Source organism: Marinobacter sp., from assembly GCF_040904845.1.
GTDB lineage: Bacteria > Pseudomonadota > Gammaproteobacteria > Pseudomonadales > Oleiphilaceae > Marinobacter.
In genome coordinates this window covers 115,344-171,550 of record NZ_JBBDSR010000109.1, presented here as the reverse complement: position 1 = coordinate 171,550, position 56,207 = coordinate 115,344, and the positions used below count along the sequence as shown (strand labels likewise).

General features: G+C 59.2%; 60 protein-coding genes and 1 other RNA gene (2 of these 61 cut by a window edge). 34 read left to right on the top strand and 27 right to left on the bottom strand.

Features of this window, described 5'->3' with window-relative positions:
* Both WD429_RS14585 and mqo read right to left on the bottom strand, forming a co-directional pair.
* On the bottom strand, positions 1-123 hold the beginning of the coding sequence (locus WD429_RS14585) for an acetyl-CoA carboxylase biotin carboxylase subunit family protein (protein WP_368422912.1). 1,110 nt of this gene lie to the left of the window's left edge; the window shows 123 of its 1,233 coding nt (coding positions 1-123); it begins with the start codon at positions 121-123; its stop codon lies off the left edge, out of view.
* Between the two features lie 155 nt (positions 124-278).
* Positions 279-1,760, bottom strand: coding sequence for a malate dehydrogenase (quinone) (mqo, locus tag WD429_RS14580; RefSeq protein WP_368422911.1), 1,482 nt, complete (start codon positions 1,758-1,760; stop codon positions 279-281).
* Between the two features lie 296 nt (positions 1,761-2,056).
* On the opposite strand from mqo, the gene nhaD reads away from it, so the two are divergent.
* Entirely contained in the window at positions 2,057-3,307 is a 1,251-nt protein-coding gene (nhaD, locus tag WD429_RS14575) for a sodium:proton antiporter NhaD (protein WP_368422910.1), read from the top strand.
* Positions 3,308-3,316: 9 nt separating this feature from the next.
* Positions 3,317-4,291 carry a calcium/sodium antiporter gene (locus WD429_RS14570; RefSeq protein ID WP_368422909.1) on the top strand — a complete coding sequence of 325 codons (975 nt, stop codon included), beginning with the start codon at positions 3,317-3,319 and terminating at the stop codon, positions 4,289-4,291.
* A 64-nt stretch (positions 4,292-4,355) separates the two neighbouring features.
* On the opposite strand, the gene msrB is transcribed toward WD429_RS14570, so the two are convergent.
* The 3 genes from msrB to chrA all read right to left on the bottom strand — a co-directional run bounded on the left by msrB (position 4,356) and on the right by chrA (position 6,706).
* The gene (gene msrB / locus WD429_RS14565) at positions 4,356-4,781 is read right to left on the bottom strand and encodes a peptide-methionine (R)-S-oxide reductase MsrB (RefSeq protein ID WP_368422908.1); all 426 of its coding nucleotides are present in this window, start codon (positions 4,779-4,781) and stop codon (positions 4,356-4,358) included.
* 10 nt (positions 4,782-4,791) lie between these two features.
* Positions 4,792-5,436, bottom strand: a complete 645-nt coding sequence (gene msrA, locus WD429_RS14560; protein WP_368422907.1) for a peptide-methionine (S)-S-oxide reductase MsrA — start codon at positions 5,434-5,436, stop codon at positions 4,792-4,794.
* Between the two features lie 88 nt (positions 5,437-5,524).
* The gene (gene chrA, locus WD429_RS14555) at positions 5,525-6,706 is read right to left on the bottom strand and encodes a chromate efflux transporter (RefSeq protein ID WP_368422906.1); all 1,182 of its coding nucleotides are present in this window, start codon (positions 6,704-6,706) and stop codon (positions 5,525-5,527) included.
* 147 nt (positions 6,707-6,853) lie between these two features.
* Between chrA and WD429_RS14550 the strand changes: the two genes are divergently transcribed.
* Entirely contained in the window at positions 6,854-7,828 is a 975-nt protein-coding gene (locus WD429_RS14550; RefSeq protein WP_368422905.1) for a metallophosphoesterase, read from the top strand.
* Positions 7,829-7,844: 16 nt separating this feature from the next.
* Here the strand turns inward: WD429_RS14550 and WD429_RS14545 are convergent, their stop codons facing one another.
* The 4 genes from WD429_RS14545 to WD429_RS14530 form a co-directional block, all read right to left on the bottom strand.
* On the bottom strand, positions 7,845-8,327 hold the full coding sequence (locus WD429_RS14545) for a CDP-archaeol synthase (protein ID WP_368422904.1): 483 nt from the start codon (positions 8,325-8,327) through the stop codon (positions 7,845-7,847).
* A 17-nt stretch (positions 8,328-8,344) separates the two neighbouring features.
* Positions 8,345-9,721 (bottom strand): class II fumarate hydratase, encoded by a 1,377-nt coding sequence (locus tag WD429_RS14540; RefSeq protein ID WP_368422903.1) that lies wholly within the window; start codon positions 9,719-9,721, stop codon positions 8,345-8,347.
* A gap of 47 nt (positions 9,722-9,768) precedes the next feature.
* Positions 9,769-10,047: a hypothetical protein gene (locus tag WD429_RS14535; RefSeq protein WP_368422902.1), complete on the bottom strand. Its 279-nt coding sequence runs from the start codon at positions 10,045-10,047 to the stop codon at positions 9,769-9,771.
* A gap of 229 nt (positions 10,048-10,276) precedes the next feature.
* Positions 10,277-11,689: a WS/DGAT domain-containing protein gene (locus WD429_RS14530; RefSeq protein WP_368422901.1), complete on the bottom strand. Its 1,413-nt coding sequence runs from the start codon at positions 11,687-11,689 to the stop codon at positions 10,277-10,279.
* A 356-nt stretch (positions 11,690-12,045) separates the two neighbouring features.
* On the opposite strand from WD429_RS14530, the gene WD429_RS14525 reads away from it, so the two are divergent.
* Together WD429_RS14525 and WD429_RS14520 are read left to right on the top strand one after the other, a co-directional pair.
* Positions 12,046-12,969, top strand: coding sequence for an alpha/beta hydrolase (locus WD429_RS14525; RefSeq protein WP_368422900.1), 924 nt, complete (start codon positions 12,046-12,048; stop codon positions 12,967-12,969).
* A 70-nt stretch (positions 12,970-13,039) separates the two neighbouring features.
* Positions 13,040-13,789 (top strand): hypothetical protein, encoded by a 750-nt coding sequence (locus WD429_RS14520; protein WP_368422899.1) that lies wholly within the window; start codon positions 13,040-13,042, stop codon positions 13,787-13,789.
* Positions 13,790-13,818: 29 nt separating this feature from the next.
* Here the strand turns inward: WD429_RS14520 and WD429_RS14515 are convergent, their stop codons facing one another.
* Positions 13,819-14,097 (bottom strand): polyhydroxyalkanoic acid system family protein, encoded by a 279-nt coding sequence (locus WD429_RS14515; protein WP_368422898.1) that lies wholly within the window; start codon positions 14,095-14,097, stop codon positions 13,819-13,821.
* A gap of 113 nt (positions 14,098-14,210) precedes the next feature.
* Between WD429_RS14515 and ubiE the strand changes: the two genes are divergently transcribed.
* The 9 genes from ubiE to WD429_RS14470 all read left to right on the top strand — a co-directional run bounded on the left by ubiE (position 14,211) and on the right by WD429_RS14470 (position 20,285).
* Positions 14,211-15,002: a bifunctional demethylmenaquinone methyltransferase/2-methoxy-6-polyprenyl-1,4-benzoquinol methylase UbiE gene (gene ubiE, locus WD429_RS14510; protein ID WP_368422897.1), complete on the top strand. Its 792-nt coding sequence runs from the start codon at positions 14,211-14,213 to the stop codon at positions 15,000-15,002.
* Positions 15,002-15,643 carry an SCP2 domain-containing protein gene (locus WD429_RS14505; RefSeq protein ID WP_368422896.1) on the top strand — a complete coding sequence of 214 codons (642 nt, stop codon included), beginning with the start codon at positions 15,002-15,004 and terminating at the stop codon, positions 15,641-15,643. Before ubiE ends, WD429_RS14505 begins: the two co-directional genes overlap by 1 nt.
* Positions 15,640-17,283, top strand: a complete 1,644-nt coding sequence (gene ubiB, locus WD429_RS14500; RefSeq protein ID WP_368422895.1) for a ubiquinone biosynthesis regulatory protein kinase UbiB — start codon at positions 15,640-15,642, stop codon at positions 17,281-17,283. Before WD429_RS14505 ends, ubiB begins: the two co-directional genes overlap by 4 nt.
* Before the next feature lie 20 nt (positions 17,284-17,303).
* Positions 17,304-17,741, top strand: coding sequence for a phosphoribosyl-AMP cyclohydrolase (gene hisI, locus WD429_RS14495; protein ID WP_368422894.1), 438 nt, complete (start codon positions 17,304-17,306; stop codon positions 17,739-17,741).
* Complete coding sequence (locus tag WD429_RS14490) at positions 17,734-18,063, top strand: phosphoribosyl-ATP diphosphatase (protein WP_368422893.1); 330 nt, start codon at positions 17,734-17,736, stop codon at positions 18,061-18,063. The genes hisI and WD429_RS14490 overlap by 8 nt, the downstream gene beginning before the upstream one ends.
* A gap of 89 nt (positions 18,064-18,152) precedes the next feature.
* On the top strand, positions 18,153-18,389 hold the full coding sequence (gene tatA, locus WD429_RS14485) for a twin-arginine translocase TatA/TatE family subunit (RefSeq protein WP_368422892.1): 237 nt from the start codon (positions 18,153-18,155) through the stop codon (positions 18,387-18,389).
* A gap of 11 nt (positions 18,390-18,400) precedes the next feature.
* Entirely contained in the window at positions 18,401-18,781 is a 381-nt protein-coding gene (gene tatB, locus WD429_RS14480; RefSeq protein WP_368422891.1) for a Sec-independent protein translocase protein TatB, read from the top strand.
* Positions 18,778-19,569 (top strand): twin-arginine translocase subunit TatC, encoded by a 792-nt coding sequence (tatC, locus tag WD429_RS14475; protein WP_368422890.1) that lies wholly within the window; start codon positions 18,778-18,780, stop codon positions 19,567-19,569. The genes tatB and tatC overlap by 4 nt, the downstream gene beginning before the upstream one ends.
* The gene (locus WD429_RS14470; protein WP_368422889.1) at positions 19,566-20,285 is read left to right on the top strand and encodes a 16S rRNA (uracil(1498)-N(3))-methyltransferase; all 720 of its coding nucleotides are present in this window, start codon (positions 19,566-19,568) and stop codon (positions 20,283-20,285) included. Before tatC ends, WD429_RS14470 begins: the two co-directional genes overlap by 4 nt.
* Before the next feature lies 1 nt (position 20,286).
* Here the strand turns inward: WD429_RS14470 and WD429_RS14465 are convergent, their stop codons facing one another.
* Genes WD429_RS14465 through WD429_RS14445 form a run of 5 tightly spaced genes read right to left on the bottom strand, consistent with a single transcriptional unit; the run spans position 20,287 to position 25,707 of the window.
* The gene (locus tag WD429_RS14465) at positions 20,287-21,201 is read right to left on the bottom strand and encodes a DUF808 domain-containing protein (RefSeq protein ID WP_368422888.1); all 915 of its coding nucleotides are present in this window, start codon (positions 21,199-21,201) and stop codon (positions 20,287-20,289) included.
* A 48-nt stretch (positions 21,202-21,249) separates the two neighbouring features.
* On the bottom strand, positions 21,250-22,485 hold the full coding sequence (locus WD429_RS14460) for an FAD-dependent monooxygenase (RefSeq protein WP_368422887.1): 1,236 nt from the start codon (positions 22,483-22,485) through the stop codon (positions 21,250-21,252).
* Positions 22,478-23,758, bottom strand: coding sequence for a 2-octaprenyl-6-methoxyphenyl hydroxylase (ubiH, locus tag WD429_RS14455; protein WP_368422886.1), 1,281 nt, complete (start codon positions 23,756-23,758; stop codon positions 22,478-22,480). Before ubiH ends, WD429_RS14460 begins: the two co-directional genes overlap by 8 nt.
* A gap of 4 nt (positions 23,759-23,762) precedes the next feature.
* Positions 23,763-25,082 (bottom strand): Xaa-Pro aminopeptidase, encoded by a 1,320-nt coding sequence (pepP, locus tag WD429_RS14450; RefSeq protein WP_368422885.1) that lies wholly within the window; start codon positions 25,080-25,082, stop codon positions 23,763-23,765.
* A 25-nt stretch (positions 25,083-25,107) separates the two neighbouring features.
* Complete coding sequence (locus WD429_RS14445) at positions 25,108-25,707, bottom strand: UPF0149 family protein (RefSeq protein WP_368422884.1); 600 nt, start codon at positions 25,705-25,707, stop codon at positions 25,108-25,110.
* Positions 25,708-25,846: 139 nt separating this feature from the next.
* Between WD429_RS14445 and WD429_RS14440 the strand changes: the two genes are divergently transcribed.
* Positions 25,847-26,437 carry a DUF2796 domain-containing protein gene (locus WD429_RS14440; protein ID WP_368422883.1) on the top strand — a complete coding sequence of 197 codons (591 nt, stop codon included), beginning with the start codon at positions 25,847-25,849 and terminating at the stop codon, positions 26,435-26,437.
* A 17-nt stretch (positions 26,438-26,454) separates the two neighbouring features.
* On the opposite strand, the gene WD429_RS14435 is transcribed toward WD429_RS14440, so the two are convergent.
* A complete protein-coding gene (locus tag WD429_RS14435) occupies positions 26,455-26,982 on the bottom strand; it encodes a DUF3299 domain-containing protein (RefSeq protein WP_368422882.1) in 528 nt (175 codons plus the stop codon).
* 70 nt (positions 26,983-27,052) lie between these two features.
* Here WD429_RS14435 and WD429_RS14430 point away from each other — a divergent pair, with 70 nt between their 5' ends.
* The 6 genes from WD429_RS14430 (at position 27,053) to WD429_RS14405 (ending at position 30,528) form a co-directional block, all read left to right on the top strand.
* Positions 27,053-27,766 (top strand): ABC transporter ATP-binding protein, encoded by a 714-nt coding sequence (locus tag WD429_RS14430; RefSeq protein ID WP_368422881.1) that lies wholly within the window; start codon positions 27,053-27,055, stop codon positions 27,764-27,766.
* The gene (locus WD429_RS14425) at positions 27,763-29,037 is read left to right on the top strand and encodes an ABC transporter permease (protein ID WP_368422880.1); all 1,275 of its coding nucleotides are present in this window, start codon (positions 27,763-27,765) and stop codon (positions 29,035-29,037) included. Before WD429_RS14430 ends, WD429_RS14425 begins: the two co-directional genes overlap by 4 nt.
* A gap of 102 nt (positions 29,038-29,139) precedes the next feature.
* Positions 29,140-29,346: a TIGR02449 family protein gene (locus tag WD429_RS14420; protein WP_368422879.1), complete on the top strand. Its 207-nt coding sequence runs from the start codon at positions 29,140-29,142 to the stop codon at positions 29,344-29,346.
* Positions 29,346-29,645 (top strand): cell division protein ZapA, encoded by a 300-nt coding sequence (locus WD429_RS14415; protein WP_368422878.1) that lies wholly within the window; start codon positions 29,346-29,348, stop codon positions 29,643-29,645. Before WD429_RS14420 ends, WD429_RS14415 begins: the two co-directional genes overlap by 1 nt.
* A 66-nt stretch (positions 29,646-29,711) precedes the next feature.
* Positions 29,712-29,891: non-coding RNA, 6S RNA (ssrS, locus tag WD429_RS14410), on the top strand.
* A gap of 4 nt (positions 29,892-29,895) precedes the next feature.
* Positions 29,896-30,528 (top strand): 5-formyltetrahydrofolate cyclo-ligase, encoded by a 633-nt coding sequence (locus WD429_RS14405; RefSeq protein ID WP_368422877.1) that lies wholly within the window; start codon positions 29,896-29,898, stop codon positions 30,526-30,528.
* A 378-nt stretch (positions 30,529-30,906) separates the two neighbouring features.
* Here WD429_RS14405 and ilvA read toward each other — a convergent pair whose 3' ends face one another.
* A complete protein-coding gene (gene ilvA / locus WD429_RS14400) occupies positions 30,907-32,445 on the bottom strand; it encodes a threonine ammonia-lyase, biosynthetic (RefSeq protein WP_368422876.1) in 1,539 nt (512 codons plus the stop codon).
* 140 nt (positions 32,446-32,585) lie between these two features.
* On the opposite strand from ilvA, the gene rpiA reads away from it, so the two are divergent.
* From rpiA to ppa, 3 genes are all read left to right on the top strand, one after another.
* A complete protein-coding gene (gene rpiA, locus WD429_RS14395; RefSeq protein WP_368422875.1) occupies positions 32,586-33,266 on the top strand; it encodes a ribose-5-phosphate isomerase RpiA in 681 nt (226 codons plus the stop codon).
* A gap of 136 nt (positions 33,267-33,402) precedes the next feature.
* Complete coding sequence (locus tag WD429_RS14390; RefSeq protein WP_368422874.1) at positions 33,403-34,542, top strand: acyl-CoA dehydrogenase family protein; 1,140 nt, start codon at positions 33,403-33,405, stop codon at positions 34,540-34,542.
* Positions 34,543-34,669: 127 nt separating this feature from the next.
* Positions 34,670-35,197, top strand: coding sequence for an inorganic diphosphatase (gene ppa, locus WD429_RS14385; RefSeq protein WP_368422873.1), 528 nt, complete (start codon positions 34,670-34,672; stop codon positions 35,195-35,197).
* 89 nt (positions 35,198-35,286) lie between these two features.
* On the opposite strand, the gene WD429_RS14380 is transcribed toward ppa, so the two are convergent.
* Together WD429_RS14380 and WD429_RS14375 are read right to left on the bottom strand one after the other, a co-directional pair.
* On the bottom strand, positions 35,287-36,339 hold the full coding sequence (locus WD429_RS14380) for a DUF2333 family protein (protein WP_368422872.1): 1,053 nt from the start codon (positions 36,337-36,339) through the stop codon (positions 35,287-35,289).
* A 3-nt stretch (positions 36,340-36,342) separates the two neighbouring features.
* Entirely contained in the window at positions 36,343-38,343 is a 2,001-nt protein-coding gene (locus WD429_RS14375; RefSeq protein WP_368422959.1) for an EAL domain-containing protein, read from the bottom strand.
* Between the two features lie 227 nt (positions 38,344-38,570).
* On the opposite strand from WD429_RS14375, the gene WD429_RS14370 reads away from it, so the two are divergent.
* From WD429_RS14370 to purD, 10 genes are all read left to right on the top strand, one after another.
* The gene (locus tag WD429_RS14370; protein ID WP_368422871.1) at positions 38,571-40,184 is read left to right on the top strand and encodes a diguanylate cyclase; all 1,614 of its coding nucleotides are present in this window, start codon (positions 38,571-38,573) and stop codon (positions 40,182-40,184) included.
* A 276-nt stretch (positions 40,185-40,460) separates the two neighbouring features.
* On the top strand, positions 40,461-40,901 hold the full coding sequence (gene aroQ / locus WD429_RS14365) for a type II 3-dehydroquinate dehydratase (protein ID WP_368422870.1): 441 nt from the start codon (positions 40,461-40,463) through the stop codon (positions 40,899-40,901).
* A 27-nt stretch (positions 40,902-40,928) separates the two neighbouring features.
* Positions 40,929-41,396 (top strand): acetyl-CoA carboxylase biotin carboxyl carrier protein, encoded by a 468-nt coding sequence (accB, locus tag WD429_RS14360; protein ID WP_368422869.1) that lies wholly within the window; start codon positions 40,929-40,931, stop codon positions 41,394-41,396.
* Positions 41,397-41,414: 18 nt separating this feature from the next.
* Positions 41,415-42,761: an acetyl-CoA carboxylase biotin carboxylase subunit gene (gene accC, locus WD429_RS14355; RefSeq protein WP_368422868.1), complete on the top strand. Its 1,347-nt coding sequence runs from the start codon at positions 41,415-41,417 to the stop codon at positions 42,759-42,761.
* Between the two features lie 7 nt (positions 42,762-42,768).
* Positions 42,769-43,665, top strand: a complete 897-nt coding sequence (gene prmA, locus WD429_RS14350) for a 50S ribosomal protein L11 methyltransferase (protein WP_368422867.1) — start codon at positions 42,769-42,771, stop codon at positions 43,663-43,665.
* A gap of 62 nt (positions 43,666-43,727) precedes the next feature.
* On the top strand, positions 43,728-44,858 hold the full coding sequence (locus WD429_RS14345; RefSeq protein WP_368422866.1) for a DUF3426 domain-containing protein: 1,131 nt from the start codon (positions 43,728-43,730) through the stop codon (positions 44,856-44,858).
* Between the two features lie 219 nt (positions 44,859-45,077).
* Positions 45,078-46,073, top strand: a complete 996-nt coding sequence (gene dusB, locus WD429_RS14340; protein WP_368422958.1) for a tRNA dihydrouridine synthase DusB — start codon at positions 45,078-45,080, stop codon at positions 46,071-46,073.
* Positions 46,070-46,387, top strand: a complete 318-nt coding sequence (fis, locus tag WD429_RS14335; protein WP_368422865.1) for a DNA-binding transcriptional regulator Fis — start codon at positions 46,070-46,072, stop codon at positions 46,385-46,387. Before dusB ends, fis begins: the two co-directional genes overlap by 4 nt.
* Positions 46,388-46,472: 85 nt before the next feature.
* On the top strand, positions 46,473-48,053 hold the full coding sequence (purH, locus tag WD429_RS14330; RefSeq protein ID WP_368422864.1) for a bifunctional phosphoribosylaminoimidazolecarboxamide formyltransferase/IMP cyclohydrolase: 1,581 nt from the start codon (positions 46,473-46,475) through the stop codon (positions 48,051-48,053).
* A gap of 116 nt (positions 48,054-48,169) precedes the next feature.
* Positions 48,170-49,465 (top strand): phosphoribosylamine--glycine ligase, encoded by a 1,296-nt coding sequence (gene purD / locus WD429_RS14325; protein ID WP_368422863.1) that lies wholly within the window; start codon positions 48,170-48,172, stop codon positions 49,463-49,465.
* A 66-nt stretch (positions 49,466-49,531) separates the two neighbouring features.
* Here the strand turns inward: purD and WD429_RS14320 are convergent, their stop codons facing one another.
* The 8 genes from WD429_RS14320 to WD429_RS14285 all read right to left on the bottom strand — a co-directional run.
* Complete coding sequence (locus WD429_RS14320) at positions 49,532-49,951, bottom strand: acyl-CoA thioesterase (protein WP_368422862.1); 420 nt, start codon at positions 49,949-49,951, stop codon at positions 49,532-49,534.
* 36 nt (positions 49,952-49,987) lie between these two features.
* Entirely contained in the window at positions 49,988-51,118 is a 1,131-nt protein-coding gene (locus tag WD429_RS14315; RefSeq protein WP_368422861.1) for a zinc-dependent alcohol dehydrogenase family protein, read from the bottom strand.
* Between the two features lie 33 nt (positions 51,119-51,151).
* Positions 51,152-51,826 carry an ABC transporter ATP-binding protein gene (locus WD429_RS14310; protein ID WP_368422860.1) on the bottom strand — a complete coding sequence of 225 codons (675 nt, stop codon included), beginning with the start codon at positions 51,824-51,826 and terminating at the stop codon, positions 51,152-51,154.
* Between the two features lies 1 nt (position 51,827).
* A complete protein-coding gene (locus tag WD429_RS14305) occupies positions 51,828-52,601 on the bottom strand; it encodes an ABC transporter ATP-binding protein (protein ID WP_368422859.1) in 774 nt (257 codons plus the stop codon).
* Positions 52,598-53,542, bottom strand: a complete 945-nt coding sequence (locus tag WD429_RS14300; protein WP_368422858.1) for a branched-chain amino acid ABC transporter permease — start codon at positions 53,540-53,542, stop codon at positions 52,598-52,600. Before WD429_RS14300 ends, WD429_RS14305 begins: the two co-directional genes overlap by 4 nt.
* Positions 53,542-54,441 (bottom strand): branched-chain amino acid ABC transporter permease, encoded by a 900-nt coding sequence (locus WD429_RS14295; protein ID WP_368422857.1) that lies wholly within the window; start codon positions 54,439-54,441, stop codon positions 53,542-53,544. The genes WD429_RS14300 and WD429_RS14295 overlap by 1 nt, the downstream gene beginning before the upstream one ends.
* A gap of 63 nt (positions 54,442-54,504) precedes the next feature.
* Entirely contained in the window at positions 54,505-55,824 is a 1,320-nt protein-coding gene (locus WD429_RS14290; RefSeq protein WP_368422856.1) for an ABC transporter substrate-binding protein, read from the bottom strand.
* 87 nt (positions 55,825-55,911) lie between these two features.
* On the bottom strand, positions 55,912-56,207 hold the final stretch of the coding sequence (locus tag WD429_RS14285; protein ID WP_368422855.1) for an ABC transporter substrate-binding protein. 988 nt of this gene lie beyond the right edge of the window; 296 of the gene's 1,284 nt are visible here — the last part of the coding sequence; its start codon lies off the right edge, out of view — the gene reads right to left on this strand; it ends in the stop codon at positions 55,912-55,914.

Here is a 56,207-nt window from a genome sequence, read left to right as displayed (position 1 = left end):
GGCCCAATCGGGGGCAACCACCACGTAGCGGCGGTCGAATTTGTCGGCAGCCTCAATGGCATTGAGGCTCCATCCCAACAAAGCAATATAACCTTTTTCCGGATTGAACGTTTGCTCAGTCACAGGCGAACTCCTTTCAGGGGATGTGCTCCCTAACCTATAGAGTTTGATGCAAATCGCAAATAATCCCAGCGAAAATCCACAAAAAAACACCATGAAGACAGGCGGTAAGGCCAGTATTCATAGTGCTTTCGTAGTTCTTAGATCAATTAGATATATCAGCCCAATTTCAGGGTTGTCAGCGTCCGTTCGCGCACTTTTCTGAGCAAGGGTTCATCATCAACGAGTGACTGACCGTAGGAGCCCACCATCTCTTTCATGCGCGCCTGCCATTCATCGGTTTTGATTTTCTCGGGGAAACAACGCTCGATCACATTGATCATCGCGTGAGCCGCCGTGGACGCACCGGGCGACGCCCCCAACAAGGCTGCCAGGCTGCCGTCTTTAGCGGCGACGATTTCGGTACCAAACTCGAGCTTGCCACCACCACCTTCGGCCTGTTTGATGATCTGAACCCGCTGACCGGCGCTTTGCAGCCTCCAGTTCTCTTCTTTCGCATCCGGGAAGAAGTTGCGCAGCGAGGCTACCCGCTCTGAATGGGACTGGAACACCTCACCGATCAGATAGCGGGTCAGATCCATGTTGCTTTTGCTGACCGACAGCATCGGGCGCAGGTTGTTTGACTTTACCGAACCAAACAGATCAAACACCGAGCCCTGCTTCAGGAAGCGCGTGGTAAAGCCTGCGAAAGGCCCAAACAGCAGTGCCGGCTCGCCATTGATAATGCGGGTATCCAGGTGTGGTACCGACATCGGAGGCGCGCCCATGGGGGCCTTACCATAAACCTTGGAGTCATGCTGCTCGACGACCTCGGGCTTCTGACACACCAGCCACTGGCCGCTGACCGGAAAGCCACCGTAGCCTTTGGATTCTTCAATGTTTGATTTTTGCAGCATTGGCAGCGCACCACCGCCAGCCCCGAGGAAGACGAAGCCGGCTTCAAGCTTTTGCGTTACGCCGGTTCTCTGATCCTTTACCCGAACTTTCCAACGGCCATTGTCACGCTTGGCCAGGTAATGAACCGGGCTGCTGAGCATCAGTTCAAAATTCGGCGTGCTCTGCAGATATTTGACCATGCTGCGGGTCAACGAGCCGAAGTCCACGTCCGAACCATGGCGAATGCGGGTGGCGGCGACCGGCTGCATGGGATCACGGTGTTTCACCACCAGCGGCATCCACTCAGCCAGGTCAGCCGGGGACTCGGTGTACTCCATTTCCCGGAACAGGTGGTGGTTACTGAGTTTTTCAAAACGGCGCTTGAGAAACGCCACGTCTTTCTCGCCCCACACGAAACTCTGATGCGGCGTGCGATTGATAAAAGAGGAAGGTTCCGGCAACTTGCCCTGCTCCACAAGGTGGGACCAGAACTGGAGAGACTCTTCAAACGACGCGTTGATCTGCAGCGCGCGGTCGATGGTGACATCGCCATCGTCGGATTCGGGGGTATAATTCAGTTCACAGTAGCCGGCGTGGCCGGTGCCTGCGTTGTTCCATCCATCGGTGCTTTCATGGGCAACGTGATCGAGACGTTCCACCATAACGATGTCCAGTGATGGGTCCAGTTGCCTGAGCATCACGCCGAGGGTAGCGCTCATGACGCCCCCGCCGACCAGCACTACATCTGCCTGTCTTACGGCCATTGATTTTCACCCTGCTTGGTTTAGAGCCTGCACCTCTCCACGATCAGCAGAGAGGTCTTTGAGAAGCCTGCAGAGCGAATGAGGTCGAGAGCCCGGCAGTGGCTTCCTGTCTGAATGTGCGGCGCGATTATCCTTGTTTTTGCCCCAGGAATAAAATGCGATAGGCAATAATCCGCTGTCGCCGCCTTGCGCTGGGTCATTTGCGCCAACTACCTGCATGTGCGAACAGTAGCCGGCAGCGGGTCAAAGGTCTAAAATCCGCCCGCAACACCCATTACCCGTTGTCAGGAAGCCCCATGTTCAGTCTAGAGCCTGTATTGATTATTCTGGCCCTTCTGGCGCTGTTGGGCGTGATCTTCGAGGAAGTCATTCACGTCAACAAAGCCAAGGTTACGCTGTTTTTCGGCACGCTATGCTGGATGCTGCTGTTCATATTCAGTGACGATGCCACCGAGACATCAGCCATCTCCGCTGGTCTGGCTGAAAGCATTGCTGAAGTCGCCGGGCTCTGGCTGTTCCTGGTCGCGGCCATGACGTTTGTCGCTTATCTGAACAAGAAAGGGATGATCGAGAACGTCATCTACCTGATCATGCCGCAACAAGTCAGCGAGCGGAAACTGCTGTTTTTAACCGGCCTTTTCTGTTTTATCTTCTCGTCTTTGGCGGACAATATCACCGCCACGTTAGTCTCATGTTCGCTGATCCTGTCGCTGGATCTGGAGCTGAAAAAGCGCATCCAGTTCATTACGCTGGTGGTGTTTGCCGTCAATTCGGGCGGCGTGTCGTTGATCACCGGCGATGTCACCACACTGATGATCTTCCTGGCTGACAAGGTCGAAATCCTCACCTTGCTGACCCTTGCCATTCCGGCGTCCATCACCGTGTTTCTCCTTGCCCTTATCATGTCGCGGGGGCTGAACGGGACGGTCACTCTGAAAACCAACGTCAATGCCGTCAGACCGGTCGATGCCGTCATCGGCGTTCTGTTTCTGACCACCATCATTGCCACCATCACCGGCAACGCGTTGTTCAGCGTGCCACCGGTACTGACCTTTTTATTCGGCCTGTCGATCATGTTCCTGGTGTCCCGTTTCATGAGCGAAGACAACGATCTTGATCCGATCCTGGAATACATCCGCGTTATCGAATTCGAAACCCTGTTGTTTTTCCTCGGCATCCTGCTGCTGGTGGGCATGCTCAAGGAAATACAGGCGTTGCAATCGCTGGTGGCTATTTACGAGGTATTACCCCCGGTAACGGCCAACTACCTGATGGGAATATTCTCTGCCGTCATTGATAACGTGCCGCTCACTGCCGCGCTGTTGAAATCCGGTATTGAGATGAGCCGGGGAGAATGGATGGGGCTGACCTACGCCGTTGGCGTGGGGGGATCGCTGTTGGTCATCGGTTCCGCCGCGGGTATTGTCGCCATGAGCAAGATTCCCGGGCTGACCTTTGCCGCTTATATGCGGTATCTTGGGCACCTTTTGCTGGCGTACACGCTGGGTTATGCCGGGGTTGTTCTGCTGGGTCGTTTCGTTCACTGAGGTTTATCTATGTTGATGGCAGGTGCAGCCATAGTTGCGGGGTTGGTGCTTCTGGTCTGGAGCGCTGACCGTTTTGTGGAAGGTGCGGCCGCGACCGCCAAACATTTGGGCATGCCGTCATTGCTGATTGGCATGGTCATCATTGGCTTCGGTACCTCGGCCCCGGAACTGGCAGTGTCTGCCATGGCGGCCGCCGATGGCAATCCGGGCCTGGCGTTGGGCAACGGCTATGGCTCCAACATCACCAACATTGCCTTGATTGTCGGGCTCACGGCCCTGATTGCGCCCATCGCAGTGCACTCTCAGGTCATTCGCAAGGAATTGCCTCTGCTGTTGGTACTGACCGCCATCGCCGGCGCATTGCTGCTGAACGGGCAGTTGTCTCGGCTGGATGGCTGGATATTGCTGGCGGTGTTTACCGCGGTCATGGGCTGGTCAATCTTCCAGGGCATACGCGGCAAGGACGACAACCTGACCAGCGAGACCGATGCCGAACTGGTCGCCCACCCGATGCCATTGAAAGTGGCGATCATCTGGCTGGTGGTGGGTCTGATCCTGCTGATTGTCAGCTCGCGGCTGTTGGTCTGGGGCGCGGTGACCATCGCCCAGAGCCTGGGTGTCAGTGACCTGATCATCGGCCTGACCATTGTCGCGATCGGCACATCGCTTCCAGAGCTGGCGTCCGCGCTGGCGGCAGTCAAGAAGAACGAGCACGATCTTATTCTGGGCAATATCGTCGGGTCCGGCATATTCAATACCCTGGCGGTGGTGGGTCTGGCGGCGGTCATTGAGCCACTAACCGTGGACCCGGAAGTGCTTTACCGCGACTGGACACTGATGGCCGCGCTCACCCTGGGCCTGTTGCTGATGGCCGTGGGCATTACCGGGAAGCGCAAGCTGATCAGCCGGCCAGACGGCGCACTGCTTATGATCACCTACATTGGCTATACCGGGTACCTGGCGTCGACCATCATCGTCAGTTGACGGGTCTGACGAGTAATTTAGAGAGTAACCTAAAGAGTACAGCACCCGCACTGGACGCGAAGAACTACCGGTTCTCCCGGAACACCATGGCAATGGAATTCAGGCAGTAGCGCTGCCCCGTGGGTGGTGGCCCATCAGGGAATACATGCCCGAGGTGACTATCACACCGGGGGCAGCGAACTTCGGTACGGGCCATGCCCAGGCTGCCATCTTCAAGATAGCGGATATGGTCCGTGTCAAAGGGCTGAAAGAAACTGGGCCAGCCGGTGCCGGAATCAAACTTGGAATCGGAACTGAACAGCGGCAAGTCGCAGAGCCGGCAGTGGTAAACGCCCGCGCTTTTGTTGTCGAGCAGGGTGCCACAAAACGGATGTTCGGTGCCGTGGTTCAGCAATACCCGCCGCTCTTCCTCCGACAGATCCACCGCCAGCTCATCCACCTGGGAGGGCGTCAGCGGGGTCAGGTCGTATCCGGCTGCAGAAACACTCATACCAACCTCCTCAGGCTGTGTCGTCGTTGCGGTATTCGGGTTTGAGGTAGTCTTCATACGTGGCCACCAGCTTTTCCACTTTGGGAGCCGCCACCGCCATGATGTACGGCTGATGGGGGTTCTGTGCCGCAAAATTCTGGTGGTAGGCTTCCGCCGGGAAAAACTCTGCAAGCGGCTCCAGCGTCGTTGCCAACGGTTGCGGATACACCGTGGCCTCTTCAAGCTGACGAATGTACGCCTCCACCACCCGCTTTTGCTCCGGGTTTTCATAGAACACGGCAGAGCGGTACTGCGTGCCCCGGTCATTGCCCTGACGGTTCAGTTGGGTGGGGTCGTGGGCGACGGAAAAAAACACTTTCAACAACTGGCCGAAGCTGACCTTTGACGGCTGATAAAAGACCTTCACGACCTCTGCGTGCCCGCTCTGGCCGGTGCATACGGCGTCGTAGTTCGCAGTTTCCGGGCGGCCACCGGCATAGCCTGATTGAACCCCGGTGACCCCTTCCATAGCGAGAAACACGGCTTCAACGCACCAGAAGCACCCGCCGCCCAGCACTACGTTAGCTTCCGCCGACGTGTCTTGCAGGTCCTGCTCCGGATCAGGAAAGCGGCTCCGGGGTACATCCAGCCCCGGCACATTGCATGAAGTCGTCATAATCGTCTCTACCTGTCGGATCAAACTTGAATATTACCAGTGTGGCGATCAACCTACGATTTTCCAACCTTTACTGCTGGGCAGGGGTTCAGAACAACAACTGACCCGCCAAAGCACTCACCGGTGCCAGTACCCACACCGGTATGCGCCAGATCGCAAGACACACCCAAGCCACGAGTACGAACGCCAGCCCTCCCGAGGAGTGCACCGCAGACGTCCATAGCGGGTCGTAGAGTGCCGCCAGTAACAGCCCGACCACACCCGCATTCACCCCGGTCAGTGCGGCACGGACCATGGCATGGGTACGCACCCATGCCCACAGGGGAAGACCGGCAAAGACCAGCAAGGTTCCCGGCAAAAACACCGCCAGCACCGCCAGCACCGCACCGGCCCAGCTCCCCTGCGCCATACCCAGAAACGCCGAAAAACTGAACAGCGGGCCGGGCATGGCCTGTGCCACCCCGTACCCGGCCAAAAAGGTGTCGGCCGGCATGGCATGCGAGCCAACGAAACTTTCCTGCAGCCACGGCAGCACCACATGGCCGCCGCCAAACACCAGCGCCCCGGCGCGGTAGAGCTCCGCACCGATCCACCCCAGCGTACCGGCCTGTTGGGGTACCAGGGAGACGGCCAGCAACACCAGAAACACAACGGCAAACGCCATCGGCTTGCGAGATCGTACCGGCACCGTCAAGGCGCTCTCGCCTGAGCGGCCAGGCAACTTCAGCAGCACGCCGGCGGCCCCTGCCAACACCAGTACCAGTACCTGCATCCAGACGACGCCGACCGTCAGCAACACCGTTGCAACCAGCGCGGCAATCGCGAGCCGCGGCCCATCCGGGCACAGGGTCTGCCCCATCTGCCACACGGCCTGTGCGACAACGGCCACCACAAACAGTTTGAGACCCGCCACCCAGCCACCGTCGGCCGCGTTGGGCCAAAACGTCAGGGTGAGGGCAAACAGCGCCATCAACACCGCCGAGGGCAGAGTAAACCCCAGCCACGCTGCCACCGCGCCCCGATAGTGGCCACGCAGGAACCCCAACGTCAGACCCGCCTGGCTGGAGGCGGGCCCGGGCAGTAACTGACACAGAGCGACCACTTCGCCATAGGCAACATCGGAAAGCCAACGCCGGCGGCTGACAAACTCATCGTGGAAAAACCCCAGGTGTGCCGCCGGTCCCCCAAAGGAGGTCAGCCCCAACCGGAGAAACAGCAGAAATATCTGCCAAGGGGAATCGGTGGTGTGACTTGGCGGGGGCTGGCTCATAACGGACAGGCTCCAATAAAAATGTCGCTCAAAAATGTCACCGCGATGACATGGAACATGAACTTGGTGTCAATCCGGTTGCAACACCCTCACAGCCAACCATAATGAACACTGGGGTTTGCCAAAACGTGCAACGCAGGATCAGACATGACCGCCAGGGCACATACACCAGAAAGTCAGGATGAGTTACTGGAGTACCGGCTGAGCCTGAGGCTGGGCCCGGTTCATGCCCGCCAACGGCTGGGTATCGAGCGGGAAGCCGAAGCCAGGGTCTTCGGTACGAACCACGATTCGTTCCATCTCGAAAACTGGGCTTCAGCACCGCGCTTTATCCGTTTTTGCCTGCAACTGGTCGGGCTGTTTCGGCGCGGACAGAATAACAGCCGCCGACTGACCACCGCCAGTAACCACTTTCACCTGCCCAATCTCCCGGCACCCTTTGAAGGGTTGCGCATACTGCACCTGACCGATCTTCACGTCGATATGGACGAGGCCAACCTGGAGGCGGTGATTGATCAGATCACACCACTGGACTATGACCTGTGCGTGCTCACCGGAGATTACCGCTGCCTGACGTGGGGTTCGGTGGAGCCCGCTCTTGAGGGCATGGCCAAACTGAGGGACGCCATTCGCGGCGACGCCTACGCCGTGCTCGGCAACCACGACAGCGTCCGAATGGTGCCGGCGCTGGAAGATATGGGGTATCGGTTGCTGATGAACGAGCATCACGCCATCCACAAAGACGGCGAATACCTCTACCTGTCCGGGGTCGATGACGCCCACTTCTACAAGGTTCACAACCTTCACCGGGCTGGCGATGACATTCCGGTGGGCGGCGTCAGTGTTCTGCTCAGCCACACACCGGAAATTTTTCGTGAGGCCGCCCACGCCGGTTACGACCTTTTTCTGTGCGGCCACACCCACGGTGGTCAGATCTGCCTGCCCGGGGGCATTCCCGTTACCCTGGATTCCGACTGTCCACGCTCTCTTGGCCGGGGCTACTGGCGACAGAACGGCATGCAGGGCTACACCTCTCCGGGCTCTGGAACCTCGGTCATCAACGTTCGCCTGAACTGCCCGCCGGAAGTGACCCTACACACCCTGACCCGGGGACCGGAATAGACGATTGCGCCAAGGATCAGTGCGGATGGCGCCGAATCCCCAACCGGAACAGCAGCGGCGACAACAGGATGTTAGATAAAGTAAACAGAACCACCACCGCCAGTGCCAACAACCATCCCAGAGGTAAACAGAACAGGGCCAGAATAATCGGCAAAGCCGCCTCGGGAATCTGATCCAGCCCAAGCGCCCGAGCGCTGGATGGCATGCCTTTCCGGCGTTTGATGAAGCTGCTGATCATGTCGCCAGTCAATCCCAGGGCTCCAAACAGACAACCAAACACCAACCCCAGCCCGACAGCCATCGCAAACAGGCCGCAGCTCAGGGTTCCGAACACCACGCCACGCCAGGTTTTGCTTTTGCCCAGCATCGGCTGACCATCTCGCCAGAGCCTTCCGCCATCCACCGGTGCCGACCAGACCGGGCCAAACACTTTTCGTGCAACCACTGGGGCCCCGTTAGCCAGCACCAGCATCACAAACAACTCCAACGCCAGAATCACGTTCGTCGGCCTCCGGCTCAGGCAACCCCGCCGCGGGTCAGCTTTAGCGGGGCCATCAGTTTTTCCAGGCGGTCCCGGTCCAGCCCGCTGCGTTCCTCGGCCACATCAATCACCGGTCGCCCCGTGCGGTAGGCTTCCTTGGCAATCTCAGCCGCCAGTTCGTAACCGATTTCCGGGTTCAGGGCCGTCACCAACACCGGGTTCCGGCCTACCCCGTCATTCAGGTTATCCGCGTTCACCGTGAAACCCTTGATGGCTTTGTCCGCCAGCATCTGGGCCGCGTTGCTCAACAGCTCGACCATATCCAGAAGATTGGCACCGACCAGCGGCAGCATGACGTTCAGCTGGAAATTACCGGATTGGCCCGCCACGGCAACGGCGTTGTCCAGCCCCATCACCTGCGCACTGACCATAGCGACGGACTCCGGAATCACCGGGTTGACCTTGCCGGGCATGATGCTGCTGCCAGGCTGCAGGGCCGGCAGGCTGATTTCCGAAAGGCCGTGAATCGGACCACTGTTCATCCAGCGCAGGTCATTGGCGATCTTGGTCAGCACAATAGCGACACCCCGCAACTGCGCCGACAAAGCCACCGGGGCGTCTACCGCACTCTGGGCGACAAACTTGTGCTCCAGAGGGCGGAAGTGATACCCGGTGTTGCTGCGCAGGAACTTGGCGAACTGCTCCGGGAATTCGTGCAGGGCGTTGACGCCTGTGCCCACCGCTGTGCCCCCCTGAGGCAATGGCAACAGCTCATCACTGGCCGCCTCCACCCGTTTCTGGGTCGCCAGCAATTGTTCACGCCAGGTGCGCAACTCCTGGCCGAGGGTGACCGGCATGGCATCCATCAGGTGAGTGCGGCCGGTTTTAACCTGTTCGGAAAACAGCGACTCGCGCTCATAGATGACACCGCACAGATGCGACAGCGCAGGCAGAAGCCGGCGCTGTACCGCAGTAACGGCGCTGACATGGATAGCCGTCGGAATCACATCGTTGGAGCTCTGGCTCATATTGACGTGATCGTTGGCATTCACTTCCACACCAGCGCGGGCAGCCAGTGAGGCGATCACTTCATTCACATTCATGTTGGTGCTGGTGCCGGACCCGGTCTGATACCGATCCACCGGAAACTGGTCGATGTGGCCGCCATCAATCACCTGCAGACAGGCATCCACAATTCCATCGCGCAGGTCGGAATCCAGCAACCCGAGACTGGTGTTGGCCTCGGCCGCGGCCCGTTTGATCTTGGCGACGGCCACGATAAACGCCGCAGGCATGGGCTGCCCGCTAACGGGAAAGTTCTCGATTGCTCGCTGGGTTTGCGCGCCCCAGAGTGCATCAGCCGGAACCTGAACCTCCCCGAGGCTGTCTTTTTCCGTTCTGAAGTCACTCATGGCCAGTCTCCTTCTCCAGTGGCTGACGGATTGGACTTATCTCAACCCTACCCGTGGGATCTTAGTCTCACATGGTCGCAAATACCCGTAACCTGTTCAAAATTAAGGACCAGTGTCTGAACGGTGTTGGTGTAGGTATCGTGCAGGTGAAACTTGAAACGACGTTGCTTTTCACCCTGCAGGTAGCCGTCGTACTCTCTCACCAGTTCGCGCACATCGCCTCCGGAATCCTGGGTCCAGGTCGCATTGAACGGGCCAAGGACAGCGCCACCAGCGAGGCAGATGGTGACTTCGTGATTGGTCAGAGCGTTATCAGTTGTGGCCATGGTGCACTCTCCTGAAATTCATTGGTTCTCAGGAATGAGTGTAGACCTTGAATAGACAATACGGTGGGCGAACAGCCGGGATCACCCGGCTGTTCGATGAGATTGGCCTGCGGATCCTAGAAGAAGCCTGGCGGGCTGGTGTCGTAGTTCACCAGCCCGCACTTGGTTTGCTGGTTGTGCGTATATCATCGTCTCAACCTCTTGTCTTGTTGAATAACCGTTCTCAATGTTACCGAACAAAGGTTTCCAGCTCTGCCAGGCAATCCGCCAGGAATCGAGACGGTGACGCCAGCACAGCCTCATCGGCAACCACCCCGAACTGGACGTTTCCGGCGTAACTGACAATGCTCACACCCAGGCCGATATCTCCGGCCTGGGGCACCCAGAACATTTGTTCGGTGATGCGGCAACCTGCAAGATAGCGCTGTTCGCGGGAGCCCGGCACGTTGGACACCACCGCGCTGGCCTTGCGGTAGAACAGGTCAGCCACCGGCTGGCACCAGGGCTCGGGCACCAGTGACGCGCTGGCGGCCAGGCCCCAGGCGATTCCCGGTTGCCAGCTTTTCTTCAGGCGTCGGGTTTCGTGCTTGATCCGGTACAGGCGTTCCAGCGAGCTTTCACCGTCAACAGGCAACGGCACAAAGACTGTGCCAAAGCAGTTGGCCAGCGCACCGGCCTCTGGCTTGATGCCGGCCGGTAGCTGAGCGCGGATATCCACGGGCACAGCGGCGTGGAGAACGGCTTCGTCCACCTCGGTGGCATCCGCAACCAGTTGTTGCCGCACCGCTGCGGCAACACAACTGAGCAACACATCGTTGATGGTGACGCCGGTCGCCTGGGCAATGCTCTGGAACCGGGCCAGTTCCACGGGGGTCGACCAGCAACAGTGTCGCCGACCCAGCAGAGGGCGTTTCAGGGAGGAGGGAGAATCTTCCGGCTCAATCAGGAACTGACTCACTTCGTTGACCAGCTTCAAACCAGAGTGAGCCACCCGCTCAACCACTCGCCCCGCACCCTCAAGACTTCCGGACGCCCCTTCAGTTGAGCCGTCAGTATTGCCTGAGCGGTCGCCGGACGCGGCCTTCACTTCGTCACCAATCAGATTCTTTAGCCAGGTACCGGCCGCAACAGTCCAGCGTTTCAGATCCGCCGTCTCCGGGCTGCCATAAATTGCCGGCTGCTGACAGGGCGACGGCGGGCAGATGCGTTCAAACACGTCAAGCAGAGACAGGCCATCGGCGTAACAGTGGTGCATGCGCAGTATCAGCGCCGCGCCACCCTCAGCGTTGGGCGCGAGCCAGAACTTCCACAGCGGCCGATAAGTGGCCAGCGGCTGGTTAAGGCGTGCCGATACCCAGTCCTGAAGCTCGGCGGCGTCAAACGGCTGTGGCGAAACCTGCCAATGGTGTTTGAGGTCGAATACCGGGTCCTGTTCCCACCACCAACCGGGCGCACGACGAACGGGCAGGTACCGAAACCGTTCCCAGGCCAGCCAGTAGACGGCCAGGAACTCCCGCAGGCGGCTTTCCGTCAACGCCTCCACCCGCAGCATGACGGTAATGGTCATGGGGTTTTCAGGTCGCTCCAGAGCCAGCCATGCCGAATCCGCAGGTAACAGGAGATGTGAGTCCTCTTGGTTCAAACCTGGCTGTCCTTGGGATAGAGGGGGGAGTGCGTACACCGACCGCTTGATAATGGGCGAATTCTGCATTGTGCCAGACAACCCAACCCTTCTCCATACAACGCCCTCTCGACCGTCGTTACAAAAAATTACACGTACGTAACCCTTCACCCCTATACTGGTTATAACAGTTAATGGAATGGTTATGACCAGAAACCAGCGTGTTTTCGGGAAACCAGACAGGCTATTGGCTGCGGACCTTCGTAAATAAAGTATCCAGCGCCAATACCCCGAGCCGGCAATCGCGATACAACAGTCACTATCGGCACACACCCATACCAAGAGCAGTTGTTAACGGTGCTGACGGGAGAGCGGTCATGAAAGCGAGCCACATTCGCAAACTGATAAAACCGATTGAAAGCGCTTACTCCGAGATGTTCTCGGGGCGAGTGTACCGTGTGGGCAAAGGGGCGGTGTCTGTCCGCAATCACAGCGGCCAGGCGGAGCAGACTGTGATCGGGGTTCACGGCTTCCTCGAGAACCATTGCTATTTCACTCAGGCTTACGACGCGCCTACCACCGAACTGATTCTGCTGACCTGTAGCAATTACCACATTCCGGTCAACGGCGTGACGCCGGAAACACCGGATTGGGAAGTGCCGATCAAACACCTTGAAGGCACCATTGAGTATGATGCGTGCATTCTGAATCAGGCCATGGCGAATCTTCCGGGCACTGACAATATCCGCATTCACGGTCACTCCCGAGGCGGGGCTGTCATCCTTGAGGCCATTCATCAGTGGCCGGAGCTCTACGAGAAGGTCGAGGTGGTATTGGAGGCCCCGGTACTGCCCCAGGCCAAGCTCCACGCACTGGTTACCACCATACTGGAGCCGGTAGGTCACGGTATGTGGCCCTGGCTGATCCGCCTGATCAACACCGCACCGTCCTCAGCCTACGGCCAGACGTTTTTTGGCCGCATGAATCCGCGCAAAAAACAGTTGCTGGGCAAACTGTTCTCGGCGACCAAGGATCACCTCACCATCGTACGGAACATCGAAAACATCATGGACTGGATGGAACGCACCGACACCAACGTATACAACAACGTTCGTTACGGTACCTTCCTGATTCCCGGCGTTGATCGCATCCTGGACCGCACCGCCATGCTGGCCAGTGCCCGGCAGAGCCCGACCACCATGCGGATTGTCGAAACCGGGGCCCCCAGCCATTTCATAACCCTCGACAGCAAGGAATGGGTGCCTGACTTTGACACTCTACCGACCGCCGCAGAGGCCTGACACTGCCATCTGACGACCTGCTCCGGTAAACTTTCAGGTTTTCCGACCCAGCTTGACCGGAGCACCCCGCATGTACCGCGAGCGCCTTGTCGCTACCGAAGTCCAGTCAGACAGCGCCCGCAGGCTGCAGGCAATGCTACTGGAATACCACGATTTCCGTCACCGAAGATCGGACCACCCACGCGTCGATGACACCTTTCGGGTGGCCGAATGGCAAGCCATGCGCCTGCGATCCACTCATCAGGACCTATACCGGCACCCCGGCTACCATACCGGGCTGGAATTCCTGCTGACCGATCTTTACGCCCCCGCCAGCATGACTCGCCGCGACGACAACATCGACCGGGTCTTTCCCAGGATGGTGAAATGGCTCCCTGACAACCTGCTGGACACCTTCGCCGGGCTGGTGGAGCTCAACCTGGTCACCCAGCAGCTGGACCTTGAGATGGCGGACATTCTGGCGTGCCGGGGCGTTGTTATCGAGCGGATGTCGACAGCAGAGTACTGCGGGGCTTTTCGCGCCAGCGGGCAGGCGGCGCAACGGGAGCGGCAAATCAGCCTGGTCGCGGAAGTTGGCCACCAGCTCGACCGCTATGTCCGCAACCGCACCCTGGGCTGGCTACTCAGCATGAGTCGGGGACCCGCTGACATGGCGGATCTGGGTGACCTGCACAGCTTTCTGCATCGCGGGTATTCCGCCTTCCGGCAAATGGACGAGGTAGACGCGCTGATTGAGCGGCTGATCACCCGGGAGCGGCAGGTTCTGGCCAACATTCTCAGTCATCACCCGCAACCTTTCCGGCTTCCCGAAGATCTGTAAGCCACCCGCCCAGTGAGTTCCGCAGTGGGTCAGGCTGAAATAATCTGATCCAGCTGGGAGTGAATTTCATGCTCAATGCGGGATTTGAACGGGCGCAGCAGCATCCCCAGCTCAAGGTGGATGTGCAGATCGTCTTCGGTGATATTGAGCTGGCCTTTCACGCCACTGCGTTTGAAGCGCAGTACGTCCCCTTCCCACTGATAATTCACATCAAACTGCTTTGACAGGTCCTCAGCCAGAGTTTCGGCCGCCTGACGGGCGTGTTCTTTATCCATGGAATGGGCACGATGAACATCAATCACTGACATGAATACACGCTCTCTTAAAAAATGGGCGGTTTTATAGTTTAAGGGGGTAATAAGCTTGTAGCTACCCCCCTAACCGTTAGAATACGGGGTTCAGCTTCTGACAGGACACCCCCATGAGCGAGCAACAGACGCCAGCCAATGACAAACAGGCCGGCACCCCGCAGGACGATGTCACCCACTTCGGTTTCCGCAACGTGCCGAAAACCCAGAAAGCCGGCCAGGTGGCCGAGGTTTTTCATAGTGTGGCCGGCAAATACGACCTGATGAACGACCTCATGTCCATGGGCGTCCACCGGCTCTGGAAGCGCTTCACCATTGAGCTCAGCGGCGTTCGCCCGGGCCATCAGGTACTGGATATCGCCGGCGGCACCGGCGACCTGACCATGAAATTTTCCGATCTGGTCGGCACCAGCGGCAAGGTGGTGCTCGCCGACATTAACGCCTCCATGCTGCAGGTCGGCCGTGGCCGGCTGATGGACCGGGGTTATGCCGGCAACATCGACTACGTCCAGGCGGACGCCGAACACCTGCCGTTCCCGGATAACAGCTTCAACGCCGTATCCATCGCCTTTGGTCTGCGCAACGTCACCGACAAGGATCAGGCCCTGCGGGACATGACGCGTACCCTGAAGCCGGGTGGCAAACTGATGGTGCTGGAATTCTCCAAGCCCACCAACCCGCTGCTGAACAAAGCGTACGACATGTATTCCTTCAACGCCCTGCCGCTGATGGGCCAGCTGTTTGCCGGCGACAGTGAAAGCTATAAATACCTCGCGGAATCCATTCGCATGCACCCGGACCAGGACACCCTCAAAGGCATGATGGAGCAGGCCGGGCTGGTGAATTGCAAGTATTACAACATGACCGGCGGCATCGTGGCCCTGCACGTGGGAATCAAGCCCTGATGTTTCCGGGGCCCACCCTGCTTTCTGCGATGACGGCCGTGGTCGAGGGCGCGTTAAATCGCGCCCTCGAGCTAGACCCCGCAGGCCGAAAGGCGCTACTCGGCGCATTGACCGGCCCGGTGCAATTCACCCTCACCGCGCCCCTGCACCTCACGTTTACCCTGATCCAGAACCATGACCGGGTGTGTGTCAGTAGTCAGCCTGCCGAGACCGCCGCCCTGGAGCTTACCGGCAAGCCCATGGCCTTTGCCGCGCTGGCCGGCGGTGACGACCAGGTGTTCCAGCAGGGCAGGATTGACGTCACCGGTGACGCCGCCCTGGCGCATCAGTTTCAGCGCGCCCTCAACCAGCTCGACCCCGATTGGGAGGCGGCGCTGGCGACGCACCTCGGCGATGTGCCCGCGCACTTTATTGGCCAACGCATTCGCGGCGCGGTGAAATGGAGCCGGCAGGCGTTCTCGGTGTTGAACGCCAACATCGAAGAATACGTGCACGAAGAAAGCCGAACCCTGCCCGGCCGCCGTGAACTGGAAGCCACCTTCGAAGACATCGACCAGTTAAGCCTGCAGACTGACAGGCTGGAGGCTCGCCTCAGCCTGCTGGAACGCCCCACCAACGCCGAGCCACCGGAGACACCGTGACCCGCCTGCTACGCCTGTTCCGAATCGCCTGGGTATTTTGCCGTTACCGGCTCGACACTTTCCTGCCGCTGGCGGAACTGCCCGGACCACTCAAAGTGCTGTTCCTGCTGGCACCCTGGCACCTGTTTCCGAAGCCAAAGCTGAGCCGGGGCGACCGCCTGCGCCTGGCGATGGAGGAACTGGGGCCGGTCTTCGTCAAATTCGGGCAGATTCTGTCAACACGGCGAGACCTGTTGCCCGACGACATGGCGGAAGCGTTGAAACACCTTCAGGATCGGGTACCGCCGTTCCCCAGTGACACCGCCCGGGACATTATTGAGCGATCCCTGGGTGCCCCTGTTTCCGAACTGTTTACCGAATTCTCTCCCGACCCCATGGCCTCGGCTTCCGTAGCGCAGGTGCACGCCGCTACCCTGCCCAACGGTCAGAAAGTCGTGGTCAAGGTGTTGCGCCCCGGTATTGATCGGGTCATCAAACAGGACCTTGCCCTGATGTACCTGATGGCGGGCGTGCTGGAGAAGTACTGGTCCGAAGGCAAACGCCTGCACCCGGTTGAGGTGGTGGCCGACTATGACTCCACCATCCACGACGAGCTTGACCTGCAGAGGGAAGCCGCCAACGCCAGCCAGCTTCGCCGTAACTTCGACAACTCCTCGCTGATCTACATCCCCTACATTGACTGGGATTACACCCGCAAAACCGTGTTGGTGATGGAGCGTATTCACGGCATTCCCATTGCCGACGTTGCTGCGCTGCGGGAAGCCGGCGTGAACATGAAACTGCTGGCGGAAAAGGGCGTGGAAATTTTCTTTACCCAGGTCTTCCGCGACAGCTTCTTCCACGCTGACATGCACCCAGGCAACATCTTTGTGGACGTCAGCAACCCGGCGGACCCGAAATACATCGCCATCGATTTCGGCATTGTCGGCACCCTCGCCCCGGACGATCAAAGCTACCTCGCGCGCAACCTGCTCGCCTTCTTCCGCCGTGATTACCGTCAGGTGGCGCAATTGCATATCCAATCCGGCTGGGTGCCGCCGGACACCCGCGTGAACGAGTTCGAAGCCGCCATCCGCACCGTGTGCGAGCCGATCTTCGAGAAGCCGCTGAAGGACATTTCGTTCGGCCACTTCCTGCTACGGCTGTTCCAGACCGCCCGGCGTTTCAACATGGAAGTGCAACCCCAACTGGTGCTGCTGCAAAAAACCCTGCTGAATGTGGAAGGCCTTGGCCGCCAACTCTACCCCGACCTGGACCTGTGGAGCACCGCCCAGCCGTTCCTTGAAACCTGGATGCGGAAGCGCATTGGCCCGGCCGGATTGATAAAATCCTTGCAGACGCACCTGCCCGCCTGGCTTGAGCAATCCCCGGAAATGCCGCAACTGGTGCACGATGCGCTCGTACAGCTGCGCAGTGCCGGTCCCACCGAGGAACAGAATCGCGCTACACTGGCACTTCTCCGGGACAACCAGAAACGGGCAGAAAAACGCTGGCGACGAACCCTGATTGCAGCCGCACTGGTGGCGGGTGCCTGGGTCAGCGCCCATTACGAACTGCCGGCCCTGGCACAAACCCTGCCGCCGTGGGGCTGGGCCATGCTCGCCGTGGCGGCTGGCCTGGTGGCCAGAGGCAGCCGGTAACCTCTTCAGGATTCACAGACATGCAAGATACATCATCCAAAATCGACAGCCCTGACTGGCTGGATACCATTCGCTGGACCGCCGACGGGCTGGTTCCCGCCATCGCCCAGGACGCCGCCACTGGTGACATTCTGATGATGGCCTGGATGAACCGGCAATCCCTGCAACTGACCAGCGAAGAAGGTTTCGCCGTGTACTGGTCCCGCTCGCGGGGCAAACTGTGGCGTAAGGGTGAAACCTCAGGGCATCAGCAGGTCGTGCACGAAATCCGCCTCGACTGTGATGAAGACGTTATTCTGCTGAAGGTGGAACAAAAAGGCGGCATTGCCTGCCATACCGGAAGGCGCAGCTGCTTTTATCGAAAATTTCAGGACGGACAATGGGTCACCACCGACCCGGTGGTCAAAGACCCCCAAAGCATCTACGGACCGGCCAACGGGAGCGAACACAGTGAGTGACGTATTGGAGCGGCTTGCCCAGGTACTGGAAGCCAGAAAAGCGGCAGACCCTGACACGTCTTACGTGGCCAGCCTGCACGCCAAGGGCCTGAACAAGATTCTGGAAAAAGTGGGCGAAGAGTGCACGGAAACCTTGCTTGCCGCGAAAGACTCGGAACACAGCGGCGAGACCCGGGACGTGGTCATGGAAACGGCGGACCTCTGGTTTCACAGCATGGTGATGCTGTCGCGCCTTGGCCTCGGCCCCGAGGACGTACTGGAGGAGCTCGCGCGCCGATTCGACCTGTCAGGTCTGGACGAGAAAGCAGCCCGCAGCGAATGATTGGCAAGCATCCCGGCATGAGTTTCCGCTACACTGGCCCGGTAACGTACAATGTCATGTGACAGACACATTTAAATGAGGACCCCGTCATGGGTATCAGCATCTGGCAACTTCTTATTGTGCTCGGCATCGTCGTGCTGTTGTTCGGAACCAAGAAACTGCGCAACATCGGCAGTGACCTGGGCGGTGCGATCCGCGGTTTCAAGAAGTCCATCGGCGACGAGGAAAGCAAACCCTCTGGCCAGGACTCCCTTGAAGGCAAAGACGAGCCAGCGGCCTACCAGGCCAGCGCGGAAGAAAAGCCCCGGGACAAAACCACTGGCTGAGACTGAGCTGAATGTTTGATATCGGCTTTGTCGAACTGCTGATCTGCGGTGTCATCGCACTGCTGGTACTTGGCCCCGAACGGCTGCCTACGGCTGCCCGGGCGGCCGGGCGCTGGATTGGTGGTGCCCGCCGCATGGTCAGCCAGTTCACCACCGAACTGGACCGCCAGTTAAAGGCGGAAGAGCTGCGGGAAGAGTTGCGCAAGGCTGGCGACATCGGCCTGGATGACGTCGAAAAAAGTGTACGCGGTGCCCTCGACGAAGCCAAAAAGTACGAGCACATGGTTGTACCGAACGATCAGGCCCGCAAGCCCAAGCCAGCACCCGCCATCCGCGAGCCAGCCTCCGGTGGTGAAAGCTCCGAAAACGACGCGCCGGATACCCGTTCATGACCAACAAGCCTGACGGCAACAACCCGGACTCTGCGACCGCCAAACCGGACATGCCCCTGATAGAGCATTTGCTGGAGCTGCGCAATCGCCTGCTGAAAATGGTATTGGCGGTGGTGATCTGCTTTGCCGCCATTTACCCGTTTGCCAACGAGCTTTACCTGCTGCTGTCGCAGCCCCTGCGGGATTTGCTGCCAGTCGGCCAGACCATGATCGCCACGGACATCACCTCGCCCTTCTTCGCGCCTCTGAAACTGGCGCTGGTACTGGCTGTGTTCCTGGCCATTCCGGTCATTCTGTACCAGCTCTGGAGCTTTGTGGCACCCGGGCTCTACGCCCATGAAAAGCGCCTGGCCTTCCCGCTGCTGTTTACCTCGGTACTGCTGTTCTATCTGGGGGCTGCCTTCGCCTATTTCGTCGTGTTCCCGTTGGTGTTCGGCTTTTTCACCGCCATCGGCCCGGAAGGTGTTGTCGAGCTGCCGGACATCACCAGCTATCTCAACTTTGTACTGAAAATGTTCTTTGCCTTCGGGATAGCCTTCGAAATCCCCATCGCGACCATCCTGCTGGTACTGACCGGTGCCACCACCCCGGCGGACCTGGCCGCGAAACGGCCCTACATCGTGGTGGGTTGCTTCGTCATCGGCATGCTACTGACGCCGCCCGACATTATTTCCCAGACCCTGCTGGCGGTCCCGATGTGGCTGCTGTTCGAGATGGGCATTATCTTCAGCCGGCTTGCCGTGCGAAAAGCACACCACCCCGAAACCGGCGAAGCGACCGGCGAATGAACTTGGCATTGCTGTTTGACGAAGACTTCGTCACCGCTGACCGCGCCGTGCTCACCGGCCGACGGCTGACCCACCTCCATGAGGTGCTGAAAGTGGCGGAGGGGGATCTGGTGCCCGTGGGCCGAGTCAATGGCAACATTGGCAGCGGACGGGTGCTCAACCTGACCGCCAGCCGAGCCGACCTTCGGGTAGAACTGATGGAAACACCGCCACCGCCGCTGCCGTTAACGCTGATCCTGGCCATGCCGCGACCGAAAATGTTCCGCCGCGTACTGCAGACCTGCGCCACCCTCGGGGTGAAAGACCTCTGGTTGATCAACAGCTACAAGGTGGAAAAAAGCTTCTGGCAAACGCCCTGGCTGTCCGAGGAGCACCTGCGGGAGAACATGACTCTCGGCCTTGAGCAGGCTAGAGATACGCTGCTGCCCACGGTGAACATCCGCAAACTGTTCAAACCGTTTGTGGAAGACGAATTGCCGGCACTGCTGAAAGGAAAGCGAGCACTGGTGGCTCACCCCGGCACCGCAACGCCCTGCCCCAGCTATCTGGAGCAACCTGCCGTCCTCTGCGTCGGTCCGGAAGGCGGCTTCACCCACTACGAAGTGGACAAACTGGAGGAGGCGGGGTGCGAAAGCGTGCACCTCGGCGCGCGGATTCTGAGGGTGGAAACAGCGGTTCCGGTGCTGGTCAGCCGGTTGTTCGACGCCTGCCGTTAGCTCAGGCGGACCGTGCCTGCCACCATTTCAGTAGCGGCGTGATAATGGCCACCAGTACGCCTCCTGCCAGAACCCCGAACAGGCCGTCCGCGAAGGTCGGAAGCACCGCCCCGGCCCCACCGCCGACACCTTCGGCGACGTGATGAATGGCTTCATACACCGGCGGCAGTCCGTGGGTCAGAATGCCGCCGCCGACCAGAAACATAGCAATCGTGCCCAGCACCGAGAGGGTTTTCATCATCAACGGTGCCAATCGGAGAATACTGTTGCCCACCGCGCGGACTAAAGCGCTGTCCTTGCGACTGAGATACAGGCCACCGTCATCCAGTTTCACAATACCCGCCACCAGGCCATAAACTCCCACCGTAATCATCACTGCCACCACCGTCAGCACCATGAACTGCATACCAAACGTTTGCGTGCTTACGGTACCCAGGGTGATTGCGATGATTTCCCCTGACAGGATAAAGTCGGTGCGGATGGCCCCCTTGATCTTGTCTTTTTCCACCGATTTCAGGTCCACATCGGGATTTTTCAGGGCGTCATGAAGCTCGGCCTTGTGGGCCTCGTCTTCCTGGCTGTGAAAGAACTTGTGAACCAATTTCTCGAAGCCTTCAAAGCAGAGAAAGGCACCGCCAAGCATCAGCAGGGGCGTCACCAGCCAGGGTACAAAGAAACTGATGGCCAGGGCAGCCGGGACCAGGATGGCCTTGTTGATCATCGAGCCCTTGGCAACCGCCCACACCACGGGCAGCTCCCGCGCCGGTTTTACACCGGTGACCTGCTGCGCGTTCAGTGCAAGGTCATCACCGAGCACGCCGGCAGTTTTCTTGGTGGCGGTTTTGGTCATCAGGGCGACGTCGTCCAGCACGGTGGCGATGTCGTCGATCAGTATAAGTAGGCTACTTCCAGCCATGACATGTTCCTATGTCGGTTGTTACGACGCTATGGTCTTTTCCGCGTTTCAGGCATCCAGCCCCATCGCCTCGGCAGCGATCCGGTTTTTCACCGGGCCGAGCTGGTTTAGCCAGCGCATGCCGGTGTTGCGCAACCAGCGCAGAGGTAACTCATCGCGGGCAAAAAGCTGCTTGAAACCTTCCATGGCGGCCATCATGGTGAGATTGTCCGCCTTGCGCCGGCGCTGATAGCGAGCCAGTACCAGCTCATCGGCGGCACTGAGCCCGGTCTTTCTGGCGCGAGACAGCTCGTCCAGCAACGCCCGCACATCGCCGTAGCCCAGGTTCGCACCCTGCCCTGCCAGCGGGTGGATGGTATGGGCGGCATCCCCCACCAGGGCAAATCCGGGGGCAATGTAATTCTTGGCGTGGCGCTGGCGCAGGGGGAACGCAAAGCGGCGGGAAACAGACTCGACAGCGCCAAGCTCACGCTCAATCGCCCGTTCCAGCTCGCGCGCGAAGGCAGTGTCATCCAACGCCATCAGCCGGCGGGCTTCTTCGGTATCCTGAGACCAGACAATCGAGCAGAAATGTTCATCGCCGTTCTCTGCCAGCAAGGGCAGGAACGCCAGCGGCCCGGTGGGCGAGAACCTCTGCCACGCGGTGAACCGATGGCTCTGGGTGGTTCTGACCGTGCATACGATGGCCTGCTGTTCATAATCCCATTCGCGGGTGGGCAAACCCACCCACTGACGTAATCGTGAATGAGCGCCGTCAGCGGCCACCACCAGATCCGCTGCCAGAGCGGTGCCGTCTGCCAGATCGACACCATGTTGCCCCCCGGACCGGCTGTCACCCTGCCGCCAGCCGCTCACGTTTACCCCATCAATCAGCTCGACAGCGCTCTCCGCCAGCGCAGCAAACAATCCCCGCACGATGTGCCGGTTTTCCATGATGGTCCCCAGGGACCGTGCCTGCAGTTCCGCCGCGTCAAACTGGATACGGCCCGTGCCGTCGCCGTCCCACACGGTCATGGTCTGGTAGGGACAATAACGACCAGCCGTGATGGCCGGCCAGGCACCCAGATCTTCCAGCAAACGTTGACTGGCCACGGAAATGGCGCTGACACGGGGTTCAAACTTTTCCACACAATCCGCCGGTGCGGGCGCTGCCAGCAACGCCTGTCTCTCGCTGCCCTCGACCAGGCCAACGTGCCAGCCCTGCCGCGACAAACCCAACGCAAGGGCGGAACCCACCATGCCACCCCCAACCACCAGGATATCGAACGTCCGCGGCTCACTCATGGTTCGTGGGCTCCCTGTTGGCACCAACCGGGTGATCAATCACCGCGCGGCGGCCGCCGATGCCCATGGCCTTGCGGGCAAACCAGCGTTTGGCCCCCGGCAGCAGATCCAGCCCGACCAGGCCGGCATCCCGGGCCGCCGCCAGCGGTGGCAGGGATTCGCCAAAGAGCCGGATCAGTGAGTCGGAGAACTGCACGGTTTGCTGCCAGTCCTGCTGGTGTAGAGTTTGGTAGCGGCTCAGGACGCCCAGATCTCCGATGGGAACCCCCTGCGCCACCGCCAGCCGGAACTGTTCCACCAGCGTCATCAACCCGCGCAGCGCCAGGTTAAAGCCCTGCCCGGCGACCGGATGCAGGGCGTGAGCGGCGTTGCCCACCAGGGCAACACCCGGCCGGACCGGTTCATCCACGGTGGTCAGTTTCAACGGGTAAGAGTTGCAGGCACCGATGCGGGTAAACCGCCCCAGACGCCAGCCGAAGCGATCCTGCAAACGCCGGCATTTGTCGTCATCAGACAGGGACAGGACCTCGTCAAGCGCCTCGTCTGACAAAGTCCAGACCAAGGCAGACTGATGACCCGCACGAGAGGCTGAGCCATGTGGCAAAAGCGCCATAGGGCCCGCGTCGGTGAAGCGTTCGAAGGCGGAAAAGCGGTGACTCTCAGCCGTGGATACGTTGGCGATCAGGGCATTCTGGCCGTAATCGTGAGTGCGAGCCTGGAAGCCCAGGGTTTCCCGCAGGCCGGAGCGACCGCCATCGGCCACTACCAGGCACTGCGCCGTCAGCTCGCGGGTCTCTTCGCCGGATTTGATCAACACCCTCACGCCCTCAGGCAGCGGCATCATATCCACCACCTCAGCGGGCGCTTGCCACTGCACGTTGGTATCCAACAACTCCCGCATCAGGCACAGGCCCATCCAGCGGTTATCCGCGACATAGCCCAGCGCAGGCTGACGGTGCTCAGCGGCATGCAGCCGGGTCGCGCCGAAGCGGCCTCGGTCGGACACGTGGATGTGTTCGATCGGGGTGGCGTGCCGGGACAACCGCGACCATAACCCCAGTTCTTCGAAGATCAGCCGGGACCCCCAGGCCAGCGCCGTGGAGCGGGCATCGTAACTGGGCTGATAACTGTCTGGCAGCGCGTCCGGAGACAACGGAAAAGCCTCCACCACGGTCACCCGCAAAGACGGCACTACTTTGGCCAGCGCCAATGCCAGGGTGGCACCCGCAAGACCGCCGCCAGCGATGATCAGATCGGTATCGGGTCGGGTCACCGGGTCAGCCTGCCATCAACGCTTCAATCTCGGCAATGGTCTTGGGCACCGAGTCCGTCAGCACACGGCAGCCATCTCTGGTGACCACCACGTCGTCTTCAATGCGGATACCAATGCCGCGCCATTTTTTGTCCACATCGGTGTTGTCGGGCGCAATGTACAGCCCAGGCTCCACCGTCAGTGCCATGCCCGGTTCCAGCTGACGCCAGGCTTCACCCACCTTGTAGTCGCCCACATCGTGCACATCCAGGCCCAGCCAATGGCCGGTGCGGTGCATGAAAAACGGCTTGAACGCTTCGCTGGCGATGGCGTCATCCAGCGTGCCCGCTATCAGTCCCAGGTCAATCAGCCCCTGAGTCAGCACCCGCAGTGCCGCTTCGTGGGGGTGGTTCCAGTGGTTACCGGGGCGCACCGCGTCAATGGCGGCATACTGGGCCGACAGCACCACTTCATAAAGGGCCGCCTGCTCGGCACTGAAGCGGCCATTGACCGGGAAGGTGCGGGTGATGTCGGAGGCATAGCATTCCAGCTCACAGCCGGCATCAATCAGCACCAGATCGCCGTCTTTCAGCGGTGCGCGGTTTTCGATGTAGTGCAGGATGCAGCCGTTGGCACCGGAACCCACGATGGACGGATACGCCGTGGAGCGGGCTCCGTGGGCCATGAAGGTGTGGATCAGCTCCGCCTCCAGGTTGTATTCGTGGCCACCCTGGCGCGCGCGTTTCATGGCGCGGCAATGGGCTTGGGAACTGATCTCGCCGGCTTTCGCCATCACCTTGATTTCACTGGCGCTCTTGTACAGCCGCAGATCATGGAGCAGATGCTCGAGGGCAACGAATTCTCCCGGAGGATGGGCACCGGCGCGCACCTTGCTGCGGATGACCTTGACCCAGTCCATCACCTTGGCATCGAAGTTCTGATCTTTGCCCAGCGGGTAATAGACCCGGCTGCGGCCCTCGATCATGCCCGGCAGGATGTCGTCGATGTCCGCTATGGGGAAGGCATCGTCCAGCCCGAACTGTTCGATGGCACCGTCCGGACCCGCCAGGAAACCATCCCACAGCTCTTTCTCGGGGTTGCGCTCCTTGCAGAACAGTACCGATTCGCCATGTTCCCGCCCGGGAATCAGCGCCAGCACTGCTTCCGGCTCACCAAACCCGGACAGGTACTGAAAATCACTGTCCTGGCGGAATGGGTGCAGTACATCCCGGTTACGAACGCATTCCGGGGCGGCCGGTATGATGGCAATGCTGTCCGGAGCCATCCGCTCCATCAGCCTGCGACGGCGATCGGCAAATTCTTTAACGGGTATCATTGACGGCATAATCTCTCCCGCAGGCAGTACCTGCTCAATGCAGTGTCGGAGTATCCGGGGCCGGCTTTTCTGGCGGGTTGAATTCGGTGAACACCGCCAGCGCGCCCAGGCGCACGTATTCCACAATTTCCATCAACTGCTGCTCGCTCTCATCGTCCGGCTCGTCATCCTCGGAGACCTGGCTGATGGCCACCATATCTTCAATCAGCTCGCGGATTTCATCCGGAGCCTCACCCAGGGACGAACCGGCGGACAGCGCCATACCTTCGAGGAAACCGCGCACCCAGGACGTCAGGGCTTCCAGCCGCTGGTCGATGGCGTAGTCATCATCCGGCAGCAGCGGGTGAAAGCTCATGTCGGCTGCTTTCAGCAGCGCCAGGGTCTGGTCGTAGGCGGCCTGCATGAACTCCTTGAGTTCCGCGGATTCATCAGCGGCGGCATCCGGCAGCCCCATGTGTTCACACACCATGGCAAGCCATGCTGGTTCTTCGATACGGGCACCGGCGGCAAGCCGCCCACACAGAATCCCGTGCAGCTCGGAGGGATGGCTGAAAGCTTTGTGGACGGTAAAGACATTGGCCCAGCGCTCAAAGGCAGCGGCTCGGGCAGCACCGGTAGTGTCGGTTTCTGACATGTAGTGAAGCGATCCTGTATGACTGGATTGAGTGGACTATCGTAGCATTGAGGGGCACTGAAGGCACTCGCCCTCTTGATTCCCGGGCCAATCTGATTAAATATGTTATAACATATCAAAACAACCGGAAGTCAGTCACATGAACCACACATCAAACCACGGCTATCCTTACCTCACCGCCGGCTTGTTCCTGACGTCGGCCATTCTGGCTGGTACCGCAGTGGCGTCCGACAACCCCGGGGCCCATCGTCATGGTCATGGCCAGCTTCAGGTCGCGGTTGAGGGTGGGCGTGTTGACCTGGTATTCACATCGCCTGCCTACAACCTGGCAGGCTTTGAGCGAGACGCCAGGACCCCCGAAGAGGAGGCGCAGCTCGAGGACCTTGCGGACTGGCTCGGCACGCAACCGCTGGTCGATACCGACCCCGCCTCCTGCACGGTTGTGGCTGCTCAGGTCCACCATTCGGGTTCCGCCAACGCAGAGCAACATCACGATCACGGCCATGACAGCGACGACCATCACGACGGGGAAGCGGAAAATCACCGGGAGTACGAGGTTTCACAGCAACTTGAATGCGGTGAACTGGCGAACGGCCAGAACCTCAATGCCACCATCATGGGGGAATATCCCGACATTGAAGCGCTGTCCGTCCAATGGGTGACCGAAACCGGGCAAGGCAGCACACGGCTGGAACAAGATGGCAATTCCGGCTTCAGCCTGAACGACTAGAGCCGGCGGTCACCGACTTACTCCTCGTAGCGCGCCACCTTGCTGGCCACCATGGAGTACGAGGAATCGGCGACGTCATTTTCAGTGCGTTCCACGACCAGCTCGCCCTCGATCCAGACCGGGTCGTACAGGGCTTCCAGTGTAAAGCCCTCTTCGTACTTCACATGAATGATCTGGTTGGGTGGCGGTGGTGGCACGTGAATGCAGGCTCCGTAATACGGCACCAGGAAGAACTCGAGAATCCGCATGTCCTCGGTGGTTTTCAGTGGCACCACGAAGCCCGGAATCTTTCCGGACACACCATCCATGCCGGGCACCACACGGCCCGTCATGATTTCATCGGGGAGCGTGGGCGGACCATCTCCCTCGTGTTCAATCTCTGGCATACTCTCGAGCAGATTCAGGTCCTCTTCCGGCATGAGTTCCAGCCAGTCAATTTCCCGGTCTGCCGCGCTGGCGATATTCAGCACGCTGCCGAGCACCAGCACCAGTGCGCCCCGGGCAAACGGGAATCGACGACCGGAAGTAGAGAAAACTGTCAACATCGCCAGAAACATAACGCAACCTGCCTGTGAATTTGTGGGCAAATCATACACCGAATGAGCGCACGCGCACATGACGTCCCAGACACCCGTACACACCGATAGTTCCACGCCGAGGGCACTGGCGGTTCACACGCACAACCTGTCTTATCGGTGGCCTGGCAGCGATGCCACGCTGAGCTTTCCTGACCTTTCGCTGAGTGCGGGGGACCACCTGTTCATCAAGGGGGCCAGTGGCAGCGGCAAAAGTACGCTACTGAGCCTGCTGGGCGGCATGCTGAAACCAACATCCGGCCAGGTTTCACTGTTGGGTCAGGATCTTGGCCCCCTGACCAACGGGCAACGGGACCGCTTTCGCGCTGACCACATGGGGGTCATTTTCCAGCAGTTTAACCTGGTGCCCTACCTCTCCACTGTGGCGAACGTCACCCTGCCCTGCCGGCTGTCGGCCAAGCGTCAGCGCCTGGCGAGACCCGGAGCCCGGGACGAAGCCATGGCCCTGCTGGAGGATCTGGCGATTCCGCAAAGCCACTGGCACCGCCGGGTCAACCGCCTGAGCGTAGGCCAGCAGCAGCGTGTGGCCGCAGCCCGGGCACTGATTGGCCAGCCGGAGCTGATCCTCGCCGACGAGCCCACGTCGGCACTGGATGCGGACAACCGGGACCGCTTTATCGAGGTGCTGTTGACATTAGCCCGGCGCTGCGGGTCCTCGGTGATATTCGTCAGCCACGACCAAAGCCTGGCGGCCCGCTTTAACCAGGAAATCATTCTGGAGGCCAGCTCATGAAAATCCGCCTCGCGCTGTCGCTGGCCGCAGCCAGCCTCTGGCACCGCCGCCGGGTGCTGGCCTTGGTGACGCTCACGCTGACCCTGAGCGTCACCCTGTTACTGGGGGTGCAGTATCTTCGCACCGAGATAAAGCAGTCATTCACCAACACCATTTCCGGCACCGATCTCATCGTGGGTGCTCGCAGCGGGCAACTGAACCTGCTGCTGTACACCGTTTTCCACATTGGTGACGCCACCAACAACATTCGCTGGTCGACCTATCAGAGCCTGACAGACGACAGCCGCATTGACTGGGTGGTGCCGCTGTCATTGGGCGACAGCTATCGCGGCCACCGGGTGGTGGGTACTGACGCAGGCTTCCTGGAGCATTTCCGGTTTGGCCGGGGGCAGGCCCTGGAACTGCAACAGGGCGAGTGGTTTGACGATGTCTTTGATGTGGTACTCGGGGCAGACGTTGCCCGCCAACACCAGCACACCCGGGGCGATGAACTGATCCTGTCCCATGGCGGCGGCCGCACCAGCTTTTCCAACCACGAGGACACGCCCTTCACCTTAACCGGGGTTCTTGCTCCGACGGGCACACCGGTGGATCAGGCCGTCTACATCAGCCTGGCAGGCATGGAAGCAATGCACATCGGGTGGGAATCCGGTGTCGCCATCCCCGGACGTACCGTCACCCGGGAGCAGGCACAGGAACGAGACCTGACGCCCAACTCTGTAACAGCGGCGCTGGTCGGCATTGAGCGCAAAGTGCTGACGTTCCAGGTCCAGCGCCAGATCAACGAATCGTCGGCGGAGCCGCTGTCAGCGGTGTTGCCGGGGGTGGCGCTGAGTGAGCTGTGGCGGATCATGGGGCAGTTTGAGCGGGCGCTGCTGGGCATTACCGGGTTTGTGGTGGTCACCAGCCTGATCGGACTGATGGCGGTACTGCTTACCCTGCAGGCTCAGCGCAGTCGCGAAATCGCCATTCTTCGCGCGACCGGCGCGTCTCCGGCCCTGATTGCGGTCCTGCAGGTGATTGAGTGTGTCGCCCTGGCCATTCTCGCCTGCCTGCTGGCGCTGGTCCTCAGCACCGCAGGCCTGGCCCTGCTCAGCCCATGGCTGCTGCAACACTACGGCATTCAGATCAGCCTGCGCGCCCTGACCGGGCAGGAATGGGCCATCCTCGCCAGTGTTCCACTCACCGCCGGCCTGGTGGGATTGCTTCCGGCCTTGCAGGCATGGCGGCAGGGGCGACACCAGGGCCTCAGTCATGGTACCGGTGAGTGATCGTCGTCACGCATCTGGGGCCATGACAACCCTGTAAATTGACCGGATTGCAGTCCACACTTATAGTTATCCGCATCGATAACAACAGGCGTTGACGCAATCATGGAACAGTCCGAACTACAGGTATTGGCGGACAAGCTGGACAAGCTCATCGAACGCTGCCGCAAACTGGAGCGCGATAACGCCGCGCTCAGGGAACTGCAGGATGACTGGAACCGGGAGCGAGCACAGCTAATGCACAAAAACGATCTCGCGAAAAACAAGATCGAAGCCATGATCGGCCGCCTTCGGGCCCTGGAGCACCACTGATGGCCAAACAGCAGCCCACCACCGTGGAAGTGAAAATACTTGATAAGGAATACCTGGTCGCCTGCCCCGAGGAGGCCCGGGATGCGCTGATGCATTCTGCACGACACCTGGACAGCAAAATGCGGGAGATCCGTGCCAGTGGCAAAGTGTTCGGAACCGAGCGCATCGCCGTGATGGCGGCCCTCAACATCACCCACGACCTGCTCGAGCAGGACACCATGTCCGACGCCGCCAGCGCCATTCTGGACGCCATGGACAGCAAACTGGACGGTGCCCTCGGCGACACCTCCCAGCATTAGCCCGGTTACATTCAGACAGAATTCAGGTGTTGCAATCCGCCCCGCACCTACCCGTATAATGTAAATGACTTCCTGGGCTGTTTGCTGGTCGGATTCGTCCTCGAGCCGATGCGCATTACCCAGGTGGCTACTCTAGGACATTGTGAGCACGTCCCCCACGGGGGAAAGCCTAATATGTCACAGCGGCCACCGACCTTGAACTTTGGGTTCAAGGGCCACATCCGATAACGGCAGCCCGGGAAGCTTTATTTTGAGCCAGCCTATCGCACCCCAACCGTTCGAACCCCACTTTGACGACCTGTCACGCAGCCAGTTGCGCAAACGCCTCCGCCAACAACGTCGGGCCCTGAGCTTTGAGCAGCAGCAACAGGCCGCGGAACACCTTGCTCTGAACCTGCTGAAGAACCCGGACCTGCACCGTGCACGGCACGTTGCCCTGTATCTGCCTAACGATGGCGAAATTGACCCACAGGTCTATCTGGATACCGCCAGGCAGAGGGGCGTCCATTTTTATCTGCCTGTCCTGCACCCCATCCTCCCTGGCCGGCTGGTTTTCAGCCCTTACCTGGACGGCACGGAACTGACCGCCAATCGGTTTGGCATACCGGAGCCGGCGTTCAGCAAAGGGCCAGGTCGCCCGGTGTGGGCTCTGGATGCGGTGTTATTTCCGCTGGTGGGATTCGATGAGTACGGCGGTCGGCTGGGGATGGGGGGCGGTTTCTATGACCGGACATTTGCGTTCACAAAACGTCAACCACGGCTGGCACCCAAGCTGATTGGGTTGGCACACGATTGCCAGAAAGTGAAAGCGTTACCGGTAGAGCCCTGGGATGTGCCTTTGCACAGTGTTGTTACGGATCGACGTTGCTATCGCTTCGGTTAACGGTTTTCGCCACGAATAACGGGCACGACCCGAGCGTCAGCCTGAGAAGCCTCTGAAACCGTTCTCAAACCGGAATCCCGACTGTCGTCAGAGGCCTGAAACGAGGTAAAGCCTGTAATCACAAGGCCAACCGCGAAAATGAGTACAACGGCCGGAAGGATATCAGGCTTGCGTTCCATGGTGCGTTTCTCCAACTCCGAGAAGGGTAAATACTTGACAAATCAGTGAGCTATTATTGTTTTTTAACAATTGGACGAAAGACTAACACGCATCTGAGATTTTACAATTTTTGACAGGTTAAAATTTTGTAAGGCAAGAAATTGCCTGACCATGGTGGTGTCGCCCCGGGGTGTGGGTGGGACCTCCTGACTTTGGCTCTTAGCCCTTGCCATTGCCATTTCCGGCACCGAGGAACAACTGGTAGGCCTCGTCATCGGTCATGTTTTCATAGCGGAAACCGACCTTGTCCAGCATCGCTTCAAAATCGGCCACATCCTCATCGTCCACCTGAGCCCCCAGCAGAACACGGCTGTAGGCCGCGCCGTGGTTGCGGTAGTGGAACATGGAGATGTTCCAGCGGGTGCCCAGTGACATCAGGAATTTTAGCAACGCACCCGGGCGCTCCGGGAACTCAAACTGGAACACTTTCTCATTGGAAATCGACGGCGCATGACCACCCACCATGTGGCGAACATGCTGTTTGGCGAACTCGCTGTCGGTCAGATCCACCACGGCGTAGCCGGATTCCCGCAGATCTTGAACCAGCTCGTCGCGGCCGAGGCCACCCGCCTGAATCTGGATGCCGACAAAAATGGTCGCGCTCTTGCTGTCAGCGTACCGGTAGTTGAACTCGGTGATACTGCGCTTGTGCAGGGCATTGATAAACGTTTTGAACGCTCCCGGCTTTTCCGGAATGGTGACCGCCAGGATGGCCTCGCGCTTTTCGCCGATTTCGGTGCGTTCGGAGATGTAGCGCAGACGGTCGAAATTCATGTTGGCACCACTGAGGGTGGCCGCCAGGTTTTCACCTTCGATCTGCTCACGCTCGATGTACTTCTTCACACCGGCCACACCAAGGGCACCCGCCGGTTCAGCGATAGAACGGGTGTCCTCGAAGATATCCTTGATGGCAGCGCAAATTTCATCGGTCGAGACGGTGATGACCTCATCCACGTAATCCTTGCAGATTTCCCAGGGGTATTCGCCGATCTGCTTTACCGCAACGCCGTCAGCAAAGATCCCTACTTCATCCAGAATCACCCGCTCGCCAGCCTTGAGCGCTGCCTGCAGGCAGTTGGAATCTTCCGGCTCAACCCCGATAACCTTGATTTCCGGGCGCAAATACTTGATGTAGGCCGCCATGCCGGCGATCAGGCCACCACCGCCCACGCAAATGAACACCGCGTGCAGCGGCTTGGTGAACTGCCACATCAGCTCCATGGCGACTGTCCCCTGGCCGGCGATCACGTCGGGGTCATCGAAGGGGGGAATGTAGGTATAGCCGTGCTTCTGGATCAGCTCCTGGGCATGGGCGGCCGCTTCATCAAACGCGTCGCCTCTGAGCACCACCTTGGCACCGTGATCCCGCACTGATCGCACTTTGATCTCCGGTGTCGTCTGCGGCATGACGATGACCGCCTTGATACCCAGGTTCTTCGCCGCCAACGCCACACCCTGAGCGTGGTTACCGGCTGACGCACAGATAACCCCCTTTGCCTTCTGCTCCTCCGAGAGCTGGGCAATCCGGTTATACGCACCGCGAATCTTGAATGAAAATACCGGCTGAAGATCCTCACGCTTGAGATAAATGTGGTTATTGAAGCGTTTGGAGAGGCTGTGGGCCTCGGTCAGCGGCGTCTCGATGGCCACATCGTAGACACGGGCGTCGAGGATTTTCTTGATGTAGCGGTGCGGCATGAGTCCGTCCGAAAAGGTTAAGGGGCGCGTTGGAAAAACCCACAGTGTAGAAACATTGACGGCCTTTCGTCTATAAGCAGGCGCACCGGAAAGGCTATAATGACGACTAACCTGTTCACTTCCCCCAACCGGAGCTTTCCATGACCCAGGACGAACTGAAAAAAGCCGTTGCCAAGGCTGCACTGGATTACATTGCGCCCCACCTTGACCGCAACAGCATCGTCGGCGTGGGCACCGGCAGTACCGCCAACTTTTTCATCGACCTGCTCGGGGAAATCCGCAACGAGTTCAACGGGGCCGTGGCCAGCTCCGACGCCACCGCCGAACGCCTGAAAAGCCATGGCATCCCGGTGTACGACCTCAACAGCGTGGACGAAATCGAGTTCTATGTGGATGGTGCCGATGAAACCAACGAACACCTGGAGCTGATCAAGGGCGGCGGCGGTGCGCTGACCCGCGAAAAAATTGTGGCGGCGGTGGCCAAAACCTTTATCTGCATCGCTGACGATTCGAAACGGGTGGGCATTCTCGGTGACTTCCCGCTGCCGGTCGAGGTCATCCCCATGGCGCGCAGCCACGTTGGTCGCGAAATTGTCCGCCTGGGCGGTGATCCGGTGTACCGCGATGGTTTCACCACAGACAACGGCAACATCATTCTGGACATCCACAATCTGGATATTTCCCGTCCAATCCAGGTGGAAGAAAAGCTCAACCAGATTGTCGGTGCCGTCACCAACGGGCTGTTCGCCCACCGGCCCGCGGACCTGTTGTTGCTGGGCACCAAGGATGGCGTGAAAAGCCTGTCGCGCCAGGGTCGCTGAGCCCTGGTCACAGGAATTCAGGCCGATCAGGCCACCCTGCGGGCATGACACCCGGAACGGTGACCAAGCGCTTGCTTGGTATTTGAGATTGCGAGACACTGCCGCCACGTTTCCGATGTGAAAGGAAGGTTTTGCTGTGTCCAACTATTTTAATGACATACATGATCAGGCGCGCCTGAGTGCTCGCAAGTTCGTGGCCACCCACGTTCTGCCCTACATCGACGACTGGGAAGAAGCCGGTGAATTCCCCCGCGACCTTTATCGCGAGGCCGGTGACGCCGGCCTGCTTGGTGTCGGGTTTCCCGAGGCTCTGGGCGGCAGCGGCGAAGGGGATATTTTCCTGAAAGTTGTGGTCTCCGAAGAGCTGATGCGTTCAACCTCCGGCGGCCTTGTCGCCAGCCTTGGCTCCCTCGACATCGGTCTTCCGCCAGTGGCCAAGTGGGCCAGGCCGGAGATTCGCGATCAGATCGTACCGCCCGTTCTTCGCGGCGAAAAAATTGCCGCGCTGGCCATTACCGAGCCCGGCGGTGGCTCCGATGTTGCCAATCTCCGCACCCGCGCCGTCCGTGAGGGCGACCATTACATCGTCAATGGCAGCAAAACCTTTATCACCAGCGGGCTGCGGGCGGATCATTTCACCGTCGCTGTGCGCACCGGCGGAGAGGGGCATGGCGGTATCAGCCTGCTGCTGATTGATCGTGACATGCCAGGATTTGCCACCGGCAAGAAGCTGCGCAAAATGGGCTGGTGGGCCAGCGATACCGCCGAACTGTTTTTTGAAGACTGTCGCGTGCCGGCCGACCGATTGATCGGTGCCGAGAACGCCGGCTTCATTGCCATTATGAGCAACTTCCTCGCGGAACGGTTAATGCTGGCGATCATGGCGTACATGACGGCGGAGATTGCGCTGGAGGCGTCCATGGCCTACGCCAACGAGCGCCTGGCCTTTGGCCGCAACATCGCTGGCTTCCAGGTCACCCGTCACAAACTGGTGGACATGGCCACCCAGGTCGATGTGGCACGGGAGTATACCTATCGTTGCGCGGCGCTGATGCAGGCGGGCAAAAACCCCATCAAGCAGGTGGCCATGGCCAAGAACTTCGCCGTGGATGTGTGCGAAAAAGTCACGCGCGAGGCGGTGCAGATCCATGGCGGCATGGGATTCATGCGGGAATCGGTCGTCGAGCGGCTGTACCGGGACGCCAAGATTCTGTCCATTGGCGGCGGCACCACGGAGATCATGAAAGAGCTGATTGCCAAGCAGATCAAATTGTAGTGCCGAGGTCTACCAAGGTTTAGTTTCGAACTGCACGAGACTTCCGTATAATTGCGCCCACTTTTTAACCGCAGTTAAACGTACTCTTAAACGCATTCTCAGAACGCACCGTCAGAAAGGATCGCTCATGCAATTCGACAACATCCCGTCAGGTAAGAATCCGCCGGAAGACATCTACGTCGCCATCGAAATCCCAGCCAACAGCTCTCCGGTCAAATACGAACTGGATAAAGACATGGGCGCGCTGCTGGTTGATCGCTTCATGGCCACCCCCATGTTTTACCCAGCCAACTACGGCTTCATCCCCCACACCCTGGCGGATGACGGCGACCCGATCGATGTATTGGTGGTTACCCCCTACCCGGTCGAGGCTGGCTCCGTGATTCGCTGCCGCCCGGTGGGCGTGCTGAACATGGAAGACGAAGCCGGCGGCGACGCCAAGCTGGTCGCAGTACCCCACGACAAGCTGACCACGGCCTATCAGAACGTGAAAGATGTGGAAGATCTGCCGCAACTGCTCCGCGACCAGATCCGCCATTTCTTCGAGAACTACAAGACTCTGGAACCCGGCAAGTGGGTAAAAGTTCAGGGTTGGGGCAATGTCGACGAAGCCAAACAGGCGATTGTGGATTCCGTGAAGGCTTACAAAGGCTGATCACACCACACCCCATGAAAAAACCGGGCGTTCATGCCCGGTTTTTTTTATGCCTGATACCCAGATACTCGCCCAGGACAGCACGCCTGTCAGCCCCGAGACAACAGGTCTCTCATGTCACTGATGGCAGCGCTGGCCCGTGACAAATAAGCCGCCATGGTCAGCGAATGGTTCGCCAGCACGCCAAAACCACTGCCATTAAGGATCACCGGGCTCCACATGACCCCCTGAGCGCCTTCCAGCTCAATGATGATCTGTTTCACGCTGGCCATCGCGTTCTTGTCGGTCAGCACTTTGCGGAAGTCCACTTCAATCGCCTTGAAAATATGCAGCAGCGCCCAGGAACTGCCCCGGGCCTCATAGAACACGTTATCAATATCCATCCATGCCGTTTTGACTTCCTCGCGGGCAGCCTCTTCCATCAATGGGTCGTCGGAGTTGATGGAAGAGACAGCGTCCGAGACCGACGCCTTACCCACACTCTCGCCCAGCGTCCGCGACAGACTACCCAGGCGAGTCTCAAGATCCGCCAGCCAGTTGCTCAGATTGTCCGCACGGGCAAAGAACTGGGCGGAAGGCTGGCCAGCGCGGGAGAGCCGGTCGAGATAGCGGTTGAGAGCATTGATCCCTTGGCGATACTCCGCTTCCGTGGAAGGAATAGCCCAGCTGCCGCTGTCAAAATGAAACTGCGGCTCTGCCACAATCAGATCCGGGTCTTCTGCCGACTGGCTTTGAGAACGGCTGATATCCTTACGCATCGCCCGCGACAGATCCCGCAGTTGCACCAGTACGCCATACTCCCAATTCGGCATGTTATCCATCCACAGCCCCGGCGGAAAAATATCGTTGGAAATGTAGCCCCCCGGCTTGTCCAGCAGCGTTTCCGCGACCCGGATCATGGTCACGGTGGTGGCAAAGCCGGCAACCGGCTCCCGGTCCATGGCAGTAGCGACACTGCGGGTGTGCTCACGAACCGAATAAGGCTCAGGCTCACTACTCCAGTACATTCCCAGAACCACCGCCACCAGCAGGCACACGATCAGCACGATCAGGATGAGTTTGCCAACAACGGCACCGCCACCGGAGTAATCCTGCACGTCGTCTTTGCGATCCCTGAAATATTGTCTGATTCTGCCTGGCATCGGTTAGTCAACTCCCTGGTCGTTATCTTGGTCTGCCCGGAACGGACGCCCTAGATGGTAGCCCATTGCACCATCCACCCCCAACTTATGCAGTACGCCGTACTCCGCAGCGGTTTCCACGCCCGTCGCGAACACCTTCACGCCACGACTGTGCGCTATGGCCACCACGGACTCGAGATAAAAGCGGTTTTCCTCATGGGTGTCGATATTGTGGATAAAGCTGTTGTCGATACGAAGACCCTGGAATCTCAGATTTCTCAGATAACTGAAAGGCACACCACCAACGCCAAATCTATCGACCAGTACGGCCACCTGCAGCCGATTCAGGGCGCGCACCAGAAGCCCAACAGCGGTGCGATGATGATGCACGGTTTGCTCCGAGATACCGACCCACAAACGTTCGCGCACGTCCACTGCCGATTCAAGCTGCCGGAGCAATTCAACACGGAACACCTCACTGGCGACCGACGATGCGCTCAGCGTCAGCGCCAGGCGTCCCCCTGGCTTGCGTCTCATCAATTCGAGGGCCTGGCGTAACACCAGCCGATCTATTTCCTCAATCAGCCCCAGGCGTTCAGCAATGGGCACGAAAGCACCGGCTTTGAGTTCGCCTTCGTCGGAGACAATCCGCGAGAACACCTGGTGATACACCAGTTGGCCGTTGCCATTGAACACCATCGGCTGCAGCCACAACGACACCCGGTCCTGCTGAATCGCCTGGCTGATAATCTTGCGCCAGGTTTCACGGCTGTGATGCCCGTCGCGCTCGGGGTCTGCGGCGTGGCAAGCGGTATGGGGCAGGCTCTGGGCCTGCCGCAACGCTTCATCGGCCGCCGCCATCAACTCACGCGCTTTGCGATCCGCCAGTGCCTGAGCGAGCCCGGCATGCACCATCACCTCCACCGGCGCAGCCAGATCGGAATAGATGCCGTCCAGCTCTTCAACCAGCTGATGACACCAGATGGTGCCATCCGCCTGGGTCACACCGGGCAGGAAGACGGCAAACTCAGCCCCGGTGCGACGGCCGGCAAAGGCGTCTGTGTGTGACCGCACAAACAGGCCAATGGCAGCGGCCACTCTCAACAACAGGCGATCCGCTTCGCTGCGGCCATACGTCTGATTGTAAAGCGAAAAGCTCTCAAGCTGGATCAGCAGTAACACGCCAGGTGCTGCTTTTTCTTCCGACTCCACTTCCACTTTCAGCCGTTGATCGAAAGCACTGCGGCTGGCCAGCCCCGTGACCGGGTCTTCGTTGCTCACCCTGCGCAGGTGCTGGATCAGCTTGGCCTGGCCCTCAAACAGCGCGGCCAGGTCGTCGGCCATCTGATTCAGCGCGCGGGTAACCTGGTTAAGATCCCGTGTCGAATTAATCGTGATGCGCTTGCGAAAATCCCGCTGGCCCAGCGCTTCCGCCTGTTTCTCCATGGCCTTGAGGGGGCTGAGCGTGCGGCGCACCACCCAGAACAACAGAAACAGACCAAGACCGCCGATCAGCAGTGTGCCACCGACCATCCCCAGGGCCACACGCCACAAATCCCGATAGGCTCGCCCGGGATGGCTGACCACCTCTACTGAGCCCAACCTGGACCAGCCTCTCACCACCTCCGCGCGACCGACCGGCAAGGGGAGATTGGTGACCGACACAAACCAGCCCGGCACATTGTCTGCAACATCCGCGGTTTGCCGGCCAGCGATCTGCCGCCCCTGATGATTCAGGTAGGTCACCGACAAATACCGGCCGCTGTCGAACACCGAGTCAATCAACGACGCCGCAGCCACGGGATCACGACCATCAATGGCATTGGAAAGCGACAGGCCAACGGCGGTTGCGCCATCGCGGGCATGACCCTCAAGCTGGTCTGACACATACCCCCGGAAACGATCAAAGCTTAAGACCAGGCTCGCCAGCAAAATCAGCAGCAACAGACTGCCGGTGTATACCAATAGCAGGGAGCGCAGAGAAATCACCCCCCGCTGCGAAAACGGCAGATTGCCAGGCTGCATCCGTGCCATCAGTGGCGGCCTCCAGGGCTCTTTCAGCCCTTTTCCAGATAGCTCTTGCGACGGGGTTGGTGTGGCCTGCCCCGCAGAGTTGACAAACATTTACATAGCGTCACCTACGCCGACAACATTAAACACTATAGACTCTGCTAAGGGACTAAGGTTGAAAAATCTGCCGGTTAACGGACTCAGGCGGAATATAACGAAGAAAAGAGGCAGGCCGGAGCACGATGAACGACGAAAGTCAGAAAGAGAAACTCAGACAGCACTTTGCGCGCCGTGTTACCACCCAGGCCCGGGTAGTGCTCGACACATGGCAAAAGATCCACGAGGAGGCCCAGCAACCAGCGGCTTTTCGCGACGACTTTGCCACCGCTGCCGACAAGCTGGTTCGCTACGCCCAGCGATTTGACATGGCCAGCCACGCCGAGGCCGGCAAGGCCATACTCGCGTGTGTCCAGCAATGGCCGCCGGGCAAGGGCCTGCCAGACAACCTGGACCAGCAACTGCAGGACGCCATTGAGCAGCTGTCCCGCAGCACCCTCCGGCGTACCGATCAGGACACGCCCGACGCGCCCCAGCAATTTCGGCGAACCCCGGTTTATATTGCCCTCGCCAGCGACGAAATGGCCAGTCGACTCATCCGCCAACTGGAGTTTTTCGGGTTTCGGGCATCCGCCTTTAGCACCGCCGAACAGCTGATTGAAGCCTGCGCCCTGCACAAACCAGAAACCATCCTGATGGATGTCAATTTTGGCCGCGAGACCAACGCGGGCATTGCCACCATAGAGCGCCTGCAGGAGCGCCACGACACACAAATTCCGGTCATCTTCATCAGCGATGAGGACGGTTCCATTGAGACCCGCTTGCGGGCCTCCCGCTGCGGCGGCGAAGAGTTTTTCTACCCGGCGGTTGATCCCGGACAACTGATCGAGAAAATCGAAAGCTACACCCACGGCAACACCGTCGAACCCTACAAGGTTCTGGTGCTGGACGATTCCCGTGCCCAGGCAAAGTTCATGGAAACGGTGCTTAAAAAGGCCGGCATGAACGCCCATATCATCACCGATCCGATGCAGATCATTCACGCCCTGGAAGCGTTTTCACCGGAGATCATCATCCTCGATATGTACATGCCCGGCTGCACAGGCATGGAAATAGCACGGGTCATCCGCCAGCAGGATCGCTTTCACAGCGTGCCGATTATTTACCTGTCAGCGGAAGAGGACGTCTCAAAACAATTACACGCCATGAGCCTGGGCGGTGACGACTTTCTTACCAAGCCGATCGATCCCAAGCACCTCATTGCCACCATTCATAACCGTGGCCGGCGAGCCCGATCCCTGCTGGCCCTGATGATCCGTGACAGCCTGACCGGGCTCTACAACCATACCCACACCCTGCACCTGCTGGATCAGGAAATCGTTCGCGCCGGACAGAAAGACCAATCGCTGTGCTTTGCGATGATTGACATTGACTACTTCAAAAAAGTGAACGATACCTTCGGCCACCCCATTGGTGACCGCGTCCTGCGCAGCCTGTCGATGTTCCTCAAACAGCGCCTGCGCAAAACCGATCATATCGGCCGGTACGGGGGCGAAGAATTCGCCATTATCCTGCCCGACACCCGGGAAAGCGACGCCCGCAACGTGCTCAACGAAATCCGCGAACGGTTTTCAGAGCTGCTGCAACCCGCCGGTGGTCGGGAGTTCAACGTGACGTTCAGCTGCGGCGTGGCAGCCTGGAGTGGCGACAGTTCCCAGGCGCTGTGTGAGCGCGCAGACCGCGCACTCTATGACTCCAAAGAACAGGGCCGTAACTGTGTCACAGCCGCAGGCGATTGAGCCCACACCTCCTCCTGCCCCGCCCATTTCCTACCCGCCTGGCCCATCGCTGGGTGGGCTTATGAAACCAACGTCTTATAGATGTCACCCCCCGCCTTTACGACAATGTCGTTAGCGCTCCCCACCCCCGACAGGGTTCGGCGGTGCTTTAGACCAATTGACGACATGGAACAATGTCTAAAATTGTTGATCTCAGGGTGAATAGCACGCACCATTATTGGAAAATGTCGCTATTTTCGGCGATCCTGTAGAAAACGGTAAGGCAGAGAAGCAATCATGTCGACAATTCTGGTCCTTCACGGCCCCAACCTGAACATGCTCGGGACCCGCGAGCCCGAGGTCTACGGTGACGAGACCCTGACCGACATTGACGAGCGACTGCACACCAACGCCGCCGAGAAAGGCCACCACTTGCTGCACCTGCAGTCGAATGCTGAATACGAGCTGATAGAGCGCATTCACGAGGCTCGTGGTGAAGGCGTCGATTACATCATCATCAACCCTGCGGCCTTCACTCACACCAGCGTGGCCCTGCGGGATGCCCTGCTGGCGTCAGGCATTCCGTTTATTGAAGTGCATCTCTCCAATGTGCATGCGCGGGAGGCGTTTCGCCATCATTCCTACTTTTCAGATATCGCCGAAGGCGTTATCTGCGGGTTGGGCAGCCAGGGCTACGACCTCGCCCTGATGGCTGCACTGCAACGAATTCACCGATAGATCAGACATAACGGGACCGGACATACTATGGATATTCGCAAAATCAAGAAACTGATCGAACTGCTGGAGGAATCCGACGTCGAGGAGCTGGAGATTCACGAGGGCGATGATTCCGTCCGCATCTCCCGCCGCCGTGAACAGGCTGCCGGACCCCAGTACATGGCTCATTACCCGTCACCGATGCCCGCACCGCAGGCCGCACCGGCAGCTGACAACCCCGGGACAGCCGCCAGCGAGAGCCCCGCACCGGCAGCACCGACCGGCCATACGCTCAACTCCCCGATGGTCGGCACCTTTTATCGCTCGCCATCGCCCACGGCGACGGCCTTCGTGGAAGTCGGTCAGAAAGTCAACGTCGGCGACGTTGTCTGCATCGTCGAAGCCATGAAGATGATGAACCAGATCGAAGCCGACAAAAGCGGCACCGTTACCGAGATCCTGGTTGAAAATGGCCAGCCGGTAGAGTTTGACCAGCCCCTGGTCGCCATTTCCTGAACTCGGTGATTCCCTATCATGGCTATGTTAGAAAAAGTTCTGATCGCAAACCGGGGCGAGATTGCACTGCGCATCCTGCGGGCCTGCAAAGAGCTCGGGATTAAAACGGTCGCCATTCATTCCCAGGTTGACCGCGACCTCATGCACGTGCGCCTCGCCGATGAATCCGTGTGCATTGGCCCCAACAGTGCGACCGACAGCTACCTGAACATTCCGACCATCATCAGCGCCGCTGAGGTCACGGATTCCGTCGCCATCCATCCCGGCTATGGTTTCCTGGCGGAAAACGCTGACTTCGCCGAGCAGGTCGAAAAGAGCGGCTTTCGTTTCATCGGCCCCCGAGCCGACACCATCCGCCTGATGGGCAACAAGGTGTCGGCCATCGATGCCATGATCAAAGCCGGTGTCCCCACGGTTCCGGGTTCCAATGGCCCGATCACCGACGATGACGAACGAACCCTGCGCGTTGCCCGTGAAATCGGTTATCCGGTGATGATCAAGGCCGCCTCTGGTGGCGGTGGCCGCGGCATGCAGGTGGTTCACTCCGAAGCGAGTTTGCTGAAGGGGGTGCAAATCACCCAGAGCGAGGCGCGCAATAGCTTTGGTGATGCGACGGTCTACCTGGAAAAATTTCTGGAGACACCACGTCACGTCGAGGTTCAGGTGCTGGCAGACACCCACGGCAACTGCATCCATCTGGGTGACCGCGATTGCTCCATGCAGCGTCGGAACCAGAAGGTTATCGAAGAGGCTCCGGCACCCAACATCAACCCCGAATCCCGTGCCCGCACCCTCAAGGCCTGCGTCGATGCCTGTAAGGAAATCGGCTACGTCGGTGCCGGAACCTTCGAATTCCTGTATCAGGACGGCGAGTTCTATTTTATCGAGATGAACACCCGGGTTCAGGTAGAGCACCCGGTATCGGAGATGGTGACTGGGGTCGACATCGTGCGGGAGCAGCTGCGGATCGCCAGCGGCCTGCCGCTGCAGTACACTCAGGATGATATCCGCATTTCCGGCCACGCCCTGGAATGTCGCATCAACGCAGAAGACCCGAAAACCTTCATACCCAGCCCCGGCAAGGTCAAGCATTTCCACGCCCCCGGCGGCAACGGCGTCCGGGTCGATTCGCACCTGTACAGCGGTTACACCGTACCGCCCTACTACGATTCCCTGATCGCCAAGCTCATTACCTGGGGCGACGATCGCGAGATCGCACGGCGGCGAATGAAGAACGCGCTGGACGAACTGGTTGTTGAGGGCATCAAAACCAATCAGTCCCTGCATCGAAAACTGGTGCGCGATGGTGGCTTTAAACAGGTAGACTTCACCATCCACTATCTGGAAAAACTGATGCGGGACTGACCCAACTATGCCCTGGATACAACTACAGATCCCAGCTGACCCGGATAACGCGGACCAGCTGGAAGATCTGCTCATGGAGATGGGCGCTGAAGCCGTCTCCATGGAAGATGCAGCCGACCAGCCTTTGTATGAGCCAGACCCCGGCTCCACCCCTTTGTGGCACCAGACCAGCGTGACCGGTCTGTTCGATTCCGAACGGGACATTGAACAACTGCGCAGCGCGATCACTGATGCCTGGCACCAGCAGACCCAGCAATCCCTCGGTGAAATAGACGTCACGCTGATTGAAGATAAAGACTGGGAACGGGCCTGGATGGATGATTTCCACCCCCTGCAGTTTGGCGAACGGTTGTGGATTGTGCCCAGCTGGCATGATGCCCCGGACCCGGATGCCGCCAATCTGATGCTTGATCCCGGCCTGGCATTCGGCACCGGCACCCACCCGACCACCGCCCTCTGCCTGCAGTGGCTGGATGGTCAGGATGTCCAGGGCAGGCAGGTCATCGATTATGGCTGCGGCTCCGGCATCCTCGGACTGGCCGCGCTGCTGCTCGGTGCCGAGCATGTGACCGGCGTCGACACCGACCCACAGGCTCTGGAAGCCAGCCGAGACAACGCCCAGCGTAACGGCGTTGAAACGAACCGGCTGGACCTGTACCTGCCGGAGAACGAACCCACCGCCAAAGCTGACATCATGCTTGCCAACATCCTCGCCCAGCCGCTGATTGGACTGGCTCCGCATTTGGCGGGTCTGGTAAATCCCGGCGGTGATCTGGTGTTGTCCGGCATTCTGTCCAACCAGGCGCGGGAGGTCATGGAAGCCTATGAGCCGTGGTTTGTGATGGATGAGCCGGAGCAAAAGGAAGAATGGATACGGCTCACAGGACGGCGCAACGTCACGTGACGAAACGACAGTGACCGACTAAACTCCGTCACTCGTCGCGAAGTCGCTTACAGGAACCAAGCATGACCCAGAGCAGCCTGCAGACACGATGCCCCAAGTGCGATACCCGGTTTCGGGTAACGGACGAACAGCTCAGTATCGCCAAGGGCAAAGTGCGCTGCGGAAATTGCATGGACGTGTTCAACGCCATTGATCATCAGATGGTGCCCCCTGCCCCGACCAAACCGGCATCCGAACCGCCAATTACTGGCAAATCCCTCGATTCGGGAGAGTCCGCCAGCGGTTTCTCTGCCGACGACGACTTCGTGTTCGCCGACAATCCCGAAGAGGACGCGGCAGAGGGCAAGTATACCGGCACCAATCTGACCTTCTCGGACGACGAGCTCAGCGACAGTTTCCGCACCGTGCACGAGCGCCCGGAAATGGTCGCCGATGAAAGCCAGCAGGCCGATAACGACGTTGATGAGAGCTGGGCCGAAGCCATGCTCTCCGAGGACCCGGAGCCCCGCCCCGCCATCAAACCAGCAGCCCGACCTGATGCCGAGCCCTTACCACCCGAACCGGCTGCCAAGCGCACAGAAGAGCCCCTGGACACGACGACGAAGGCCCCGCTTTCTCCACAGGCAACTGACGACGAGCCGCTGAACACCCGCCACCCTTACCATGATCTGCGGCGGGAACCGGTGTCCGTCGGGGGAGGCTCCGGCGGTAGATTGCGATCGTTTTTATGGGCGGTGGTCGTACTCGCCCTGCTCGGTATGCTGGTGGCACAGGTCGTCTGGTTCCAGTTTGACCGCCTGTCCGCGATTCCCGAATTACGCCCGTTTTATGAGCAAGGCTGCGAGTTGGCGGGCTGCGAGCTCAAACCGCTGATTGATGTCGACGCTATTCAAAGCCGTAAGCTGGTGGTGCGCACCGACCCGGAAGATCGCACCCGCCTGATGGTGGAAGCGGTGATCATCAACCGCGCCGCCTTTGAGCAGCCATTTCCGGCCATCGCACTTACCTTCTCCAATCTCAACGGCGATGTGGTCGCCCAAAGCATGTTCACACCCGACGAATACATTGCCGGAGAAGGCCGTGAACTCAATGCCATGCCGACCGAGGCCCCGGTGCGGATTGCCATACGTATTCGCGACCCCGGCCGGGACGCAGTGAACTACAACATCGCCTTCCGTGCGCACAGCCCGTAAGCAAGCGTTTACTTGTCAGTCATGGCAGGCGGTCATCGAACAGGCTAAAAGTCAACCAGAAAGCACGAAAAATAATCAATTTTTTCACCGCTTTGCCCCTTCAATCGCTCGCCCCCCGACGGTATCATTACCGCCCTTCGAATCAGAATCGGTTACTTATTGAGCAATCGCTCTGATACGACGCTTGCTGAACCCGCTGTGACACGGACTGAAACTATGCTGCCGACGGCAAAAATCGGGCCGTACACCTTGCCCAACCCGCTGATTGTGGCACCTATGGCGGGCGTCACTGACCGGCCGTTTCGTCTGCTGTGCCGCGATATGGGGGCCGGTCTGGCGGTATCAGAAATGGTCATCGCAGACAGCAAACTCTGGCACACGCGCAAATCCAGGTTTCGCATGGACCACGCCGGTGAACCGGAGCCGAGGTCGGTACAGATTGCGGGCGGTGACCCGGAGATGCTGGCCCAGGCCGCGCGACTGAACGCTGAGTTTGGTGCCCAGATCATCGACATCAACATGGGCTGCCCCGCCAAAAAGGTCTGCAACAAGGCCGCCGGCTCGGCCTTGATGAAGGACGAAGGGCTGGTCAGAGAAATACTGGCAGCGGTGGTGGCGGCGGTCGATATTCCAGTGACGCTGAAAATGCGCACGGGCTGGGACCGGGACCATCGCAACGCACCCCTGATTGCACGCATGGCTGAGGATGCAGGCATCCAGGCGCTGGCAATCCATGGTCGGACACGGGCCGATGCGTACAAGGGCGATGCAGAGTACGACACCATTGCGGAGGTCAAGTCCCGGGTTGGCATACCGGTGTTTGCCAACGGTGACATCACCTCACCGGAAAAGGCGAAGCAGGTGCTTGCACACACGGCAGCCGATGGCCTGCTGATCGGGCGAGCGGCCCAGGGCAGGCCCTGGATTTTCCGGGAAATCCTGCATTTTCTGGAAACCGGAAAGCGCCTCGCCGCACCGCCGCTGGACGAAGTGGAAGATATACTGGCCGGGCACCTTGGTGCCCTGCACCGGTTTTATGGTGAAACCATGGGCGTGCGCATTGCCAGAAAACACGTGGGCTGGTATCTGCAATCCCACGATGAAAGCAAACAGTTTCGCAAACGCTTCAACGCCCTTGACGAGGCGGTGGAACAGAAAGACAGCATTCAACAGTACTTTGCAGGCTTACGAAATGGAGAGGTATTCGCAGCATGACCGCTGAGACTTTGGTAAACGAGAATGTGAGCACATCGGCCAACGATGACACCCATCAGTTGCATACGGTGAACAGCAGCGGCAACAGTGTCACCCTGCGTGACAGCGTGGAAGTTGCCCTGAAAAACTACTTCACCCAGCTCGACGGTGCCCCGGTCACCGAGGTCTATCAGCTTGTGCTTTCCGAAGTGGAAGCGCCGTTGCTGGAGCAGGTGATGAAATACACCCGCAACAACCAGACCAAAGCTTCTACCATGCTTGGCCTGAATCGCGGGACGCTTCGCAAGAAGCTCAAACAGTACGGTCTGCTATAATCCAGCTACCCGGAATAAACGAGGGCCTCCCGGACACATTCGCGAGGCCCTTATTCGTTCATCTCTAGCAAAAATTAAGTGACCCATGGCAAATCAGGCTAACTCTCCCGTCCGTCGTGCGCTGATCAGCGTCTCCGACAAAACTGGCATCGTCGACTTTGGCCGTGCCCTGACCGACCGCGGCATCGAATTGCTCTCCACCGGCGGCACCTTTCGGCTACTTAAAGAGAGCAACGTCCCGGTAACGGAAGTCAGCGATTACACCGGCTTCCCGGAAATGATGGATGGACGGGTAAAAACCCTGCATCCAAAGATCCATGGTGGCATTCTCGGCCGCCGCGGCACCGACGACACGATCATGGGTGAGCACGGCATACACCCCATCGACATGGTTGTGGTCAACCTGTATCCCTTTGAGGAGACCGTGGCCAACCCCGACTGTGATCTGCCGACTGCGATCGAAAACATCGATATCGGTGGCCCGACCATGGTTCGCGCTGCCGCCAAGAATCACAATGACGTCGCCATCGTCGTCAACGCCTCCGACTACAGCCGAGTGTTGAAAGAGCTTGCCGCAAACGACGGTGAGCTCACCTACAGCACCCGTTTTGATCTGGCGGTCAAAGCCTTCGAACATACCGCTGGCTACGACGGTGCCATCGCCAACTACCTGGGTGGTCGCACGCCGGACAACGATAACGCGGACTTTCCTCGTACCTTCAACGCCCAGTTCGTCAAGGTGCAGGACATGCGTTATGGCGAAAACCCCCACCAGCGTGCTGCCTTCTATACCGAACGCAATCCCAAGGAAGCCTGCGTGGCGACCGCAAAACAGCTTCAGGGCAAAGCGTTGTCTTACAACAACGTGGCGGACACCGATGCCGCCCTTGAGTGCGTGAAACCGTTCGCCGATCCGGCCTGCGTCATCGTAAAACACGCCAACCCTTGCGGCGTGGCCATCGGGGCGGACATCCGTCAGGCCTACGATCTGGCCTTCGCAACGGACCCCACCTCCGCCTTCGGTGGTATCATCGCCTTCAACCGTGAGCTGGACGCCGACACCGCCAAAGCCATCATCGACCGCCAGTTCGTGGAAGTCATTATCGCGCCCACCGTCGCACCGGAGGCAGAGGAACTGATCACTGCGAAGAAAAACGTGCGGCTGCTGGCGTGTGGCGAATTCAACGGCGAGCGTGCCAAATCTCTGGATTACAAGCGCGTGACGGGCGGGCTGCTGGTCCAGGACCGCGATCTGGGCATGGTCGCCATGGAAGACGTGAAGGTCGTCACTGAACGCCAGCCTACCGAGGCGCAACTCAATGACCTTCTATTCGCCTGGGAAGTGGCCAAGTATGTGAAGTCCAACGCCATTGTCTACGCCAGGGCCGGACGCACCATCGGCGTTGGTGCCGGGCAGATGAGCCGCGTGTACAGCGCAAAAATTGCCGGTATCAAGGCGGCGGATGAGAGCCTGGAAGTGACCGGCTCGGTGATGGCCTCCGATGCGTTCTTCCCATTCCGCGACGGCATCGACGCCGCGGCACAGGCTGGCATTACGGCGGTGATTCAGCCCGGTGGCTCCATGCGTGATCAGGAAGTCATCGATGCCGCCAACGAACACGGCATTGCCATGGTATTCACCGGCATGCGCCATTTCCGGCATTGATCATAAGCGCAGGCGTGGTGTCGGATTACGCCTTCGGCTAATCCGACCTACGGCCAGGACATTACAATGTAGGTCGGATTAGCCGCAGGCGTAATCCGACAAACAGGAATACAACCATGAACATTCTCGTAATTGGCGCCGGCGGCCGTGAACACGCGCTGGCCTGGAAAGCCGCTCAGTCTCCGGACGCAGACCGGGTGTTTGTGGCACCCGGCAATGCCGGAACCGCCAGAGAGCCCGGCCTGGAAAACATCAACATCGACGTCATGGACCTTAATGGCCTGGCCGACTTTGCCGCCGCCAACCACGTCGGCCTGACCATCGTCGGCCCGGAAGCACCGCTGGTGGCCGGCATTGTCGACCTGTTCGAAGAACGCAGCCTGCGGGTATTTGGCCCCAGTGCTGGCGCAGCGCAACTGGAAGGCTCCAAGGCCTTCACCAAAGACTTTCTCGACCGTCAGAAGATCCCCACCGCCGCCTATGGCAACTTCACCGACGTCGACCAGGCGCTGGCCTATGTCCGCCAGCAAGGTGCCCCTATTGTGGTGAAAGCCGATGGCCTGGCCGCCGGTAAAGGCGTGATAGTCGCCATGACCCTCCAGGAAGCCGAAGACGCCATCCGCGACATGTTGGCTGGCAATGCGTTTGGTGATGCGGGCAGCCGCGTGGTCGTCGAGGAGTTCCTTGATGGCGAGGAAGCCAGTTTCATTGTCATGGTGGATGGCGATCACGTTTTACCCATGGCTACGTCCCAGGACCATAAGCGCGTGGGTGACGGCGACACCGGCCCCAACACCGGTGGCATGGGAGCCTATTCTCCGGCCCCGGTAGTCACAGCCGATGTCCACAAGCGCATCATGGACGAGGTGATTTACCCGACGGTTCGCGGCATGGCAGCGGAAGGCCATCCCTACAAAGGCTTCCTCTACGCCGGCCTGATGATCGACAGCCAGGGTGCGCCCAAGGTGATCGAGTTCAACTGCCGCTTTGGCGATCCGGAAACCCAGCCCATCATGCTGCGGATGAAATCGGACTTGGTCGAGCTCTGCGGCGCAGCTATCGACGGCAAACTCGACCAGTGCAGTTCGGATTGGGACGACCGCCCCGCCGTAGGCATTGTGCTGGCTGCGGGTGGCTATCCCGGCAGCTACAACAAAGGGGATGTTATCTCGGGGCTGCCTGAGACAGAAACCGATGGTGAGAAAGTGTTCCATGCGGGAACCTGGCTCAATGGTGAGCAGGTTCTTACCAATGGTGGCCGCGTGCTCTGCGCCACTGCCCTTGGACAGACCGTTACCGAGGCCCAGCAACGCGCCTACGGGGTCGCTGCAAAGATCCAGTGGGAGGGTGTGTTCTGCCGTAAGGACATTGCTTTTCGGGCCATTGCCCGGGAAAACTCTGCCAGTATCTGATGGCGGAATACCATTAAAAAAGCCCGGTTCGCCGGGCTTTTTTAATGGTTGATACCCGGGGGCGCGTCAAGACACAAGGATGCGTTCAAGCGCAGCACGAATCTTCTCAGGAATCGCAACAGAGCGATTCTGTTCCCGGTCAACAAACACGTGGACGACCTGGCCAAGCGCAGCCGGGTCCGTATCGCCGTTCTTGAACAGCCCCAGCTCGTAGGTCACTGAGCTGTTTCCAATCTTGACCACCCTGAGCCCGGCCTCCAGTGCATCCGGATACGCCACCGGTTTACTGAACTGGCAGTTGGAGCTGACCACGTATCCAACCACCGGCGCATCATTGATATCCAGCCCGCCAGCCTCAATCAGGTATCGGTTGATGGCCGTGTCAAAGTAGGAGTAGTAGGTCACGTTATTCACATGCCCATAGATATCATTATCCATCCACCGGGTGGTGATAGGGTACAGAACACCAAACTCATCTCGTTCCACAGATGTCTCCGATTACCAGTGTTATTGCTTTATGACCTAATCAAACAGCACAACCTGACGAACGGCCTTGCCGGAAGCCAGTTTCTCAAACCCTTCATTAATTTCATCCAGTGTCAGGGTGCCACTGAGCAGTTTGTCCACCGGCAGCTTGCCCTGGCGGAACAGGGCAACATAACGGGCAAGGTCGCGGACCGGTACGCAACTGCCAACATAACTCCCCTTGAGGGTGCGCTCCTCTGCCACCAAACTAACTTGCTGGATAGCCACTTTCTTTTCCGGGTGGGCCAAGCCTCCGGTGACCGTGGTTCCGCCACGGCGAGTGATCAGGTAGGCGAATTCCAGGGCTTTTTCAGATCCAGCCATTTCAATGGCGCAGTCAACGCCGCCATTGGTGAGTTTCTTAACCTTGTCGACGCAGCCCTCCTCCCGGGAGTTGAAGACATGGGTTGCGCCCAACTCACTGGCCAAAGTCAACTTGCTATCATCCAGATCAATAGCGATCACCTCACCGGCACCGGCCACGAGGGCGCCCAACACACTGTTCAGACCAACACCACCAAGACCGATCACAGCGACGGTCTGGCCCGCTTTGATGTCTGCAGAGTTGATCGCGGCACCGACGCCGGTAAGCACGGCGCAACCAAACAATGCGGCATGGTGCAGTGGCAAATCCCGGTCAATCCTGACCAGTGAATCCCGGGACACAACAGCGTGGTCCGCAAAGGCGGAGACCCCCAGGTGATGGTTTACCGCCGTGCCATCCGCCCGATGCAGCCGGTGCTCACCACTGACCAGGGTGCCGGCGTTGTTGGTTTTCGCCGCCGGCTCACACAGGGCCGGACGCCCCTCTGCACAGGGTGCGCAATGACCACAACTGGGCACGAATACCGCAACCACATGATCGCCTGGCTCCAGGTCGCGGACGCCATTGCCAACGGCCTTGACGATGCCGGCTGCTTCATGGCCCAGTGCCATGGGCACAGGTCTCGGGCGGTTGCCATCAATAACGGAGAGATCGGAATGACACAGGCCGGCGGCCTTGATCTGAACCAGCACCTCGCTGTCTCCGGGCGGAGACAGTTCCAGCTCTTCGATCACCAGGGGTTTGGTGTCCTGGTATGGGCGCTCCGCCCCGATCGCTTGCAAAACTGCGGCTCGAATTTTCATGGCGTATTTCCTCAGTCGGTTACTGTTCTATGATCAGGCCAATGACGCCAACGGGTCCATTCGGCCAACGGATACGGATCCGCGCTCAATGCGCCAGGTCGCGTCCACCAGATCAGCGGAGTGGCTATCATCGGATTCCGCGATCAGCACCGTCAGGCCCTCGGCTCGCAGGTCGGCAATGACCTCGGACAAACGCCGGGCCAGGACCGGTGCGACGCCTTCAAACGGCTCATCCAGCAGAATCAGCTCCCGGCCCGGAATCAGCGCACGCCCCAGCGCCACAAGCTTCTGTTGGCCGCCGGACAACTGCAGCGCCTTGCGTTCACCGAAGTCGGCGATTTCGGGCATCAGCGAATACACCCACTTCAATCGCTCCTCACCATCCTTGATGTTATTGGTCCAGGCCGGCATGAGCATGTTCTCCGACACCGTAAGCTCCGGTATCAGCCTCCGATCCTCCGGCATGTAACTGATGCGAAGACTCGCCCGTCGGTAGGCTGGCAGCTTGCTGATATCCTGGCCCTTAAAGGCAATGGATCCCCGGGTAGCGGGTAACAGCCCCATTATGGCCCGGATCAGCGTGGTCTTGCCGGCACCGTTATGGCCAATCAGACCCGCCATCTGGCCTTCCGGGATGTTCAGGTTAACGTCCCGGAGAATATTGATACCCTCAATGGAAACGTCGAGATTAGCAATTTCAAGGCTCATTTCAGGCGCCTCCTTCGGTTATGGGCGTCTTCGGCTTGCCGGTCACAAGTTCCTGGACCTTCTCATCCGCCAGCACTTCGTCTACCGGGCCATCCTTGATCACTATGCCACTGGCAAAGGCCAATACCCGCGTAACGTATCGCTGGACAATTTCCATGTCATGCTCGACGAACAAGACCGTCAAGCCCCGCAGGCGAACCGCCTCCATCACCGTGTCCATCAGGGCGTACTTCTCTTCCATACTGACACCGCTGGTGGGCTCATCGAGCAGCAACATCCGAGGGCTCCCCAGCAGCGCAATGGCAATATCCAACAGCTTGCGTGCCCCCTGGGGCATGGCAGTGACCATTTCGTCACGGTACTGGGAGAAGTTCATCTGGGCCAGAATTTCTTCAGCCGCTTCCAGCCGCTTTGGTGTGCGCACTGGCCGAATCATCTGGAACTGTTGATGGTCAGCCGCCGCCAGGGCTATGGCCAGGTTGTCGATCACCGGAAGCTCCAGAAACAGTTGCGGAATCTGAAAGGACCGGGTCAACCCCTTTCTCATCAACTTGCGTGGCCCCAGGCCTTTTATGGCATTACCACCGAAATCAATGGTGCCGCTGGACGGAGGCAGGTAACCGGTCACCATGTTGATGAAGGTGGTTTTGCCAGCTCCGTTGGCTCCGATAACCCCGACAATTTCACCTTCAGTGATGGTTACATTGATGTCTTCAGCGGCTGTCACCGCACCAAAATACCGGGACAATCCGACGGTTTTGAGAATCTCGGTCATGAGGCCACCCCTTTCTTGCGGGTAAACAGGCTCCAGATCCCTTTGGGCAGGAACAGAATGATCAGCAGCAGCACGATACCCAGGATCATTTGCCAGGCATTGGGCGCAAGTTCAATGGCATAGGTTCTTACCAGGGTGAAAATCAACGCCGCGATAAAGGGGGCCGCCACGTGTCCGGTACCACCGAGGATGGCGATGAACACAAACTCACCCGAAATGGTCCAGTAGGCCATGGCCGGGTCCACATGGCCGGCTGCCAGCGCCGTCATTGAGCCGCCAATGGAGCCGACAGCCGCCGCAATCACATAGTTGATATAGAGCACCTGCTTGCGCGATACCCCCATGTACTCAACCCGCACTTCGTTTTCCCGGATCGCCTCACAGGCCAGGCCGAGACTGGAGCGAAAATAACGATTGAGAAACAGGGCAATTCCCAGCGCCAACCCGAGCGCCAGTAGCAATGCGATCCTGGAACTGCTCTCACCTGAGCCAGGCGAGAAGCCGAGAATAGTCCAGTCCACGACACCGAAACCATCGGTGCTTCCCAGCCCATGGCTTTTGACCAGAAGCCCGTACAGAATCATCGAAAATGCCAGGGACAACATAGCGAAGAATATTTCCCGATAGCGCGTGACAAGTAGCCCCAGAACCATGGCAACGCCAACCGTCACCGCGATGCCGAGAACAATCAACAGCAGAGCATCCGTTATGCCCAGATAACGGCCCCCCAGGCCCACAGCATAGCCACCAAGGCAATAGAACAGGCCCTGCCCGAACGACACCAGACCCGCCCGCATAAGCATGACCACCCCCAGCACCACCAGAGCGGTGGAAATAGCCAGGGTGGCGGTAAAGATAAGCCAGTTCGGAACCACCAGTGATGCCAGAGCAATGGCTACGGCGGCGCCTACCAGGGAAATTTCGCTTTTTTCCAGGATCATCAGATTTTCCTCGCAATCACCTGGCCAAACAGGCCATGGGGTCGGAAGATCAACACCCCCGCCATCACGGCGTAAATGATGAACAGTTCCAGTTCGGGCATGGTGTGGATGGACGTCGCTCGCGCCAAACCGACGATGACCGCGCCCACTGCCGCGCCGGTGATGCTACCCAGGCCGCCGGTCACCACGACTGCGAAGGCCAGTACGATGACCTCAATCCCAAGCCCCGGTACCACGGAGATAATGGGGGCCGTAATCCCACCGGCGATGGCACCCAGGGTTGCCCCGATCATGAAGGTGATGGTGAACATGCGGCGCACGTTAACGCCCATAGCTTCGGATACTTCCCGGTCATGAATGATGGAACGCAGGATCTTGCCGATCCTTGTGCGCTCAAGCCAGAACCACAAGCCCACGCCAATCACTACCGAGACCGCCAGCACCAACAGGTCATAGCGCGATACCGTCAGTACATCAATGTTGATTCGGCCCAAGGCGGCGTATGGTTGGTACGCAAAGTAGGGGGTCGTGCCCCAGATCAGCTTCATGACATCTTCGAGAATCAACAGTACGGCAAACGTAATGAGCAGCATCAGGATCTCATCGCGACCATACATGAGCTTCAGTATGCCTCGCTCAATGGCCAGCCCGGTCAGGGCTCCGATCAATATCGCAGAGGCTGCGATAATGGCAAAAGCCATGACCAGATTCTCTCCACCCCCGGCGTAATACCAACCCAGCGCCGAAGCTGCGGCATAGGCCCCGAGGGCATAAAGACTGCCGTGGGCCATGTTCAGGATTCTCATAACGCCGTAGATGACCGTCAAACCCGCCGCCACCAGAAATAACCAGGACGCGTAGATGAAGCCATCGATCAATATTGCCCAGACCGTTAACATCAGTGTGTACTCCTGTTATCGGACCACCGGCAGCCCTGCGGCTGCCGGTGGTTGACCAATGGATCAGTTACAATCGACTCCCGGGAAGCCTTCCTTGATCCATTGCTGGGCGTTGTATCCATCCGGAGCCGACACACACTCGCCCGGGTAGGACCGGACATTGCGCAGCTCAGCCTCGCCATTCTCGAAATGGTATTCACCGTAGGACATCGGCTGCAGGGCTTGGTGACCACCTGCCAGGGCCATGCGCACTGTGCCGCTTACGGATTCAAACTCGGCACCTTTGAGCGCTTCGGCCAGTTGCTCCGAGCTGGGCACACCATCGGCGTCAGACTTATCGGCGGCGAATTTCAGGGCCAGGACAGCTTGAGCGGCCTTGGAGGCCGGATAGCTCGGAGGTGTACCATGCTCGGCCACATAAGCTTTGGTAAACCATTCGCTCAGGTCATTTTCCGGCATGAAACCACCGAAGGGACCGCGTCCACCCAGAATCGTGCCATTGGGGGCCTGGCCGTCAAAGCGGTGCAGACCGGATTCACCAGTGGTAAGAATAGCCGTCGCTTGCGCCAGCAGACCACGCACGTTTGCCTGAGCGGTGAAGGATTCCATATCCCCGCCCCACATGGAGGAGTGAACAATGTCTGGACGCTGGGTCTGAAGTGCTGAAATCTCAGTACTATAGCTGCCCTGGAAAAGCTGCGGCGTCTGGTTATTGACGATCTCTGCCTCAGGCATTAGCTGCTCCATGGCCAGGGTGAAATCCTGCCAGGAATCCTGACCCCAGGCGTAGTTCTGCTGCATACCGGCAATGCGGGTAGCATCAGGACGGGTTTCGGCCAGATACCGCGCCGCGCCCACGTTGTCCGCTACCGCATCGAGGCCGGTACGGAACATGTACTGGGGATTGTCAATCTCCTGGAACAGACGTGAGGTGCCGCAGTCAAAGGCGATGGTGAACATCTTCATTTCTTCCGCCACCGGACCAATTGCCAGGCAGTCGCCGGACGAGATATAACCGATCACTGCATCGACGTCCTGGCGCTGGACCAGATTTCGGTACTCTTCAACTTGCTTGGTCGGACCACCAGCCTCATCGACGACCACGGATTCGAGCGTCAGGCCATTAACGCCCTTGGTGTTGTATGGTGCTGGCAAACTGCCTTCGTTGATCGCCTTGATGACAATGTCCGCGCCCTGGGCGGCAGGCACGCCAAATGGACCTGAGGCACCACCGGAGAGGAAGGTTACAAACCCCAGCTTGAAGGATTCCTCGGCACTGGCGGTGGCCGCCATACCCATTACACCGGCCGAAGCCATAGCGATGGACGTTGCAGTGCCCAGTATTGTCTTCTTCCAGAGGGGTGATTGATTGGAACTTTTCATTTTGTTCTCCTTGATTGTTGTTTTCTCTTGTACTTCAGGTTGCGCTTTTGTTTCGCCTTCTGTCGTTTAAGCAGCTGCCTCTCACGGTCAGCCACCGGATTCACCGCGTCGCTTTTTCACCAAAGCGGGGGACGGTTTCAGGGATTCAGCATCGTAGACAACCCAGTTGCCCAACATGACTCGGGCAGGTGGGTATTGATCGTTAGCCACCGGCGTTCCGATGGCCTGGGCCTGAACAATCTGGTGGGTGTCGGGATCAATGTAGGAAACGTAACCCTCCGGATCTTTCGGCAGGGGAATTTCGAGTCCCTCCAGGGATTCGATCATGGCATCGGTGTTCGTGACATCACCGGCAATGCGAATCGCGCGGGCGATGGTCAGCA

What these genes read in the sequence shown, in the direction of transcription:
- WD429_RS14300 (WP_368422858.1), bottom strand. Translation starts at nt 53,542, where the DNA reads ATGATCCTGGAAAAAAGCGAAATTTCCCTGGTAGGCGCCGCCGTAGCC.
- hisI (WP_368422894.1), top strand. Translation starts at nt 17,304, where the DNA reads ATGCAAGATACATCATCCAAAATCGACAGCCCTGACTGGCTGGATACC.
- fis (WP_368422865.1), top strand. Translation starts at nt 46,070, where the DNA reads ATGACCGCTGAGACTTTGGTAAACGAGAATGTGAGCACATCGGCCAAC.
- WD429_RS14505 (WP_368422896.1), top strand. Translation starts at nt 15,002, where the DNA reads ATGTTTCCGGGGCCCACCCTGCTTTCTGCGATGACGGCCGTGGTCGAG.
- WD429_RS14345 (WP_368422866.1), top strand. Translation starts at nt 43,728, where the DNA reads ATGACCCAGAGCAGCCTGCAGACACGATGCCCCAAGTGCGATACCCGG.
- rpiA (WP_368422875.1), top strand. Translation starts at nt 32,586, where the DNA reads ATGACCCAGGACGAACTGAAAAAAGCCGTTGCCAAGGCTGCACTGGAT.
- WD429_RS14315 (WP_368422861.1), bottom strand. Translation starts at nt 51,118, where the DNA reads ATGAAAATTCGAGCCGCAGTTTTGCAAGCGATCGGGGCGGAGCGCCCA.
- WD429_RS14430 (WP_368422881.1), top strand. Translation starts at nt 27,053, where the DNA reads ATGACGTCCCAGACACCCGTACACACCGATAGTTCCACGCCGAGGGCA.
- purH (WP_368422864.1), top strand. Translation starts at nt 46,473, where the DNA reads ATGGCAAATCAGGCTAACTCTCCCGTCCGTCGTGCGCTGATCAGCGTC.
- WD429_RS14440 (WP_368422883.1), top strand. Translation starts at nt 25,847, where the DNA reads ATGAACCACACATCAAACCACGGCTATCCTTACCTCACCGCCGGCTTG.
- tatB (WP_368422891.1), top strand. Translation starts at nt 18,401, where the DNA reads ATGTTTGATATCGGCTTTGTCGAACTGCTGATCTGCGGTGTCATCGCA.
- WD429_RS14535 (WP_368422902.1), bottom strand. Translation starts at nt 10,047, where the DNA reads ATGGCCACAACTGATAACGCTCTGACCAATCACGAAGTCACCATCTGC.
- WD429_RS14540 (WP_368422903.1), bottom strand. Translation starts at nt 9,721, where the DNA reads ATGAGTGACTTCAGAACGGAAAAAGACAGCCTCGGGGAGGTTCAGGTT.
- WD429_RS14435 (WP_368422882.1), bottom strand. Translation starts at nt 26,982, where the DNA reads ATGTTGACAGTTTTCTCTACTTCCGGTCGTCGATTCCCGTTTGCCCGG.
- WD429_RS14445 (WP_368422884.1), bottom strand. Translation starts at nt 25,707, where the DNA reads ATGTCAGAAACCGACACTACCGGTGCTGCCCGAGCCGCTGCCTTTGAG.
- prmA (WP_368422867.1), top strand. Translation starts at nt 42,769, where the DNA reads ATGCCCTGGATACAACTACAGATCCCAGCTGACCCGGATAACGCGGAC.
- WD429_RS14520 (WP_368422899.1), top strand. Translation starts at nt 13,040, where the DNA reads ATGTACCGCGAGCGCCTTGTCGCTACCGAAGTCCAGTCAGACAGCGCC.
- WD429_RS14370 (WP_368422871.1), top strand. Translation starts at nt 38,571, where the DNA reads ATGAACGACGAAAGTCAGAAAGAGAAACTCAGACAGCACTTTGCGCGC.
- aroQ (WP_368422870.1), top strand. Translation starts at nt 40,461, where the DNA reads ATGTCGACAATTCTGGTCCTTCACGGCCCCAACCTGAACATGCTCGGG.
- WD429_RS14460 (WP_368422887.1), bottom strand. Translation starts at nt 22,485, where the DNA reads ATGAGTGAGCCGCGGACGTTCGATATCCTGGTGGTTGGGGGTGGCATG.
- accB (WP_368422869.1), top strand. Translation starts at nt 40,929, where the DNA reads ATGGATATTCGCAAAATCAAGAAACTGATCGAACTGCTGGAGGAATCC.
- WD429_RS14375 (WP_368422959.1), bottom strand. Translation starts at nt 38,343, where the DNA reads ATGCAGCCTGGCAATCTGCCGTTTTCGCAGCGGGGGGTGATTTCTCTG.
- WD429_RS14295 (WP_368422857.1), bottom strand. Translation starts at nt 54,441, where the DNA reads ATGTTAACGGTCTGGGCAATATTGATCGATGGCTTCATCTACGCGTCC.
- WD429_RS14570 (WP_368422909.1), top strand. Translation starts at nt 3,317, where the DNA reads ATGTTGATGGCAGGTGCAGCCATAGTTGCGGGGTTGGTGCTTCTGGTC.
- WD429_RS14465 (WP_368422888.1), bottom strand. Translation starts at nt 21,201, where the DNA reads ATGGCTGGAAGTAGCCTACTTATACTGATCGACGACATCGCCACCGTG.
- mqo (WP_368422911.1), bottom strand. Translation starts at nt 1,760, where the DNA reads ATGGCCGTAAGACAGGCAGATGTAGTGCTGGTCGGCGGGGGCGTCATG.
- WD429_RS14515 (WP_368422898.1), bottom strand. Translation starts at nt 14,097, where the DNA reads ATGTCAGTGATTGATGTTCATCGTGCCCATTCCATGGATAAAGAACAC.
- accC (WP_368422868.1), top strand. Translation starts at nt 41,415, where the DNA reads ATGGCTATGTTAGAAAAAGTTCTGATCGCAAACCGGGGCGAGATTGCA.
- WD429_RS14550 (WP_368422905.1), top strand. Translation starts at nt 6,854, where the DNA reads ATGACCGCCAGGGCACATACACCAGAAAGTCAGGATGAGTTACTGGAG.
- WD429_RS14310 (WP_368422860.1), bottom strand. Translation starts at nt 51,826, where the DNA reads ATGAGCCTTGAAATTGCTAATCTCGACGTTTCCATTGAGGGTATCAAT.
- WD429_RS14380 (WP_368422872.1), bottom strand. Translation starts at nt 36,339, where the DNA reads ATGCCAGGCAGAATCAGACAATATTTCAGGGATCGCAAAGACGACGTG.
- ubiE (WP_368422897.1), top strand. Translation starts at nt 14,211, where the DNA reads ATGAGCGAGCAACAGACGCCAGCCAATGACAAACAGGCCGGCACCCCG.
- msrA (WP_368422907.1), bottom strand. Translation starts at nt 5,436, where the DNA reads ATGACGACTTCATGCAATGTGCCGGGGCTGGATGTACCCCGGAGCCGC.
- WD429_RS14305 (WP_368422859.1), bottom strand. Translation starts at nt 52,601, where the DNA reads ATGACCGAGATTCTCAAAACCGTCGGATTGTCCCGGTATTTTGGTGCG.
- WD429_RS14420 (WP_368422879.1), top strand. Translation starts at nt 29,140, where the DNA reads ATGGAACAGTCCGAACTACAGGTATTGGCGGACAAGCTGGACAAGCTC.
- WD429_RS14525 (WP_368422900.1), top strand. Translation starts at nt 12,046, where the DNA reads ATGAAAGCGAGCCACATTCGCAAACTGATAAAACCGATTGAAAGCGCT.
- ppa (WP_368422873.1), top strand. Translation starts at nt 34,670, where the DNA reads ATGCAATTCGACAACATCCCGTCAGGTAAGAATCCGCCGGAAGACATC.
- pepP (WP_368422885.1), bottom strand. Translation starts at nt 25,082, where the DNA reads ATGCCGTCAATGATACCCGTTAAAGAATTTGCCGATCGCCGTCGCAGG.
- tatC (WP_368422890.1), top strand. Translation starts at nt 18,778, where the DNA reads ATGACCAACAAGCCTGACGGCAACAACCCGGACTCTGCGACCGCCAAA.
- chrA (WP_368422906.1), bottom strand. Translation starts at nt 6,706, where the DNA reads ATGAGCCAGCCCCCGCCAAGTCACACCACCGATTCCCCTTGGCAGATA.
- tatA (WP_368422892.1), top strand. Translation starts at nt 18,153, where the DNA reads ATGGGTATCAGCATCTGGCAACTTCTTATTGTGCTCGGCATCGTCGTG.
- nhaD (WP_368422910.1), top strand. Translation starts at nt 2,057, where the DNA reads ATGTTCAGTCTAGAGCCTGTATTGATTATTCTGGCCCTTCTGGCGCTG.
- msrB (WP_368422908.1), bottom strand. Translation starts at nt 4,781, where the DNA reads ATGAGTGTTTCTGCAGCCGGATACGACCTGACCCCGCTGACGCCCTCC.
- ilvA (WP_368422876.1), bottom strand. Translation starts at nt 32,445, where the DNA reads ATGCCGCACCGCTACATCAAGAAAATCCTCGACGCCCGTGTCTACGAT.
- WD429_RS14415 (WP_368422878.1), top strand. Translation starts at nt 29,346, where the DNA reads ATGGCCAAACAGCAGCCCACCACCGTGGAAGTGAAAATACTTGATAAG.
- purD (WP_368422863.1), top strand. Translation starts at nt 48,170, where the DNA reads ATGAACATTCTCGTAATTGGCGCCGGCGGCCGTGAACACGCGCTGGCC.
- WD429_RS14290 (WP_368422856.1), bottom strand. Translation starts at nt 55,824, where the DNA reads ATGAAAAGTTCCAATCAATCACCCCTCTGGAAGAAGACAATACTGGGC.
- WD429_RS14470 (WP_368422889.1), top strand. Translation starts at nt 19,566, where the DNA reads ATGAACTTGGCATTGCTGTTTGACGAAGACTTCGTCACCGCTGACCGC.
- WD429_RS14425 (WP_368422880.1), top strand. Translation starts at nt 27,763, where the DNA reads ATGAAAATCCGCCTCGCGCTGTCGCTGGCCGCAGCCAGCCTCTGGCAC.